This window comes from Desulfatitalea tepidiphila, from assembly GCF_001293685.1.
Taxonomy (GTDB): domain Bacteria; phylum Desulfobacterota; class Desulfobacteria; order Desulfobacterales; family Desulfosarcinaceae; genus Desulfatitalea; species Desulfatitalea tepidiphila.
Genome location: NZ_BCAG01000001.1, coordinates 230,686 through 286,524, shown reverse-complemented (window position 1 = coordinate 286,524; position 55,839 = coordinate 230,686). Strand labels below are relative to the sequence as shown.

The window sequence follows — 55,839 nt, the reverse complement described above, 5'->3', positions numbered from 1 at the left end:
CATCCTGCCGGGCTCGGCCGAGGCACCGCCCATTGCCCAAAACGGAGCCATTCCGTCCCGTGAAAAGCGATCCATCGACGATCTGCTGACCGAATTCGAAGTCGAAAAGACGGCCAAGATGGTCGTCACGGCCATCCAGGACATCTCCAAGGTCAGTGAAAACCTCAGCGATCCCAACGGCCCGCTGCTCGCCACACTGGATAATCTCGAACGCATCAGCAAGGATATGGCCAAGCTCACTGCGGACCTCGAGGCCGGAAAGGGGCCCATGGGCCTGATGTTGAAATCCGAAGACCTGATGCAGCGCATCGTGGACAACATCGAGCAAATGGGCGATATACTGGCCAATATCGACCAGGCAGCAGCCATGGCCCCCACCACCGTGCAGCTGGTCAACGACAACCTTGCGGCTTTCAAAGAAACCGGCGTCGCCATCAATGCCGGCATTCAAGAGGCCAGGACCATCCTTCAGGCCATTGAGGCATCGGCCGGCGACCTGCAAACCACGATGGAGAACATCAAGGCCGGCAGCCGCCAGGTGCCCGAGATCACCACCACCTTCAAAGAGGGAATCCTGGAGATCCGCCAGGGGGTCGAAGAGGTCAACCGGGTGGTCGACGCCATGCAGAAGAGTGTCCTGATCCGTGGGAACCTGCCGCCCGATCCGGTGCCGCAGGTCACCGACGCCGGGGCGAGGCCGTGAAAAAAAGAAGTTTAAAGTGTTCAGTGTAAAGTTTAAAGGGAAGGTATTCTGTCGATTTGATTTTTATTAAAAATAGATACCCTACCTTCACTTAAAACTTAACACTTTAAACTTAAAACTTAATATCTTATGTCCTACTCCCCCCCCACCTCAACTTGGTCCGCAAGACATCGAAAAAGCTGCGGCCGGGAAGGGCGATCAGTTGAACCGGCACCGGGGATTTCTGGACCACGATGGTGTGGCTCTGGTCGATGGGCATCCCCACCTGGCCGTCGAAGGTGAGCATGATGTCGGCCGATTTTTCGGCCAGCCGGATCGAGATCCGGCTGTCGTCGGAGACGATCAGGGGGCGGTTGGTCAGGGTGAACGGACAGATGGGGGTGATGAGAATCCCCGGTACGGCCGGCTGCATGACCGGTCCGCCGGCGGCCAGGGAATAGGCCGTCGATCCGGTCGGTGTGGCCAAGATCAATCCGTCCGCGCGATAGTCGGTCAAATAACGGTCGTTGATATGCACGGTGATGAGGGCGAGCCGGGCGAGCGCCCCTTTGTTGATCACCACGTCGTTGAATACGGTTTCGTTGGCCACGAGGCGCTCGGACTGCCGCACCTCGACATTGAGACGCATCCGCGGCCAGGTGACGAATCGACCCTCCAATATGGTCGCCACGGCGGTGTAGATCTGCTCCTCCGCCGCCTCGGCCAGAAAACCCACCTCGCCGAATTTTACGCCCAGGATGGGCACCTGGTTGTCGCCCAACCAGCGCACGGCGCTGAGAAAGGTGCCGTCTCCGCCCAAAACGACGGTACAGAACAACCCCTTGGGTGCCGGCGTCAGGCTGGGGCAAGGGGCGGTGCCGGGTTTCGCGTCGTGGGACAGGCGAACCACCTGGCATCCCTTCTCCACAAGCCAGGCCTCCAATGCATCGGCGTGTTGCCGGGCATTGGGGTCGGGCTTGACCACCAACCCAATCGTTCTCGGAGGCATCGCCCACTCCCTTGTATGTCCTTGGGGTTCGGGGATCGCCGCACGCGCTCCCCAGGATCACCCACAGGCACCCGTTATGGTGTGGGGTTATATACACCCGCCCGGCGTGTCATCAAGGAATTTTTCCGACTCTTCGTTTATTTGCAAAATTAGCCGGTTACCGATATAAAGAGTTCAAGCCACCCAGCTGCCCAGCGCGAGAAAAAGGAGGATGGATAAATGACACGGATCCAATGAACAACCCATCGTATGGCCGTCATGGTGCTGCTCGCCGTCATGCTCCTTGGCATGCTCTTAACAGCGTGCTCGCCAAGCGACGATGCGACGTCACCGGCGCAGGAAAAGGCGCTGCCGCCGATCAAGCTCGCCGTGGTCGGCGCCCATAGCGGCGATCTGGCCTCCTACGGCATCCCCACGGTACGCGCCGCCGAACTGGTGGCGGCCAGGCGCAATGCATCCTGCGGCATCAACGGCCGCCCCATTGAATTGATCGTCGAAGACGACGGTTGCAAACCGGAAATCGCCACCAATTCGGCCACCAAGGTGGCGGGCGGCGGCGCGCATGCCGTACTGGGCCACATCTGCTCGGGCGCCACCAAGGCGGCCCTGGGCATCTACAAAGAGTCCCGGTTGATCGCCATGTCGCCCTCGGCCACCAACCCGGCCTTGACCCAGAGCGGCGACTGTCCCAACTTCTTCCGCACCATCGCTTCCGACGACGCCCAGGCGCGCCTGGAGGTCGACTTCGCCCTGGATGTTCTGAAAGTGAAGAAGATCGCCGTGCTGCACGACAAAGGCGATTATGGCAAGGGATTGGCCGAGTTCGCCAAGAGCTTCATCGAAGCCGACCCGCGCGGCGAAAGGGAAGTGTAAAGTGGAAAGTTTAAAGTTTAAAGTGAAGGTATTCTGTCTATTACTGAGACATCCATCCGGGGCATAAGGAGCGGCATGCACGGCACATGATATCTTTCGCCGAGATTAAAAAATCGCTGTGGGCGGCCCTCTGGTTCATGTTTTTGACCTTTCCGATCATGGTCATCCGGGTCAACACCATCGACAACACCATCGCGTGGCGCTGGGACCGCCTCTTGTGGGTCGGCCTCGGCAGCTTCGTGCTTTCGCTCGTGTGGCGCCGCCTGATGCGGCGCAGGCAAACCCGGCAAGGAAGACCGGACGCCGCCCCATCCCGATCCACTCTCATCGCCCGGCAATTCTTCAAAAATCCGCGCATTGTCCGGCCCGCCCTGGTGTTGACGGGCCTCTTCTTCCTGGCCCTTCCCTTTGTCTTCTCGTGGCACCAGACCATCATCATGACCAACGTGTTGATCTACGTGGTGGTGGCGCTGGGCCTGAACATCGTGGTCGGCCTGGCCGGCCTGCTCGACCTGGGCTATGTGGCCTTTTTCGCGGTGGGCGCCTACAGCTATGCGCTGCTCAATTACCACTTCGGCATCGGTTTCTGGCTCGCCCTGCCCATCGGCGCCGGCCTGGGCACCGTGTTCGGCCTGTTGCTGGGGCTCTTTCCCATCCTGGCCCAACGCCGCCACCAGGCCGGCGGCACCCTGTCCGGCGGCGAACAACAGATGCAGGCCATTGCCAGGGCCCTGATGGCGCGCCCGCGGCTGCTGCTGCTGGATGAACCCTCGCTGGGGCTGGCACCTCTGGTGGTCGGCCGTATTTTCGACATTATCCGTCAAATCAACGCCGAAAACAACACCACCATCCTGCTGGTCGAACAGAACGCCAACCTGGCGCTCAAAGTGGCCCACCGCGGATACGTGATGGAAAACGGCCGCATCATTCTCGAAGAAAGCGCCGAACGCCTGATGGCCAATGACCAGGTGCGCAAGGCGTATTTAGGGCTCTAGTCCCGGCGGCTTCGCGATCGCGCCTCCAAAGACCGACCATCCGACTGTTGCATAGTGTCCGTCCACAAATAGGCAAATTGGCCATTTGTGGATGGATGCGACCTAAAGTTTCAGGCTGTTCTGCCGATATCCCAACAACGGGCTTGCAGTCGTTACGGCACCGTCCGGTAGAGACCTTAACAGATCCATCCATTTTATGGATTGAATGGCGTGATCTTCGTCATCGGGAAAATATCATGAATGTCAGGTTCAAATGCGCTTCAGCGGCCACATGGCTGTTGGTTCTCCTGGCGGGCGCGCTCCTCACCGCCTGCACGGCCGAAATCGACGAATCGAAAACTTTTCAGCGCAATGGGTTGGTCTACGAGATCGGCAAGGACGAACCGTTCACCGGCATCATCACCGGCACCAGCCGCGGAGAGGATTACCGCCGAAGCATGGTCAGTTACAAAAAAGAGTACAAAGACGGCCTGTTGCAGGGACGCAGCTATTTTTATTATCCCGACGGCAAGATCGAAAGTGTCGAACCCTACGAGGCGGGGATTCTCGATGGCGTGGTGACCCGCTATTACGACAATGGGCAGATCAGGGCGCGCATCCATTTCGTGGACGGTTATCGCGGCGGCCCCAAGGGCGAAATGTTCTGGGACCGGCAGGGCAACCGCAGCAAGGGATAGCCGATGCTACCGGACTGGATCTGACGTCAACCCGGCGCGCCGGTAAAGATCGAAAAAGTGGTCGGTCGGCCCGTGCCCTTTCCCAATGGCCAGGGCATTGGCAATGGCGCCGGTGACATAGCGTTTGGCGTTGCTCACGGCATCGAAAAACCCGCCCCTTTCGCCAGGTAGGCGGCGATGGCCGATGAAAACGTACAGCCGGTGCCATGGGTATTGGCGGTTTCGAGCCGTTCGCTGGTCAGGCTCTGGAATCGCCGACCGTCGAAAACGATATCCGTGGCCTGGGACCCGCCGAGATGCCCGCCTTTGACCACCACCTTTTCCGCTCCCAACGCCCTGATCCGTTCGGCGGCCGTACGCATCTGCGCCTCGGTTTCGATCCGGCTGCCGATCAGGGCCTCGGCCTCATGAATGTTGGGGGTGACCACCTGAGCCAGGGGAAACAGGTGCTGAATCAACGCCTGCCGCGCCTGGGGATCGAGCAGGGCATAACCGCTCTTGGAGATCATGACCGGATCGAGCACCACCGGCGGCCGCGCCACGCCTGAAAGGGCCGCCGCGATCGCTTCGATCACGGCGGCATCGGCCACCATGCCGATCTTCACGGCATCGATGCCAATGTCGTCGAACAGGCAGACGATCTGATCGTGGACGATTTTAGGAGGCATGGTCTGAACCGCGTACACCTTGCAGGTGTTCTGGACTGTCACCGCAGTAATGGCGCTCATGCCGAAAACCCCCAGGGCCTGAAAGGTTTTCAGGTCGGCCTGGATGCCGGCGCCGCCCGAGCTGTCCGAACCGGCGATGGTCAGGGCCACGGGCAACACCCGGCCGCTGCGGCGATTGTCTTCCGGTGAACTCATGATGTACTCCTTGAATCGGCGTGAACCCGGTCCCCCATGTCGGTCATGACCGGCGGTGCAGATGACCGGGTTTCGAACCGGCGGTGCCAGGCCAGAAATACGGCCGCCTTCTCCGCTCCATAACGGGCCAAATCGGCGGTGACCTGTTCTGCGGTGTGCTCGCAGCCGCCATTGGTCTTGGAAAAAAACTTATCCGCATAGCAGACTATCGTCTCTTCCAAAGAGAGCGGCGCCATGTCGCGACTGGGCAGGGGCAACCGCTGCCGACGAACGTCCTCACGGGTGATGCCGGTGCCGATATGGCGCTCGCACACCAGGGCGAGCCGATCGAGCCCATGGGCTTCGAGCATGCGGCGGCCGATAATGCCGTGGCGCACATAGGGCTGCATGCCGTGGCAATGAATGGACGGGGCCGCCGTCTCGATGATGCCGATATCGTGGAGCATGGCCGCGGCGGATAGAAAATCCAGATCCACCGGCTCACCGGTCAAACCGCTCGCCACGGCCAGGGCCTTGTCCCGCACCCTGCGACTGTGGTCCAGCAGCGTATCAGCCAACGGCGAGCCCCGTCGGTAGTATTCGAAAATGATGGCCTCGGCATCCACGTGCATCATGTCCGTCACTCACCGGATATCATCTAAAATCGACAGAATACCTTCACTTCAAACTGAACACTTTAAACTTAACACTTCTCAACCGATCACATAACAGATTCCTCTCCCGGCCACCGGCGCCGTTGTCGCAACTATTCGACGCCGCTCAGCAACACGCCTTCGATCAATGCATCGAGCTGTCCGTCGAGCACGCTGTTCACATTGCCGACTTCCATGTTGATGCGATGATCCTTGACCATCTGGTAGGGGTGGAGCACATAGGAACGGATCTGGCTGCCCCAGGCGATCTCGTCCTTGCTGTCATGCACCTGTTGCAGTTCGGCATCCTGCTTTTCCTTTTCGTGTTGATACAACCGCGACCGCAGCACCTTCATGGCCATCTCCTTATTGCGGTGCTGGGATTTTTCCTGCTGGCACTGCACGACGATGCCCGTGGGCAGATGGGTGATGCGCACCGCGCTGGAGGTCTTGTTGACGTGCTGGCCGCCCGACCCGCTGGCCCGAAACGTATCGATGCGCAGGTCCTTGTCCTCGATGTCAATGACGATTTCGTTGTCCACCTCGGGATAGACGAACACGGAAGCAAAGGAGGTCTGGCGCTTGCCGCTGGCATTGTAGGGCGATATCCGCACCAGCCGGTGCACCCCGATCTCGCTTTTCAGATAACCATAGGCATACTGACCCTTGACGGTAAAGGTGGCGCTCTTGATGCCGGCTTCGTCTCCGGGCTGCAGATCGAGGATTTCGGTCTTGTAATGGCGCTGCTCGGTCCAGCGCAGGTACATGCGCAGCATCATCTCGGCCCAGTCCTGGGCGTCGGTGCCACCGGCGCCGGCATTGATACTGACGATGGCGTTGTTGCCATCCAGCTCACCGTCGAGCATCATATCCAGGGAAAACTCGTGGATGCGCCGCTCCAACGCGTCGACCTGCTGTTCCACCTCGGTCAGGGTCTGGGCGTCGTCCTCTTCCAGGGCCATTTCCACGAGCAGATCGTTGTCGTCGATATCGGACAGCAGGCTGTTGTAAGCCTCGATGCGTGCGCTCAGAAAGGTACGTTCCTTGAGCAGGGGTTTGGCCGCTTCGGGATTGTCCCAGAATCCGTTGCGGGCCACGATCGATTCCAATTCCGCCAGGCGGTTCTTCTTGGCGGTTAGGTCAAAGACACTCTCCGAGGCGGGTTAATTTGGTCCTCAAAGCTTTGAGCGTTTGTTTGATTTCTGCGGCCATGGCGGCGCCCTCCTGTTGTGTTGGCTTGAGTTTGTGCGCATCCACTAATGGCCAATCGGCACTTTGTGGATGCGCATTAGTTTATACCCATTGATCCGGATGTCAACCGGATGTCCATAGGATAAGCGATTCTAACTGAATGTCATTCATTAAACCCGGCGTGGGTGGAGCACATTCAGTTTGAATTGCTGCCATTGGATGCAATCGATCGGTGCCTGGATGAAAATTCAGAGCCCGGGCGGTCTACTTTCACGGTGTCGCGAGCGTTTCAAGCGGGCGGCGGCAAAGCCCCCCAGAGTCGTCAGGACGGCCAGGACGAGGGGGTAGTCCCCCCAACGGCTGTACAGGGTTGTTTGGCTCAAAAAATGAACCCGGGCGGTCAAGGCCGCATCCTTGTAAAGGTCCGTGGCCGCCAGAATGCGTCCGTTGGGATCGACGAACCCGCTGATGCCCGTGTTAGCGGCGCGCGCGAGGAATCGTCGATTCTCCACGCTCCGGAAGACGGCCATGGAGAAGTGTTGATACGCCGCGCTGGTCCTGCCGAACCAGGCATCGTTGGTGATATTGACCAGCAGTTGGGCCCCATTGCAGGCCATGTCCCGGGCCAGCTCGGGAAATATGGCTTCATAACAGATCAGCATGCCGACGGGATGCTGCCGCCACTGCAAGGTGCTGCCCTGCCGGCCGGCCTGAAAATCCCCGACCTGGGCCACCATTTTGCCCAGAAAAGGGAGCCAGCGCTTCATGGGCACATACTCCCCGAACGGCACCAGGTGGACCTTGTCGTATTTGCCGCCCACCTGGCCGTCGGCCCCGATAAGATAGGCACTGTTGTAATAGACCGGCGCCTTGCCGCCCAGATCCACATTGGGACTGCCGACGATGAAGTCTGCGCCGATGTCCTGAATCCCCTGAACGACCATCTGGGTCAACACCTTGTCGTGAAACAGGTAAAACGGGGTAGCTGTTTCCGGCCATATCACCAGTTGGGCGCCGCCGCCGGCCGCGGCGGCCGAAAGCTCCTTGTACTTGGCCGTGGTGAGCACCTGGAAGCTGGCATCCCATTTTTGGGCCTGGTCGATGTTGCCCTGCACCACGGCCACGTCGGCATATTCGGCCTCCGCGATGCGAGCGTCGATGTGCCGGATGCGAAACAGGCCGTACGCCGCTGTCCCCACCAATAGGCCGGCGACCAGCAGTCCGCCGATCACCACCATCCCGCGCGGCACTCCATGGCGCTGCCACGGCTTCTCGGCCCAATAGAGCAGGGCCAGAGTCAGCACCGCATTGAACAGCACGATCAAGCCGGAAATTCCGAAAACGCCGAAAAGATCGGCCGGCTGGATCACCCAGAGGTGGTCGTATTGACTGTATCCCAACAGTTCCCAGGGGAAACCGGTCAGGATCCAGCTGCGCAGCCATTCAATCAGCACCCAGGCGGCCGGTGCCACGAGCACCAGGTGGGCGGGCCTGTATGCCAGCGTACCCACCAGAACGGCAAATCCGCCCAGAAAAAGGGAGAGGACCGCGGCAAACAGCAGCAGGACCAGCACGGACTGAATCCACGGGAGCCGCCCGTAAAGGTGCATGGTATAGGCGGTCCAGTAGATCAAGCCAAGATAGTGGACCATGCCGGCGGCCATCCCCAGCCAAAAACCGGCGCGGCCGCCGGTTGTGCGCAACGCCAACAGCAGCGGCACCAGAGCGAACCAGGCGATCCAGCCCTGATCGATTTTAGGAAAGGCCGCTGTCAGCAGGATGCCGCTGAGCATTGCCAGCAACAGCCGACCACGGTAGGGTTTCATGCGGGTCCAGAACATCGACGATCCATTCAAACCATAAATAGGTAACTATTGAAGCGCTTCACCAACCGTACGGGACGGACGGAAAAATGAGCCTATATCACAACTGCCCGAATCATTTAAGGCAAGATTGATTGAGAAATGAGCTCCTTTGACCATAAATTCAAAGGCAGCCGCATTTACGCCCACATCGTGCTCAAAGGGGAACGCTCCAGGGGGCCGATCGCCGACCTGGTGATCAAGTCGGGATTGTGATAAGGGGTGCCATCAACCTCACCCACAGGAGAGACACATGCCCCCCATCGTCTGCCTCGTCAGCAAAAAGGATTCCGGAAAAACCACCCTGCTGGAGAAACTGATCCCCGAATTGAGCCGCCGGGGCTACCGCTTGGGAACCGTCAAACACGATGCGCATGGGTTCGATATCGACCATGAGGGCAAAGACTCGTGGCGCCACAAGCAGGCCGGCGCCGCCACCGTGGTCATCTCCTCGGCGCGTAAAATCGCCATGGTCAAGGATCTGGACGAGGAGATGCGTCTGAAGGATATCGTCGAGCGCTTCTTCGAGGACCGGGACCTGGTGATCGCCGAAGGATACAAGCAGAGCGACATGCCCAAGATCGAGCTGTTCCGCAGCACTGCCCATCGCAGCCCATGGCACACCAAGGGGTCGTCCCCCCACCTGATCGCCGTGGTCTCGGACATTGCCATCGACCTCGGCGTGCCCTGCCTGCCCATCGACGACGTTCAGGCCGTCGCCGATTTCATCGAAGCGCGATTTCTGAGAAAGCCGGCCGCTTAAAATAGACGCAGGTCCAACCGACCACTATTCGCCGCTGCCGCGATCACAGCCTTGGGCCAGGATCGCCTGCAGGGCATCGGCGTTATTGACGTTGAGAAAGGAACGCAGGTCCGGATCCACGGCACGAATCTGCTCTTCGGAGAGCGTCCTGACCCGGATCTCATCGAAAAACCGCGTGATCTTGTACACGCTGTTTTCCAGCTGGGCTTCGATGGGCGCGATGCAGCGGCGGGAATAGACGGCACACAGTGGCTCGTAGTAGCCGCCGATCCGCGGCACGACGGCATCGATTCCGGGTTCGACGGCATCGAGCAGCAGCCGGATCAAAGCGGGCTGGACGAAGGGGGCGTCGCAGGGGAGCATCAATGCATGATCGGTTTCGATATGGGTCAGGCCGGCATGGATGCCGGTCAGGGAGGATCGCGCCGTGTACACATCCTGCACGACACGCAGGGGCAGGACCGCGTATAGCTCCGGCTGACGGGTCACCAGGAGGATGCGGGTAAAAAAAGGGGTCAGGGTGCCCAGCAAGCGGTCCAGGATGGTTTGGCCGCCGATCTCGATGAACGCCTTGTTGCGGCCCCCCATGCGCGTGTTGAGCCCGCCGGCCAGAATAACGGCACTGCAGTTGGTATTATCCCGGCCTGAAGGCACCGGCCCTATCCTCCAATGCTGGCCATCTTGGTCCGCAACGAACAATCGCCGGTAAAACTGAGCCGGTGGTGGCCTTTTTTCATGGCCACGGCCCGGGCATAGATGGCGGCGATCTCCTCGTCCCCGGCCCCCTGGCGCAAGGCATCGATGACATTGACCTCTTCGTCGGACAGCAGGCACGGCCGCAGGTGGCCGTCGGCCGTCAATCGCATGCGGTTGCAGGTATCGCAAAAATGGGAACTCATCGAGCCGATCAGGCCGATTTCACCCGGCGCATCGGCAAAACGATAGCGCTGGGCCGGCCCGTCGAGTCTCTCGTGCGCCACAGGCAACAGTCGTCCCATCTTTTCCAAACGCTGGGCGATTTCGGTGATCGGGAAGAAAAAATGTTCCGCCTCGTGAGGATCGGTGGCGATGGGCATATATTCAATGAAACGCACGTGAAACGGATAGCGGCGGCTCAGGTCGGCCAGGGCTTCGATCTGATCGTCGTTGCAGCCGCGCAGGACCACGGCGTTGATTTTAATCGGCGTAAAGCCGACCTCCCGGGCCGTCATGATCCCCTGCCAGACGGCGGAAAACAGGTCCCGGCCGGTCAATTCCGCGAAACCCTGTGGATCCGTGGTGTCGAGGCTGATGTTGATCCGTTTCAAACCGGCCGCCTTCAAGGCCGACGCCTTTTCGGCCAGCAACGTGCCGTTGGTGGTCATGGAGAGGTCTTCGATGCCGGGTTCGGCGGCCAACTTTTGGACGAGCCCGACGATGCCCTTGCGATACAATGGCTCTCCGCCGGTCAGGCGGACCTTGGTGATCCCCAGCCCTACTGCGATACGCACCATGCGATGGATCTCTTCCAAGGTGAGGATGTGCCCTTTGGGCAGCCAGCGGGTATGGCTGGTCATGCAGTAGCGGCATCTCAAATTGCAGCGATCCGTGACCGAAACCCTCAGGTAGCTGATGACGCGGTGGCGGTGATCCGAAAGTGGGCAATGTGGCGCAGTTTTCATCATGGGGCTATTTATGACATGGGAACGAGTCCAGATCAATCCCCATTTTCTCCTGAAACCGCATCGCTGCCGGCACCACCAAAGTCAGGGAAGGACACCGAAAGGAGATAGGTTCGAGACAAAACAGCCGCCACCCCCGCCGCCACCCCCGCTGGAATCGAGGTGGGTTGCCGGAGGGTCGGGCGCGGTGGAGCCGTCCGTATTGCGGACCGTGACCGTGCAGGTGTCTGTGGCAAATGCCCGATTGGCATCGTCGGCCCGCAATTGAAACACCAGGTCGGTCTCCGCGTGCACGTCGGGGGCGGTAAAGGCAGGATCGGTTGTATCGGGTGACGACAAGGTCACCGCCGGGCCGCTGACTTGGCGCCACGTGTAACCATTGATGCCGACGCCTTCGGGATCGACGGCAGTGCCGCTCAACTGCACCAGGGTGGCCTCCTCGACGACCTGGAGGTCACCGGCTTCGACCACTGGTGGGGCATTGTCCGGTTCGATGCCGATGACGATGTGCTGATTGTTGGCGTCCCAATTGTACTCCCCTGTTTCGAATTCGTCTGAAATGCGGAGTCGCGCGATTGATATAGAGCAATGTATCGGGCTTGTAGTTGAAATAGACCCCCAGGATATCATCCGCCCAGGCATTGCTGCCCGATCCGTCACATCCATAAGCCATCTCGGCGGCCACGCCCATGTGGTACATCAACTGTGAAACGGCATCTTTCTCCGCTTCACTGCTCTCTTGGGAAAGCAGGTCGGGCATCAGGTCCCACCCATAGTTCACTTCGAAATTCGCCGACAAGGTCTCAGTCAAAGGGTCCAGAGTATCGGGATCCAATGTCTGGCGCGTCCATGTATATTCGTGGCTGCCGGCGCCTTGAATGGGCCACGCCCAATAGCGCAACAGTTGGGCCCAGGCCGTAGCCACACAGCCGGTCACGGTATGCCCACCATCGCAGCTGTCGTCGGGTGTCATGAGATTGTAAGGGCTGCCCTGACCCCAGGCGGTCGTCAGCAGCGGCCCGACCGTCGCCCCTGCGGCAAGAGTGCGCTCGAATTCGCTTTCATTCTCCCCGACGAGTGAACGGCTCTGCGTGTCCTCCTGCAAATCGCTCAGATCCCCGGTGGCATAAGCCGTCCAAGCAGCGGCAATCCGCCGGGCATCGGTGGATAAAGTCGCCGAGCGGGCAAGGCTTGCGCCCGAGGCCCGGTAGGCGTTTATGGCGTTCACCTGGTGATGGATCTCTGGAATGATCCAGTTCTCGATAGCCTCTTTGCGATTGACCCTTTGCGCATCAAAAAATGATAGCCAACAGGATCATCGTGATCCCCAATAGCAGAGCACGTTTGGAAACGATGAATTTTTGGTGCCAGCAACTGGACGGCATACATCAACCCCGGGCAGACTCGATCAAAAGGCGACATGAACCCATGCGCCAATTTAAAAAACAAACCGAATGCATCAAAAAGATTTAAAAGGGAAATCCGTGCATCGGCGTCCGAAGGAAAAAGAACGGGGCGGCTGCCGCAGCCGCCCCGCCGGCTAAAGGAAGATATATGTGACATATATCTTAGAGGCTCCCCCGCGAAGCCTCTGTCGCATACTATCGTCGTTCAACGGGGAAACTTTAGGCCCCTCTGAAAAAAATCAGTTGGCGTCCGATCTGCCCTTCTGCTGCATCAGACGGATCATCTGGACGGCCACGCGGGTCTCTTCGGGCAGCAGAACGCCGGCCGAAATCCAGCCCTCGATCACCGCGCTGGAAACGTTCAGGCCCTCGACATAGGCTTCCAAATCGACTTGGTCCGAAAAGGCAATCGAAGGCACTTCATGGGTCGCAGGGGGTGCCTGCATGGGTTTGAGCGCAGCGCTCGGGGCCTGGCCCTCCAGTGCGTCTCCGCTCCGGAAAATGCTTTCAGGTGTGTATTCTTTTATATATTCAAGCCGTTGGTTCTTATTCTGTTTAGCGAACAACCGGCGCACATAGTCCAAGAGGTTCATGGCGTACACCTATTACAATTTGGATAATCGTCCAGCCGGACTTCCGGTAGACGCGTGACAACTTCCGGCAAAGCCGGTGGTCATGTCATCAATGGCCTTATCGGCCCGTCATTGGCAAATATTAAATATTTATATGGGTTTTGCAAACCGGCGGCCGGAAAAAGGGAAGGTCGCGGTGATTGGCGAACGGGAACACTGAGGGTCGATTGTCGAGTGAATTCGTTGGATTGACCTACCCGAACACCACCCCGGCATAGCCCACAAAACTTTCACCCGGACTTTTGTCGTAGCTGGTGGCATAGGCAATGGTCTGGGAACGGGTAGCGCCGGCATGTTTGGCGGCTGCGATGGCGGTTGCCGCCGCCCCTGCGCAACAGGCATTCTGATGACGCAAGCCGACGGAGATGACCATTTCCGGATCGAGGGCCAGCATGGCGTCGATCACCTCGCGGTCATTCTGGTCGCGCACCCAACGCACGGCCCCGGGACCGGTGCCTTTGGGGGCAAAGCCGTAATTGGGCCCATAATGGGTCAGATCGGTGGAGCCGACGATTCTCAACCGCCGATCGTTGGCCCGCGCCCAATCCACCACGGCCCGCCCGATATCCAGGGAGGCTTCGGCGGGCGGCACGCCGATGGCCAGCACGGCGGCGGGGTCCAGGAGCCTTTTGACGAACGGCAGCTGCAATTCGATGGTGTTGTCCTGGATGAAACGGGTGGGGGTTTCGATCTGGAAATCAAAACGTTCCTGAAGCGCTCGGGCCAGCTCTTCTGCCACGGGCAACGGTCCGAAGGGGGTTTCCCAGGCACCGGTGGCCATCATGTAGTTGGCCGATCCGGGATGCAGATGCATGCCGAAAATCACCACCAGGTCGATGGCATCGGCGGGATCGATCGATTTGAGATGGTGGATCACCCGGCAGGCGACGGCCCCGCTATAGTACCATCCGGCGTGGGGCACGATACCGGCGATCCAGGACGCTTGGGCCGTTTGGGATTCGGTGACACCTGATAAAAATTGAGATATCTCCCTGTCACACGCCGCTGCCTGGCTCGGGTACCAGCTTCCGGCAAACGATGATTTCCGTATCTCCATGGCGTCACCCCCTCCTGCTGAATCAGCATACCATCGTCGCAAGCCATGTTGTCAACATCAAGATAGGCACCATCCGGCCCTTTCACGCCGCTCACCTGCATGCAAACCCGGCCCCTTCGCTTTGCATCGGCAAAAAGATGCTTATTATGACAGCAATGCGCACCAGAACATAGCCGCTTATGCAAGCAGATCAGGATGTTGCCATAAGGTGACCCGGGAGGATGATATGTGGGAATATACCGATAAAGTCAAAGAACACTTCCTCAACCCACGCAACGTGGGCGAGGTTGAAAATGCCGACGGCGTCGGCGAGGTTGGCTCCATGGCCTGTGGCGATGCGCTCAAGCTGACCTTCAAGGTAGACGACAACGGCCGGATCACGGACGCCAAATTCAAGACCTTCGGCTGCGCCAGCGCCATTGCCTCGGCATCGGCGCTCACCGAACTGCTCATGGGAAAGACCGTCGAAGAGGCCGAGCAGCTCACCAACGACCATATCGCCGAATATCTGGGAGGATTGCCCAAGGAAAAGATGCACTGCTCGGTCATGGGACAGGAGGCCCTGGAAAAGGCCATTGCCTGTTACCGCGGCACCCCCGAACAGAAAAAGCCCGGCAACATCGTTTGCGAATGCTTCGGCGTGACCGACCTGCAGATCGAAAGCGCCGTCACCGACCACCGGCTGAAGACCATAGAAGATATCACCAACTACATTAAGGCGGGCGGCGGCTGCGGCAAATGCCACGACAGCATCCAGGAGATCATCGATCGGGTCAACGGCGCTCAAGTGGACAAACCGGCCAAACCCAAACCGCTGACCAATATTCAGAAAATCAAGCTCATCGAGGAAACTTTGGAGCGCGAGATCAAACCGGCCCTGATGCAGGATGGCGGCGACATTCAACTGATCGACGTGGACGGCAACCGGGTGGTGGTCAAACTCAAGGGGCGCTGCGCATCCTGCGCCATGTCCCAGATCACCCTCAAGGACTACGTTGAAACCAAGCTCAAGGAGCTGGTGGCCAAGGAACTGGTCGTCGAGGAGGTGGATGCATGAAGCCGATTTACCTGGACAACAATGCGACCACTCAGGTGGCGCCCGAGGTGGTCCAAGAGATGCTGCCCTATTTTTCCCAATTTTACGGCAACCCTTCGAGCATGCACACCTTCGGCGGCAACGTGGCCATGAAAATCAAGGAGGCGCGCGCCAAGGTGGCCGATCTGATCGGCGCCCAGGCCGAAGAGATCGTCTTCACCTCGTGCGGCACCGAGAGCGACAGCACCGCCATCTGGGCCGCCCTGCGCGCCAATCCCGGCAAGCGTCATGTCATCACCTCCAACGTGGAGCACCCCGCGGTCAAGAATCTGTGCGAATATCTGGCGCGAAACGGCTATCGGGTTTCCTCTGTGCCGGTGGATAAAAAAGGGCTGTTGGATGTCGATGCGCTCTATTCCAAACTCGACGACGAAACGGCCATCGTCACCCTCATGTGGGCCAACAACGAAACCGGTGTCATCTTCCCGGTGGAAGAGGTGGCCGAACGGGTGCGCACGCGCGGCGCCGTGTTTCACACCGATGCGGTACAGGCCGTGGGAAAGCTGCCCATCAACATGGGGGAAAACGACATTGCCATGCTGGCGCTGTCCGGCCACAAGCTGCATGCCCCCAAGGGCGTGGGCGCCCTGTATGTCCGCAAGGGAACCAAGTTCGCCCCATTCCTGCTGGGTGGTCACCAGGAGCACGGCCGCAGGGGCGGTACCGAAAACGTCGCGGCCATCGTGGGGCTGGGCAAGGCGGCCGAGTTGGCCGCAGCCAAGATGGAAGAGGAAAACACCCGGGTCAAGGCCCTTCGCGACCGGCTGGAGAACGGCCTGATCCAGGCCATCCCCAATGCCATCGTCAACGGCGACCCGGACAGGCGGCTGCCCAACACCAGCAGCATCGCCTTCGAGTTCGTGGAAGGTGAATCGATCCTGCTCATGCTCGACGAGTTCGGCATCTGTGCCTCGTCGGGATCGGCCTGCACCTCGGGCTCGCTGGAACCTTCTCATGTGCTGCGGGCCATGGATGTGCCTTTCACGGCGGCCCATGGCTCGATCCGCTTCAGCCTGAGCGTTTACAATACCCAGGATGAGATCGATCTGGTCATCGAAAAATTACCGCCCATCATCGACCGGTTACGCAAGATGTCGCCGTTCTGGAACCAACCGGCCGGGGTGTGTCGGACGACGGTGTAGCGGCGCTATTTGCTTTTCTTGGCCGCCACCTGGCCTTTCAGCCAATCGATCCAGCCGTCGAATCCCTCGCCGCTTTTTGCAGAGAGTTGATAGACCGGCATGCCGGGATGGATCTGGGCCACGCTTTCCAAGGTCTTGCCCAGATCGTAGTCCAGGTAGGGCAGCAGGTCGATCTTGTTGAGCAGCATGGCATCGCACTCCCGGAACATGAGCGGATACTTGGCCGGTTTGTCTTCGCCTTCGGTCACCGACAATACCACCACCCGCTTGTCCTCGCCGATATCGAATTCGGCCGGGCACACCAGGTTGCCGATATTCTCCACAATGAGCAGATCCAGACCATGCAGGTCGATGCCGCCGAGGGCGCGCTCGATGACATGGGCGGCCAGGTGGCAATCGCCGCCGAATTCGTCAGTGTTGATCTGCACCACGGGTGCACCCGAGGCGGCCAGGCGGTCCGCATCCTGGGTGGTGCAGATATCGCCCACGATCACCGCACAGCGCAGCCCGGGCATCAGCCGGGCCAGGGTCTGCTGTAAAATGGTGGTCTTGCCCGAACCGGGCGAGCTCATCATGTTGAGCACGAAAACGCCGTGGTCCGCGAACAACTCGCGATTGCGGGCCGCCATCATGTCGTTGGCATCCAGCACGCGGCGCACCACCTTGATCTCGCGGCCGCCCGAAGCGCGGGTCTCCACGCCGGGTTTATCGTGGGAGTGGGGATGGTGATGAGGCCCATGGCCCTCATGGTGGTGGCGGTAGATCAGGGTCTTATCCTTGGTCAGCATCGGCATCATCCTCTTCTTCGATCTCGATCGACTCGATGTTCAACTCCCGGCCGGAGAGCAGTTCGATATGGCCGCTGTTGCAGGCCGGGCATACGAAAACCGGTTGGTCCACGGTCCACTGGTGACCGCAATCCTGGCAGCACGCATTGACCGTCACCTCTTCGATGGCCAACTCGGCGCCATCGGCAAGAGTGTCTTTGGCCACCACGTCGAAGCAAAAACGCAGGCTCTCCGTGACCACGGCCGACAACCGTCCGATTTTCAGATTGATCCGCTGGATGCGGATGCCTGTCATCCCAGGAGGCACCGACTCTTCGGCGATCCGCAGGACCTCCATGGCAATGCCCATCTCATGCATGGTAAAGCCCTGCGAAGGTCTCTTTGCACAACTCTCCCAGCCGCCCCAGATTCTTGCACACCCGGATACCGGCGGCTTCCATGGCCTCGATCTTGCCCTGGGCCGTGCCGCTGCTGCCGCTGATGATGGCGCCGGCGTGGCCCATGCGACGGCCCGGCGGAGCGGTCAAACCGGCGATAAAGCCCACCACCGGCTTGCTCACTTTTGCGGAAATAAAGCTGGCGGCATCTTCCTCGGCGCTGCCCCCGATCTCGCCGACCATGACGATCCCCTTGGTATCGGGATCGGCCTCGAAGGCCTGCAGGCAGTCGATGAAATTGGTGCCGTTGACCGGGTCGCCGCCGATGCCGATGCAGGTGGTCTGGCCGATGCCTTGCTGGGTCAGCTGATGCACCACTTCGTAGGTCAAGGTCCCGGAGCGCGACACCACGCCGATGGGCCCGCCGGGTTTGTGGATGGGGGCCGGCATGATACCGATCTTGCACTCACCGGGCGTGATGATGCCCGGGCAGTTGGGCCCGATCAATCTCGACCGGCTCGGCTTCAGATAGTTTTTCACCTTCATCATGTCCAGGACCGGAATGCCTTCGGTAATGGCCACGATCAGTTCGATGTCCGCGTCGATGGCCTCCAGAATAGCGGTTGCGGCAAACGGCGGCGGCACGAAGATCAAACTGCAATTGGCGCCGGTGGTCGCTTTGGCTTCGGCCACGGTGTGGAATACCGGCACATCGTCCATCTTCTGGCCGCCCTTGCCGGGGGTCACCCCGCCCACGATCCGGGTGCCGTAAGCGATGCACTGGCGGGTGTGAAACTGGCCTTCGCGACCGGTGATGCCCTGGACCAGCACTTTGGTATCTTTATTCGCAAAAATGCTCATGCTCAGACTCCATTCTTAATAAGCTCTTCAGAACTCCGACCGGCCCTAAGCCCCCACCATCTTGGCCACCTTGGCCGCGGCATCGCTCAGGTCAACGGCCGGCGTCAGGTTCAAACCCGAATCGGCCAGGATCTTGCGACCCGCATCCACGTTGGTGCCCTCCATGCGAACCACCACGGGCACCTTGATCCCAGTCTTCTGGGCCGCCTTGACCACCCCTTCGGCCAGCACGTCGCAGCGCAGGATGCCGCCGAAGATGTTGATCAGGATACCCTTGACGTTGGGGTCGGAAAGAATGATGCGGAACCCGTTTTCCACCATCTCGGCATTGGCGCCGCCGCCCACGTCCAGAAAGTTGGCCGGCTCGGCACCGGCCAGCTTGATGATATCCATGGTGGCCATGGCCAGGCCCGCGCCGTTGACCATGTTGCCCACGTTGCCGTCCAGGTTGATGTAGTTCAGATTGAACTTGGACGCCTCGACCTCGGCCGGATCCTCTTCATCCAGGTCCCGGAACTCGAGCAGGTCCTTGTGGCGAAAGAGCGCGTTATCGTCGAAATTGATCTTGGCGTCCAGGGCCAGGATGGCGTCATCCGCAGTGATGATCAGCGGATTGATCTCCACCAGGGAACAGTCGTATTCGATGAAGAGCTTGTAGAGATTGTTGAGCAGCTGCACAAACGGCTTGACGGCGGCGGCCGGCAGATTCAAGCCATAGGCGGCCTGCAGGCAGTGATAGCCCTGGATGCCGTTGAGCGGGTTGACATACACCTTGATGATCTTCTCCGGCGTTTCGGCGGCCACGGCCTCGATGTCCATGCCGCCGGCCTCGCTGGCCATGATGACGACCTGGGCCGTGGCGCGGTCGGCCACCACGCTCAGGTAGAGCTCCTTGGCGATGTTGAGCCCCTGTTCGACCAGCACCTTTTTGACCGGCTGGCCTTTGGGACCGGTCTGGTGGGTCACCAGGGTCATGCCGAGGATCTCGCCGGCGAGCTGCTTGACCTCGTCCAGCGAACGGGCCAGCTTGACACCGCCGCCCTTGCCGCGGCCGCCCGCATGAATCTGGGCCTTGACGACCACCGGATAGCCCCCCAGGGTTCCGGCGACCTTCTGGGCCTCTTCGACCGTAAAGGCGACCTCTCCCTTGGGAACCGGCACGTTGTACTTCCGGAAGAGGACCTTGGCCTGGTACTCGTGAATTTTCATGATACGCCTCTTTCTTGAATGTTGGCCTTCACAAGAGACGGGCGGGGATCGGCCCCGCCCGCGGGTGTTTTATATTGCGCGCCCGACTACTCGATGACGCAGAGGACGTTGCCCTTGGCCACGGTGTCGCCGCTCTTGAAGTTGATCGCCACGATCTTGCCGCCCTTGGGAGCCGGCAACGCATTCTCCATCTTCATGGCTTCCAGGATCACCACGGTTTCGCCCTGGCTCACCTCATCGCCCACATTCTTTGAATAGCTGACGATCATGCCGGGCATGGGCGCCGTCAGCGGGGTACCGCCGGCCGGCGCGGCCGCCGGGGCCGCCTTGGGAGCTGCAGCCTTGGGCGCCGGTGCGGGAGCGGGTTTGGCGGCCGGCGCAGGCGCGGCCGGAGCCGGAGCGGGCGCAACCGGTGCGGCCGGTGCGGCCATGGGCATGGGTGCCGCCAGCTGGGCACCGGCGATATTGATCACCGGGGGACCGCCCAATGGGTCGACGTTGACCTCGAAGTATTCGTTGTCCACGAAGACATTGAACTTGCGCGCATTATCGCTCTTTTCGGGCGCATCCTTCTTCTTCTCCACCAGCTCGCCGGCAAGGGCTTTTTTCACCAGCGCATCGCGCTTTTCCACATCTTCCAGCGTGATGGGCCGCACGCTGGCCGGCGGCTCTTCCTTGCCGTACTTCCACTGCAGGAATTTCTTGCCGGTCACCGGATAGATCGCATAGAGCACCAGGTCGTCCATATCCACGGCGAGATCGCCGATCTCCTTCTTGGCCTTTTCCAGTTCCGGTTCGATCACTTCGGCCGGCCGGCAGGTGATCGGCTCTTCGCCGCGCTCGTACCCCTTGAGCGCCTTCTTCTGCACCTCGGGATCGATGGGCACGGCGGTCTTGCCATAGAGGCCGTAGCACAGGTCTTTGACCTGACCGGTGATCATTTTATATCGCTCGTTTTCATCGTCGAAGAGCACATTGTTGACCGTCTGAATGCCGACGATCTGGCTGGTGGGGGTCACCAGCGGGATCTGGCCCAATTCCTTACGGACGCGCGGCAGCTCCTTGTATACTTCTCCGATCTTGTCCAGGGCGTCCATTTCGCGCAGCTGGTTGACCAGGTTGGAAAGCATGCCGCCCGGGGTCTGGTGCAGCAGCACGTTGATGTCGATGATCGACACCTTGGAGTCGTCGAGCAGGTGCTTGTATTTGGGCAGCACCTCTTTTTCGAGTTTTTCATTGATCTTGGCCAGCAGGCGGATGTCGAAGCCGGTGTCGCGGTTGGTGCCCAGCAGCGTCATGACCAGGGGCTCGATGGCAGCGTGAGAGGTGCGATAGGCATACGGCGTCATGCAGGTGTCGATGATGTCCACGCCGGCCTCGATAGCCTTGAGATGGGACATGGGCGACATGCCCGAAGTGAAATGGCTGTGCAGGTGGATGGGCGGTTTGACAGCCTTCTTGAGCGCCTTGACCAGATCGTAAGCATCGTAGGGCGCCAGGAGGCCGGCCATGTCCTTGATGCAGATCGAGTCGGCGCCCATGGCCTCCAGGTCTTTGGCTTTTTTGACGTAGTAGTCGATGTTGTAGACCTCTCCGCCCATGCGCGGTTCGGTCATGCTGTAGCAGATGCAGCCCTGGAAATGCTTGCCGCACTCCTTGATCACCTTGACCACGGTCTCGAAGTTGCGGTAGTCGTTGAGGGCGTCGAACGTTCGGAAGATGTCCATGCCGTTGGCCGCGGCGCGGTCCACGAAGGCGCGGGCCGTGTCGTCGGCGTAGTTGCGATAGCCCACCAGGTTCTGGGCGCGCAGCAACATGGAAAACGGGGTTTTTTTGATATAACGTTTCAGAGTGCGAATGCGCTCCCATGGATCTTCGTTGAGAAAGCGGTGCATGGTGTCGAAGGTTGCGCCGCCCCATGTTTCAACGGCCCAGAACCCGACTTCATCCATCATTTCGGCCACGGGGATCATGTCTTCGGTGCGGCCGCGCGTGGCGAACAGGGACTGGTGGCCGTCGCGCAGGGTGAGATCTTCTATCTTGACGGGATTTTCCGCCTTGGGCCGATCCTTATCGTAGTTCATGGGGGTCATTTTCACTTGATCATGATCGCTCATCTTATGCGTCTCCTCCTGGTAAGACGTTAACGATGCAGAGTCGGACTAGCGTTGAAACGCCTTGATCTGCATCAAATTTCGCATCTGCATCATGCCCTGCCGTCCGCTCTGGCCCCACAGGTTGAGCGTGGGTTGAGGAGCTTGCTGGGCTCTGGGTGGCGCCATGGCGGCGACCAGCTTCTGGTGGCAGGCCTCTTCTTCGAGCTGCAGGTAGGCCGACACCGCGGCCATGGCTGCAGCCATCAGCTTTTCTTTCCGATTTTCTTCTGGCTGGGACATCGTTTCCTCTGCTCCCTGAAGTTGTCAATACGATTGCACGCTGCAGGCGGGGAAAACACCCTCGCGCCCTCATGACTTCAATCTATCTATCCAATCGTCGGAACACCTTCGCTTTCATACTTTCCGACTGTCATACCTTCATACTTCGATGCAATCCATCGTGACGCTACTTGCTCATGTTACAAGCAATTATCGTTGCGCGCGACGTTGTCACATCGGAATATTGCCATGCTTCTTGGGCGGCCGCAGCTCGCGCTTGGTGCACATGATCTCCAAGGCATCGATCAGCCGGGCGCGCGTCTCGCTGGGCTGAATCACCGCGTCGATATAGCCCCGGCTGGCCGCGCTGTATGGATTGGAGAAAAGGTCCTGGTACTCCTCGATCTTCTCCTTGCGCTTGGCCTGGGGATCGGCGGCCTCCTGGATGGCCTTGCGATGGATGATGTTCGAGGCCCCCGCTGCGCCCATCACGGCGATTTCGGCCGTGGGCCAGGCAAAAGCCATGTCGGCCCCCAGATGGCGCGACGACATGGCGATGTAAGCCCCGCCGTAGTCCTTGCGCGTGATCAGCAGGAGCTTGGGCACCGTGGCTTCGCTGTAGCACCACAGCAGTTTGGCGCCGTGGCGGATGATGCCGCCCCACTCCTGCTGACTGCCGGGCAGGTAGCCGGGCACGTCTGCGATGGTGAGCAGGGGAATGTTGAAAGCATCGCAGAAGCGAATGAAGCGCGTGGCCTTGTCCGAGGCATCGATGTCCAGGCAGCCGGCCAGCACGGCGGGCTGGTTGGCGATGATGCCGATGGTTCGGCCGTTCAAGCGCGCCAGGCAGACAATCATGTTGCCGGCGAAATGGGCGTGGGGTTCCAGTATCTCGCCGTTGTCCACGATGGAGTGGATCACCGCCTTCATATCGTAACCGGCGTTGGGACTTTCGGGAATGAGGGTGTCCAGGGCCGGGTCGGTGCGCCGGGGATCGTCTCCGGTCTCGACCCTTGGCGGATCTTCCATGTTGTTGGCCGGCAGGTAGGAGAGCAGCCGCCGAATCTCGTCGAGGGTATCGGCATCGCTGTCGCAGGCGAACTGGGCCACGCCGCTGCGCTCGTTGTGGGCCATGGCGCCGCCGAGGTCCTCGAAGGTGATCTCTTCACCGGTGACGGCCTTGATCACCTCGGGACCGGTGATGAACATGTAGCTGGAATTCTTCACCATGAAGATGAAGTCGGTCATGGCCGGGGAGTAGACCGCGCCGCCGGCCGTGGGACCCATGATGGCCGAAATCTGTGGGATCACGCCAGAGGCCAGGGAGTTGCGGTAGAAAATGTTGCCGTAACCGCACAGGGCATCGACGCCCTCCTGGATGCGTGCGCCGCCCGAGTCGTTCAATCCCACGAACGGCACGCCGGCCTTGATGGCCAGATCCATGACCTTGCAGATCTTGCTGGCATGCATTTCACCCAGGCTTCCGGCCCGGGAGGTAAAATCCTGGGCAAAGGCGAAAACCGGCCGGCCGTCCACGAGGCCATGACCGGTGACCACGCCGTCCGAGGGAATCTCCACGTTCTGCATGTCGAAATTGACGCAGCGGTGTTTCACAAACATGTCGATTTCGCGGAAAGTCCCTTTGTCGAACAAGCGGTCGAGCCGCTCCCGGGCGGTCAATCGGCCATTTTTCTTGTGCTTGGCCACCAACTTGGCGCCGCCCATTTCAAGGGTTTTGGCTTCGCGCGCCTTGAGCTCCTTGAGCTTTTGTTCCACACTACCCATGCTGGTTTCCTTTCCCTGGTATGGGCGGGGTTCGCGGGATCGGCCCGCCCCGTCGATCCAAACACGCATAATCGCGCTAAAAGACTACATTCCTTTATTATCTGCACCTTCGTTGTCAAGCAAAAAAAGCAGTTCGCCGGCCGCGCGGGTCGGCGTCATGCGCCCCTGGCGGACGCGGGCGCTCAGGTCGCCCAAACGCTCTCCAACGGCCGGGTGCCTGAAGAACCGGTCCTTGAGTCCCGCTTCGATCAAGTCCCACATCCACTGCAGGGCCTGCTCCTTGCGCCGGTCCTGCAACTCGCCGCTGGCCATGGTGCGCGTCCGATGGTCCTGGATAATCTCCCAGATGGCGTCCAGTCCGGTCTGGCTCAAGGCGCTGCAGGTCACCACCGGCGGCGTCCAGGTGGCGGTGGTCGGCTGCATCAGATGCATGGCGCTCGCCAGCTCCCGACGCGTCTTTTCGGCCAGCTCCAGGTTGGCCCCGTCGGCCTTGTTGATCGCCACGGCATGGGCCAGTTCGAGAATACCTTTCTTGATGCCCTGAAGCGCATCGCCGGCCCCGGTGATCATCAGCAGCAGGAAGAAATCGACCATGGAGGCCACGGTGCTCTCGCTCTGCCCCACCCCCACCGTCTCGACGATCACCACGTCGAATCCCGCCGCCTCGCACACCAGCATGGATTCGCGGGTCATGCGGGCCACGCCGCCCAGAGTGCCGCCCGACGGCGACGGCCGGATGAAAGCCGACGGCGATGCGGCCAGACGCTCCATGCGCGTCTTGTCGGCCAGGATGCTGCCCCCCGAACGCTGGGAACTGGGGTCCACCGCCAGCACGGCCAGTCGATGCCCCCGGTCGATGATGTGCATGCCGAAATTCTCGATGAAGGTGCTCTTGCCCACGCCCGGCACGCCGGTGATGCCCAGGCGCACGGCGTTGCCGCTCCTGGGCATCACCTCCTCGATCAATCGGTGCGCCAAATCGCGATGGGCCGCCAGACGGCTTTCGACCAGGGTGATGGCCTTGGCCAGCACCCGCCGGTCGCCGGAGGCGATACCGTCGAGGTAGTAGTTCAGGGATTCAGCAGCCATTTTAACAATGATTTCGTTCTACCGGCTCTCCAATGCATTGAGCACATCGTTGGCCGATTTGATCAACGACGTGCCGGGTCCGAAGATCCCGGCCGCGCCGGCGTCGCGCAAGAAAGCATAATCCGCGGGCGGGATGACGCCGCCCACCACCACCTTGATCTCTTCGGCCCCCTCGCGTTTCAATGCGGCGACCAGTTGGGGCACCAGGGTCTTGTGGCCGGCGGCCAGGGTGGAGGCGCCCACCACGTGCACGTCGTTCTCCACCGCCATCTTGGCCACCTCATCGGGGGTTTGAAACATGGGGCTGATGTCCACGTCGAAGCCGAAATCGGCAAAGGCCGTGGCCACCACCTTCACGCCCCTGTCATGGCCGTCCTGGCCCATCTTGGCCATCAGGATACGCGGCCGGCGCCCCTCTCGCTCGGCAAAGGTCTCGGTACGCTTGCGCAGGCTGTCGATGACCGTGCGGTCGTTATAGGCTGATGCATAGACCCCGGAAATCACCTGGGTGGTGGCCACGAAACGGCCGAACACCTTTTCCATGGCATCGGAAATCTCGCCCACCGTGGCCCGCGCCCGCACGGCCGGCAGGCAGGCGGTGAGCAGGTTGCCGCCCGATTCGGCGGCCCGCGTCAGGTCGGCCAGGGCCGCCTGCACCGCGTTCTCGTCCCGTTCGGCCTTGATCTTGACCAGGCGGTCGATCTGCTCCTGGCGCACGGCCTCGGGCACCTCGAGCACTTCATCCAGGGGTTTGTCCTCGATCTGATATTTGTTCACGCCCACGATCACATCCAAACCCTGATCGATGCGCGCCTGGCGCCGGGCGGCCGACTCCTCGATGCGCATCTTGGGCATGCCGGTCTCGATGGCCTTGGCCATGCCGCCCAGCTTCTCCACCTCCTGGATAATCTTGCGCGCCTCGGCCACCATGGCGCCGGTCAGCGCCTCCACGTAGTAGGAGCCGCCCAACGGATCGACCACGCGGCACACCTCGGACTCCTCCTGGATCACCAGCTGGGTGTTGCGGGCGATGCGCGCCGAAAAATCAGTGGGCAGGCCCACGGCTTCGTCGAACGAGTTGGTGTGCAGCGACTGGGTACCGCCCAGAACGGCCGCCAGGGCTTCCAGGGTGGTGCGGATGATATTGTTGTAGGGATCCTGCTGGGTCAGGCTCCAACCCGATGTCTGCACGTGGGTGCGCAGCATGGTCGAGCGCGAATCCTTGGGGTTGAACGGCGTGATCAGCTCGTGCCACAGGAAGCGTGCCGCCCGCAGCATGGCGATCTCCATGAAGAAATTCATGCCCACCCCGAAGAAGAACGACAGGCGGGGGGCGAAGGCGTCGATGTCCAGCCCGGCCTTGAGGGCGGCCCGCACGTACTCCAGGCCGTCGGCCAGGGTGAAGGCCAGTTGCAGCACGGACGTGGCGCCGGCCTCCATCATGTGGTAGCCGCTGATGCTGACCGTGTTGAAGCGCGGCATATGCTCGGAGCAGTGGGCGATAATGTCGGCCACGATGCGCATGGAGGGCACCGGGGGGTAGATGTAGGTGTTGCGTGTCAGGTACTCTTTGAGAATATCGTTCTGGATCGTGCCGGTCAGCTGTTTCTGCGCCACCCCCTGCTCTTCGGCCGCGACGATATACATGCCCAGGATGGGGAGCACCGCGCCGTTCATGGTCATGGAGACCGACATCTGGTCCAGCGGAATCTGGTCGAAGAGGATCTTCATGTCTTCCACCGAATCGATGGCCACACCGGCCTTGCCCACGTCCCCCACCACGCGCGGGTGATCCGAATCATAACCCCGGTGGGTGGCCAGGTCGAAGGCCACGGACAACCCCTTTTGCCCGGCAGCCAGGTTGCGACGGTAGAAGGCATTGGACGCCTTGGCCGTGGAAAAGCCGGCATACTGGCGGATGGTCCACGGCCGGCCGACGTACATGGTGGCCATGGGACCGCGCACATAAGGCGCAAAACCAGGCAGGCTGTCGAGATGTTCCAGCCGTTCCAGGTCTTCGGCCGTATAGAGAGGCTTGACGGTGATCCCCTCGGGCGTGGCCCAATTCAATTCTTCCAGCGGCCGCCCCTTGAGTTGCTTGGCGGCCAGCGCCTTCCATTGATCGATGCCGGCCATAGGTGTGCTCCTTTCAGAGTGCTATTTTTAGCGTGCTATTTTTTCGGTAGTGGGTCGCAGGTCATGCCTCGCCACAGCATCTCGAAGATGACGTTGGCTTGGCCGGCCAGATTCTCCTTCTGGCCGCGCTGGGCCCACATGGTAAACGAACGCTGGACCATTCCCAACATGAAATCGAGCAGAACACCGGCCCGCACGTTGGGGTTGAGAATGCCTTGCGCCTGGCCCTTCTTCAATACGTCGAGATAGAGATGGATCATCTTCTTCTGTTTGAAGGTCTCGTCGGCCATCCAGGTGGCCATGGGCAGGGTCATGAAGATGATGCGTCCCAGGTGGGGATTGCGCTCGTAGTAGTCGAGCTGCAGCCAGAGGACCTTGCGCATCTTCTCCTTCAAGTCCTCGATACCCTGGAGGTGGTCGATGATCCGGTCGGTCAACTCTCCCAGCCACACGTCCACGAATGCGAACACGAGGCGCTCTTTGCTGCCATAATATTTGTAGATCGTGCTGAAGCTCACCCCGGCCCGCTTGGCAACATCGCGAATATTAGCCTTGTGAAAATCGGAATGGGAAAAAATATCCAGTACGGCCTGTTCCAGGCGGGCCTTGACGGCGGGCCGCAACGGCGGTAACGCCGTTACCCTTTCAGGGACTGCCTTACGATCGTCAGGCCCAGCGGCGGCGCGGCCCTTGGCGTTCGAACGACGCGTCTGAATGGATTTGATAGGCATGAAGAGGTCCTTTGGCAACGCCAACCCAAGGTTGCGACTGCGCAACCGTGTTACATTCCCGATTCGAATGGCCCAATTTGCGACATCAATACCACCGGTATCGATTCAAACCCACTGCAGGTATCCCGGCCCGGATCCCGCCGGCACGGGCTTGATGCCGGGACGTTTTAGCCGGGTGATAGCGCAGTGACCGACCCCCTATCCGTCACGCTGACACAATTCCACCAGCACGCCGTGGGTGTCTTTGGGGTGCAGAAAGGCGATCTTGGCACCGCCGGCACCGATGCGCGGCTTTTCATCGATCAGCCGTACGCCCTTGGCCTTCAACTCGGCCAGCGCGGCCTCCACGTCGGCAACCCGAAACGCCACATGCTGAATCCCCTGGCCGCGCTTTTCGATATACTTGGCCACAGGCCCATCCGGCGCCGTGGATTCGAGCAACTCCACTTCGCTCTCACCCACCGGGAAAAAAGCGGTGGTCACCTTCTGTTCGGCCACCGTCTCGTCGCCTTCAAAAGGCAATCCCAGGACATCGCTCCAAAACGTCCTGGCCTGGTCGATACTGTTGACCGCGATACCCAGATGATCGATCTTGAGAATCTTCATGTCGTCGCCTCATTGTGGGGTGATGTGGGGAAAAAGAACGAATTGGGTAATTGTGTTACGCATCGAAATATGTCTTAATAATCCGTCTTTGTTGATAATAGACTCAGATTTTTAAAATAAACAATATTTAGTGTAACCGTGTTCTGCGTTTTGCAATTTATACCCCGTCCATCGGCACGGTGTCAAGGGCAAAACTGGAAAAATTATGAGCGGAACCGGGTGGGCCCGAAGCCCACCCTCAAGAAACTTTTACTGATTCAGGGGAGCACCATGGAAGAGAAGCGATGGAATGGTCGTGTGTCGCGCGGCGCCGATCTCGCACCTATTTTTTATACCGCGCCATCACTCGTGTGAAGCCGGGCATGGCATTGACGATGGTCTGGTCATCCACGCAGAACGCCAACCGGAAGTGCCCCGGCCCGGCGAATCCACTGCCCGGAACCGCCAGGATCAACTCCTCCTGCAGCTCGCGCACGAAGGCCACGTCATCGGCGATGGGCGTTCGCGGAAAGAGGTAAAACGCGCCCGGCGGTTTGACGAAATCGTATCCTGCGGCGGCCAGCCCGTCGCACAGCAAGTCGCGCTTGCGCTTGTATTCGCCCATATCGACGCTGGCGCCCTGGAGGCAGGCCACCACGCGCTGCATGAGGGCCGGGGCATTGACGAACCCCAGTATGCGGTTGGCCAGGGCAAACCCGGCCCGCAGGTCGGTTTTGTAAGTCGCCGCCGGATTGATGGCCGCGAAACCGATGCGCTCTCCGGGGATGGAGAGGTCCTTGGAATAGGAGGTGGCCACGATGCTCTCCGGGTAGGCCTGGAAAATGCTGGGGACCCGGTGGCCGTCGTAAACGATTTTGCGGTAGGGCTCGTCGGAAATCAGGTAGATCGTGCGGTCCAACTCGCGGCCCTTGTCCCGCAGCAGTGCGCCCAGCGCCGCCAGGCTCTCGGCCGTGTAGATCTGGCCGGTGGGGTTGTTGGGCGAATTGATCAGCACCGCCTTGGTCTTTGCGTTGATGGCCGCCGCGATGGCCTCGAGGTCCAACGTAAAATCGGGTTGGGTGGGCACCATGCGGATCTCGCCGCCGTGGTTGTCCACGTAAAAGCGATACTCCACGAAGCAGGGGGTGGGCACGATCACCTCGTCGCCCGGATCGAGCAGTGCCTTGAGAATGACATTCAAGGCCCCGGCCGCCCCGCAGGTCATGATGACGTCGGCCGCTTCGGGCGTCACGCCCTGTTCGGACGCCAGGTAATCGGCCACGGCGTCGCACACCTGGGGATAGCCCGCCTGGGGCATGTAGCAGTGCCCACCAGGACCACAGGTGATCACCGCATCCCGCAGCGCCACGTCGAACTGCGCGGGCGGCGGCAGGTTGGGATTGCCCAGGCTGAAATCGAACACCTTATCGGCGCCGTGCTTGGCCTTGAGCCGGGCGCCCTCTTCGAACATCTTGCGAATCCACGAAGACTGCTGCATCACCGCGCTGATCTTGCGGGCAACGGACATCGTTCTCTCCTTGCAGGGTTGTCGGGTTATTCGAGTTTGTTGGGCTTATTGGGTTTGTGGGCTTCTATCGGTCAGACCGATTCCACCGTTTTCACCCCGGGCACCGTCTCCTTGATGATGCGCTCGATGCCGTTTTTAAGCGTCATCTGGGACATGGGACAACCTGCGCAGGCGCCTTGAAGCCTCACCTTGACGATGCCGTCGTCCGTCACATCGATCAACTCCACATTCCCACCATCGGCTTGCAGCATGGGTCGTATCCTGGCAATGGCCGCTTCGACTTTCTCTTTCATGGGCATTCTCCTTTTCCGCTTCAGGGCGCGACAGCCCTGCTACGATTCATAGGTATGACGAAAATCGCGCCGGAACTGCGCGAAAGTTCCTTCTAATATAGCCACACGCGCCGCTTTGACAAGACTCAAGTAGAAATGGAGATTGTGAATGGTGGCGAGCCGGTGGGCCAGAATCTCCTTGGCCTGAAACAGATGCCGGATGTAGGCCCGCGAATAGTGCCGGCAGGCATAGCATCCGCAATCCGGCGCGATGGGATCGGTATCGTCGCGGAACCGGGCGTTGTTGATGTTGATCGTGCCGGTCCGCGTAAAGAGCTGGCCGTTGCGCGCGTTGCGAGTGGGCATGACGCAATCGAACATGTCGGCGCCCAGGGCGATCATCTCCACCAGATCGGCCGGCGTACCCACCCCCATCACGTAACGCGGCGCATCGGCCGGCAGCAGCGGCAGGGTGTGGTCGGCCATCTCGAGCATCACCTCCTTGGGTTCGCCCACGCTCAATCCGCCCACCGCATAACCGGGAAAGCCCACCCCCACGATCTCCGCCACCGACCGCGTGCGCAGATCCTTGTACATCCCGCCCTGGACGATACCGAACAGCTGGTTGGGGCAGCCTTCGTTCGCCCGCCAGGCCGCCTTGCACCGTTGGGCCCAACGGCTGGTCAGGGCCAGGGCCTGCTCGGCCTCGCCACGTTCGGCCGGATAGGCGATGCACTGATCCAGGCACATCATGATGTCGCTGTCGAGTCCCATCTGCACCGCCACCGCACCCTCGGGCGTCAGCAGGTGGCGCGCGCCGCCGTCCAGGTGGGACTGGAAGGCGTACCCCTCTTCCGAGATCCGCGACAGACCGGCCAGGGAAAAGACCTGGAACCCGCCGCTGTCGGTCAGAATGGGCCGCTCCCAGTGCATGAAACGGTGCAGTCCGCCGAAGCGCCGGATCGTCTCCACCCCCGGCCGCAGATAGAGATGATAGGTGTTGCCCAGAATGATCTGGGCCCCAAGCTCGACCAGCTCTTCGGGCGATACCGCCTTGACCGTGGCCTGGGTGCCCACAGGCATGAAGATCGGCGTTTCGATGTCGCCGTGGGGGGTTGCCAGGCGGCCGGCTCGGGCGCGGGTTTCGCTACAGGTTTTGGATAGATGGAAAGGCATAGGAAAGTTTAAGATATTAAGTTTAAAGTGTTAAGTGTTAAGTTTAAAGTGGTGGAATTCTATCTATTTTATTTTGCAGGGCAACGACGAGGCCCTGAAGCATGCTCGAGATCTCCTTCAATTCTGCGATCAGTTCATTGATTTTTAAAGGTTGAGAAATCGCGCCAATCTCTTTTGCGATGTTACATTGGGTTCGCAATTCCGCGGCGGAGCCTTTGGCAATTCTGATGAACCGGATGAATTCAGCCGTGGTCCCCCGCTCCGCTCCTTCGGCGATATTGCTGGCAATGGAAACCGCGGATCTGGTCATCTGATCTTTTAATCCGTAGTCTCTGCTATCGGCCAGCACCCGGTAGGTCTCGACAGCCAATCGGCTCGCCCGCCGCCACACCTCCAAATCCTCAAAAGAGCTATATGCCATAACCTGACGCCTTTGCGACTTTTCACCGACTTATCAACAAATCAAAATCGACAGAATTCCTTCACTTAAAACTTAACACTTCAAACTTTAAACTTTTTCATAGAATTATCATCGCATCCCCATAACTAAAAAACCGATACCCCAGCCTGACCGCCTCGGCATAGGCGGCGAGAATCCGCTCCCGTCCGGCGAAGGCCGATACCAGCATCAGCAGGGTCGATTTAGGCAGATGAAAATTGGTGATCATGGCGTCGACCGCCCTGAATTCGTAACCGGGGTATATAAAAAGGTCGCACGCGCCGCTGAGGGGCTCCAAGCGACCGCCGGGGCCGGCGCAATATTCTAGCGTGCGCACGCAGGTGGTGCCCACCGCCACGACCCGCCGGCCGGCGGCCCTGGCCTGGTTCACCGCCTCGGCCGTCTCGCCGGGCAGGGTGAACCACTCGCTATGCATGCGATGGTCGCGGATATCGCGCGCTTCGACCGGCAAAAAGGTTCCATAGCCCACATGCAGGGTCAAATCGGCAATCACCACGCCCCGGTCGGCCAGCCGCTCCAGCAGGGACGGGGTGAAGTGCAGGCCGGCCGTGGGCGCCGCGATGGCGCCCTTTTCAGCGGCATAGACGGTCTGATAGGTATCATGGTCTCCGTTCGTATCGGCCCGGCGGATATAGGGCGGCAAGGGCACATGGCCGATGCGTTCCAGCACGGCCTCGAAATCGGGCACCCCTTCGAAGGCCAGGGTGCAGGTGCGCTCCTGAACATCGAGGACCCGCGCCTCGAGCCCCTGGTCGAAAATCAGGCGACTGCCTGGCCTGGGGCGCTTGGAGGCCTTGACCAGGCAGGTGAACTCGCCCCGCGTCACCCCCTGGGCGAAATCCAGCACCAGCACCTCCACCCGACCGCCCGTGGGCTTGCGTCCCAGCAGGCGCCCCGGAATCACCCGGGTGTTGTTGCGCACCAGCACATCGCCGGGCGCCAACAGGTCGGCGATATCCCCGAACGTGCCATGAGTGACACGCCCCGACATCCGGTCGAGCCGCAACAACCGCGACCGGTCGCGCCGCTCGGCCGGCTGCTGGGCGATCAACCCCTCAGGCAGCACATACCCATAATCGTTCAACTCGTACATATGTTTGATTTTTATGAAATAGCTGTTCCTTGAAGCAAACAAGGTTGATGAACTCGTAAAAAGTCGCAGAGGCGCCATGCCGGACTCGATCCGGCATCCAGAACTGATTGAAAATACTGGATTCCGGCTTTCGCCGGAATGACGGTAAAACCTGATTCCGGACTTTTTACATAGCCATCAAAGTTCGTTATTTCCGTCATCCCGGCGAACACCGGGAGTCAACATGTTCAAAGTCACTGGATACCGGATCAAAAGCTTCCCCCCATCCAAATCGACAGAATACCTTCACTTAAAACTTTACACTTTAAACTTTACACTCTCCTCTTAACCTCTTCCAAAATAAACCAGGACCAAACCTCCGACCATCAGCCCCAACCCCAACCTCCGCAACGACCGATCCGGCGTTTCGATCAATTTCTGAAGCCAGGGCTTCATCCGATCCGGAAAGGCGAAATAGGGCAGCCCCTCGACGATCATCACCATGCCGATGACACACAAGAAATATCGCACCGCCGTCTCCCTTGTTCTGCGATCCATACAGTTCCACAATGGCCGATTGGCTCGAAATGCCAGCTACTACCGGTTCACCGGGCCGTTGTCAAAGTTAAAATCCCTTGACTTAAAAGGGACAATTGGTCAAAGTTCTATGGTTCGGGCCGACGCCCGCCAACATCGATCGCGAAAAAGAGGACCTGGCTTCCATGACCACATTCGAACCCGTGATCGGGCTGGAGGTGCACGCCCAGCTCAAGACCGCCACCAAAATATTCTGCGGCTGCTCGACCCAGTTCGGCGCGCCGCCCAACACCCACACCTGCCCGGTCTGCCTGGGCATGCCCGGCGTCCTGCCGGTGCTCAATAAAAAGGTGGTGGACTACACCCTGCGCATGGCCCTGGCCACCCACTGCAGCGTGCCGGGCAGCAGCCGCCTCGCCCGCAAGAACTATTTCTACCCGGACCTGCCCAAGGGCTATCAAATCTCCCAGTACGAGCTGCCCATCGCGGTCAACGGCCACGTGGAGATCCAGATCGACGGTGAAAGACGCCGCATCGGCCTCACCCGCATCCACATGGAGGAGGATGCCGGCAAACTGGTCCACGACCCGGACCGGCCGGTCAGCTACGTGGACCTGAACCGCACCGGCGTGCCCCTGATGGAGATCGTCAGCGAACCCGACATCCGTTCGGCCGAAGAGGCCGGCGCCTACCTGCGCACCCTGCGGGCCATCGTCCGCTGGATCGATATCGGCGACGGCAACATGGAAGAGGGTAGTTTCCGCTGCGACGCAAACGTCTCCATCCGGCCCACCGGTATCGAAAAGTTCGGCACGCGGGCCGAAATAAAAAACCTCAACTCGTTCAAACATGTGGAAAAGGCGATCCGCTACGAAATCGCCCGCCAGACCGAGCTGCTGCTCGACGGCGGCGAGGTGGTGCAGGAGACACGCCTTTGGGACCCGGACAAGGGGGTCACCGTCTCCATGCGCAGCAAGGAAGAGGCCCACGACTACCGCTATTTTCCCGATCCGGACCTGCTGCCCCTGGACATCGCCCCGGAATGGATCGAAGCGGTGCGCCAAGCCCTGCCCGAGCTGCCCGACGAACGCCGCGCCCGCTTCGAGGCCGACCATGGCCTCTCCGAGTATGATGCCGGCGTGCTCACCAGCAGCCGTGAACTGGCCGACTATTTCGAAGCGTGCCTCAAACTGCACGACCAGCCCAAGACCGTGGCCAACTGGATCATGGGTCCCCTGCTCGGCCTGCTCAACGCCCAGGACAAGAGCATCGAGGCTTCGCCCATCACGGTCGAGGATTTCGCGGCGCTATTGAAACTGCAGGACGACGGTACGATCAGCGGCAAAATCGCCAAGACCGTCTTCGACGAAATGGCCGTCAGCGGCCAATCTCCGGCCGAAATCGTCAAGGCCAAGGGGCTGGTGCAGGTCTCGGACAGCGGCGCCATCGAGGCGGCCGTGGACCAGGTGCTGGCCGCTGCCCCGGACGAGGTGGCGCGCTACAAGGGCGGCCAGGCCAAACTGATGGGCTTCTTCGTGGGCCAGGTGATGAAAGCCACCCGCGGCAAGGCCAACCCCCAGATCGTCAACGAGATATTGAAACGGAAGTTGGGGGACTGATCGGGCGGGAATGAATCCCGCCCCTACGACGCCCGGTATGCCAAACGGCACGATCGATGCCCAAACGGTGTAGCGGGCGTGATACCCGCCCGGTGACTGAAACGGAAGTTGGAGGGTCGAACAACTCGTTTTTCACCCTCCGGCCTTGTAGGGGCGGGCTTTATGCCCGCCCGTGACCGTACAACCGAGTTCATTACAGTGAAAACAAATTGCAAGGAGCATCCTTTGAGCCCACGCATCTATTTTTCAAGACTTCTCATATCCATGATTTGCCTGCTGGCCATCCCCCTCACTGCCCTGGCCGAACCGGCCCGGGTGGCCGTACTGCCCTTTGCCATCCACAGCGACAAGGACTACGACTTTCTCCGCCAGGGCATCGTCCAGATGCTCACCTCGCGTCTCACCGAGCCGGGCAAGGTGACGGTCGTCGATCCCGTCGCCACGGAAAGCGCCCTGGCCGCTGCCGGCCAGGCCAAGGGCGACGATCTGGCACGCCAGGTGGGCCAGGCGCTCGGCGCCGACTACGCCATCCACGGCAGCCTGACCATCCTGGGCGACAGCGTGAGCATCGACGCCAAGACCCTCGACATCACCGGCGCGCGGCCGCCCATGGCATTTTTCAAACAGACCCAGGGACTGGGCAACGTCATCGGCGAGATCAACCTGATGGCCGGCGAGATCAACGAACGGATTTTCGGCGTAGAAAAGGCCGCCGCAGTCGCAACACCGAGCCCGGCAGCCGCGCCAGCGCCCACGACAGCACCGCCATCGGCGTCAGGGGCACCGGCCCAGCCGGACATCCACATGCACCCGGAAAAACTGCTCCAGCAGGGGCGACCCATCACTACGGGCACCAGCCCCCTGCCCGCCAGCCCGCTGGCCGGCAGCCCGTTATCCGGCAGTACCACACAGCAACCATCCAGCACCCTCAACCCGGCCTTCGTGCCGGCCCAGGGCATGCGCACCAGCCACGAGCCCGGATTCTGGAAGAGCCGCAACTTCAGCGAACTGATCAACGGCATCGACGTGGGCGACGTGGACAAGGACGGCCTGCTCGAAACCGTGGTGGCCATGCCCGAAAAGATCCTGATTCTGCGCTTCTCAAAGGGCCGCCAGCAGACCGTGGCCGAGATCAAGACAGACCGCTTCGTGCGCAACATCAGCGTCAGCGTGGCCGACATCAACGGCAACGGCACGCCGGAGATCTTCGTGACCGCCCTGTCCATCGGGTTGGACGTGGTCTCATCGTCGGTGCTCGAGTTCGACGGCGGCAACTATAAGACTATCGTCGAAAAAAGCCGATACTACTACAACGTGATTCGGCACCCCGTCCTTGGCGCCCGTCTGTACGGCCAGCCCCAGAACGGTAGAACCGATCCTTTCAATGGCGCCATCTTCGAGATGGAATGGAAAGGGGCCGATTACGAACCGACGAATCAGGTATTGGCCGCCAACAAGGCCAATGTTCTGGGCATGACGATCGGCGATGTCATGGCCGAACAGAACGAGAGCATTGTCGCTTATACGCCCAGGGACCGGATTCAGTTGTTGCTACAGAGTGGAAAAACAGAATGGAAGGGTGATGATCCTTACGGGGGGACGACCCTCTACTTCGCTTCGCCGCCCACCGATCCGGACTCCAAGGATTCGGCATCCTATTTTCCCATTCGAATGCGGGCCGTGGACCTTGACCGCAACGGCAAAGTCGAGATCCTCACGGCCAGGAATTTCGGCAGCACCGGCCGCACGCTGGACCGCCAGCGCTACTTCTCCAAATCCAACATCGTCGCCCTGGTGTGGGACGGGCTCGGTTTGACCCCGGCCTGGCAGACCCGGCAGCTCACCGGCCGCGTCCAGGATCTGCTCGTCGCCGACTTCGACAATGACGGCGACGACGAACTGCTGGCCGCGGTGATATCCAAAGAGGGCGCCATCATCTTCGCCGACGCCCAAAGCACTTTGATTGGGTTCGATTTGACATTACCCCAACAATAGACTGGTGGTTCCTGGAAAAGCGGAAAGCCCCGGGATTCTGATCGAGGAAAAGATTGCATCGCGATTTGATCGGATTACCGATGAATAAATCTCCGGCAGGCTGGCCGGGTCCATCAATCAAGGAATAACTTCAATAGAGCAGGGGAGCCTTGCGGAATCGGTAGCCTGATCGTCGGACAGAGAACTCCCAGGGCAAGACGTAACATATTCCTCCAGTTCCCGCCGGATTTACCGATGCCGCATCCGAGTGGCTACCGGGCGTCTCTGCCCATGGCCAGATGACCTTGCGGTCACCGGCCTTATATCCGGTTTCTGTTCGTCGGGTCCGGGTTTTGCTTCCGGCTTCCTCCAGGCTTTGGCTCGCGACAACGCCCTTGCCTTCAACTAACAGTTCCGACCACTACGGCCTGTTCGGGACTCGCACGCTATGGAATTACGCCATGCCTGGCACACATAAATAATAAGGCCGGGGCAGACGCCCCGGCCTTTTGGTTTTGATCAACCGACTTCAGTTGCAGATTAGAAGTCAACTTTGAAACTGATATCGGCGTAAATCATTTCGCCGGCGTCTCTATCGGCTTCCCCGGTCACTTCCAGATCATCGCGGTCCACCATACCGATTTCCGGAATGATAGTCATGCCCTTTGCCACTGTGATGGGAGTCTGCAAGTAGTAGACGAAACCGGTCTGCTCGACCTTAACGCCAGGAGCGACATCCTGCTCGATGTCGCCGTAGCCTAAGCCCGCTTCAATGCTCAGCATGTCATTGATCTTGGCGCCGACCACGAAAGTGCCCTGCATCAGTTCGGCATCATCATCGGCGGTTGCATTAAATGCACCCCTCTGGGCGGCATCGAGAACGAGAATGTTGACCTGGCCGTAGTTCCCCGGGTTTTGTACGTAAGAGAAGGTCGCCTTGATGTAGGCCGGCCCCAAGTTAACGGTGGCGCCCAGACCCAGGGTGTAGCTGGTGATGGTCTCGTCTTCGCCGGTCGCCTGAACCTCTGCCTCATAAGTCTGGAAGCCGACTACCGGACGGATGGAGAAGACCGGGGTGCGGAACACGTAGGCTGCTTCAATGCGCGGGAAGGTAAAGTCGATATCCCCAAGTCCCAAATCGTCCGCATCGTCGTTGGGTTGAATCAAGGCAATGTCGAAGGTGCCGAAGCTCAGGCGAATCTGGGGCTGACGGCTGATGTAGGCCAGGCCGCTGACCAGCATGTTGGCATCGCCGTTGTCGCCCAGGTCGGCGCCCATGCCCGAGTAGCCCAGGAAGGTGGCCGGGGTGTAGTTCTTACCGACCATGAGGCTGCCGGCGCCGAAGTTCCAGATACCGCCGAACATACGCAGATAGACCTCTTCTCCGTCCTTTGAGTTATTGTTGGTCTCGCGCATACCGAACTCGAAGAAACCGGTGAGGTTGTCCGAGGCCATCACTTTGGCGCCCAGACGGCTCTGACCGTAAAGGTTTAATGTCGTACCCTTGTCATCGTCCCCGCCACCGGAGCGAATGGAGGGGGCCGTTGCCGGACCGCCGGCGAAATCCTCATCCACATCGTAATACCCCAAATGGGTCCTGGCGCTGCCGTAAAAGTTCCAATCGGCCGCCATTGCCGGGACTGCCAATCCCAGCACCAAAAGAACTACCAATAGTTTCTTCATCTGTTGTCCTCCTTAAAGAACGGGTTAAAAGAAAACCAAACCAATAAAACAAAAATAGCCAAACGCAGCTTGACGCCGCCAACGCACTTGCGTTCCCAACTTTATTCCTTTCGAGACGTTCCGCGTAGTTCGTTTCAATTGGATATTGGGCCTCTTAAGTTGATTGGCAGAAATCAATTACATTTGGCCACACAAATATGCAGCACTCATATCAAGAGAGAAATCTAAAGTCAAGCGGTTTTGATAGTTTCTTGAGTGAATCGAGTTTGTTGGGGTTGTTGGGTTTCGGCAAGGCTTGCACAATTTGAGGGTGTTTACCGCCATAGAGGATTGAGGAGCAATTCAGTACCACACTGCTCCTCTTCTGCCGGCCATAGGACAAGCCGTTGAAAGTCAACGATCTCATAAGAAAGCACGAAACTTGCTTTTCCCACCTTCATAGCGAACACCGGGATCCAGTATTTCCAATAAGATCTGAATGGCGGATCAAAGCCTGCCCCAGACCTTGATACCGGGTCCGGCACGAAGCATCATCGACTCCTTTCGAGTCCATCAAATTTGATGGCTTCCTGAAAGTCCTAAAGGCATCAGACCGGGGAATGTTGGTTTGAAGACAGGTGGCCGCATAAGAAACCAAGCGATTTCTATTGTGCCAAAAAAACGACCTGATTTCGAGTCACTCACAAAAGGAGGTGGGGCCGGTGGGTGGTCCGGGCCCTCGTTCGCATGTCGTGTTAATGCCGGTTGGGTGCAGCGGAGGAGAAACGGCCCGGACTGTTTGAGCGCATGCGAGTTTCCGGGCCGTCCGGAGCGCACCTTACCGGCATTTACACGACTTTGCGTGAGGGCCGGATCGCCTGCCGGTCCCACCGGCGTATACATCCCTGAAAAATGATGCGCGATGCTCCTTTTCGAAATGCGGCCGCACTAGGCCTGAATTTCATTTACGCGCACCACATACTTACCCCACCCGCCCGAACGCCTTTTCCAGATCCCGCAGGGTCCAGCGAATCCAGGTGGGCCGGCCGTGGGGGCAGTAGGAAGGCTGCTCGCAGCGGTCGAGCTGTTCGAGCAGGTGGCGGATCTCGGCGTCGGCCAGGGGTTGCTTGGCGCGCACCGCGTTGTGGCAGGCCATCACCATACGACAGGCGTCCAGAATGCGCTCCTGTCCGGCCCCCATGCCAAGCGCCGCGCTGCGTTCGGCCAGCCCACGCACCAGGCGGCCCACGTCTTCATCGGCCAGCAGGCTGGGCACGGCCTTGACCACGAAGGTGGTGCCGCCAAAGGGTTCGATCTCCAGCCCCAGTCCGCGCAACCCCTCGATGAGCTGTTCGAGCATCTCGGCTTCGGCAAACCCCAGCTCCACGGTTTCGGGCATGAGCAGTTGCTGCACCTCGATGCGGCCGGCGCCTCTGGCGAGGTGCTCGTAAACCACCCGTTCATGAGCCGCATGCTGGTCGATGAGGATCAGGCTGTCGCCCTCCTGGCAGAGGATGTAGGTGCCCCGGAACTGGCCGATGACGGTCAGGTCGGAAAAACGGCGGGTTTTCCACAGCGGGGTCTGGGTCCGGTTGGAAAAGGCATCCAATACCCGATCCGGTGCGGCGGCCGGTTCGTGAACCGGCGGCTCAAGGCGCGCAGCCGGTGGCGAAGAAACAGTCGGGCGGGAAGTAGAGATCGGGGTCCAGGCCGCCGGGGTTGGGCCGCGGTAGGCCGGTCGGGGTTCGGCCACGGCCGGGGTATCGGCAGGACTTCGGTCCGATGGCGCCGGACCGCCCCACAGACGACGTTCGGCTTGGGAAAGGACGGCACTCACGGATTGCTGCACCAGGGCGTGCACCCGGCGCGAGTCCACGAAGCGGATCTCGTGCTTGGTGGGATGCACGTTGACATCCACCTGGTCGAAGGGCAGCTCCAAAAACAGGGCGGCCAGGGGAAACTGGCCTTTCATCAGCCGGCCGCGGAAGCCTTCGAACAGCGCGTGCTGGATCACCCGGTCGCGAACCCGCCGGCCGTTGACGAAAAGGAAGGTGCCCCGCGAGGTGCTGCGCGCCAGGCGCACCGGCGCCAGGTAGCCGCTCAGGCGCAGCGGTCCGCTTTCGCCGCTCACGGCCGTCAACTCCTCGGGTTTGAGCGCGCCGAGCACATCGGCCGCCCGCACGGCTCCGTCGGCGGCCCGGGTCCATTGCTTGACCGTCTTGCCGTTGTGGACCAGTTTGACATGCACCTGGGGATAGCCCAGGGCCATGCCGGCCACATGGTCGGCGATGTGTCCCATCTCGGTGCCCGCGGTTTTGAGAAACTTGCGGCGCGCCGGGGTGTTGAAAAAGAGGCGTTCGACCCGCACCAGGGTGCCTTGTGCGGCGCCGGTTTCGGTCACCTGGACGATCTTGCCGCCCTGGAGATGCACCGCCACCCCCACCTCGCGGTCCCGGGACCGGGTCGTCAGGGTCAGATGGGAAACGGCCGCGATGCTGGGCAGGGCCTCGCCCCGGAATCCCAGGGTGCGGATGGCAGCCAGATCCTCGTCGCGGTGCAGTTTGCTGGTGGCAAAGCGCTCCACGGCCAGCAGAGCGTCGTCGTGATCCATGCCATGGCCGTTGTCGGCCACCTGGATCAGGGTGCGGCCCCCGTTTTCGATATCGATGAAGATCCGGTCGCTGCCGGCGTCCAAAGCGTTTTCCACCAGCTCCTTGACCACCGAGGCCGGCCGCTCGACCACCTCGCCGGCGGCGATCTTGTTGGCCAGGATGTCGGGCAGAATGCGAATGCGGGGCATGGGGAATCCTTTGTCGGTCAAGATTGAATTCAACTTCGCTTATCGGAATTCGGTACAAATGCCAATGGCCAAGATAAAAACAATAATGGACCACGCCTTTTTTGGCCATCATCACGACAATTCGGTATTGACCTCATCTACGGAATAATTTAAGCACATAGAACAATAAAGACCTACCACACCAATGGGTGGTTAAGATTCTTCAAGGTGCCATCCTAAATGCCGCATTCGCGGTTTGTTCACTATAGTATTTCTTCGGCCAGCCGACTTAGCGAAGGTGTCATACGACAAAAAAATCAGGAGGATAATCATGCCATCATCCATTTTTCAGGGATGGGCTCCCCCGGGCATTTGGGGCCCATGGATTGATCTTGGCCCTGGCAAGCTTTACGGGGGCATATTTACCTGGGAGCTGACATTCACAAGCGAATCAAGTGCGACAGCAACTTTTGATATAGAAGTAAATTACTTCATCGGGAGCGCGGAAAAAACCGATAGACTGATAGGACCCGGCACCCATATATTTGGGTTTGGTATGTGTGCATGCAAAGCAAGGGTTCGTATGAAAAGTCATTTACTGGGTCAAAATGTCCGTATCGTTGCAAGACACCCTTGATTCCGAGAGGAAAAACGAATGAATGCAAAGGCGGTCCTTCTCACAACGGCAATTACTTTAATGACTGTTTTCTGCGCTAACACAAAGGCATCCAAGCCAGAACTTCAGGCGGTGGGTCTTTCCAACGAGGTCACCATTGCGGTTGAATCCGTTGAGGATACCTATTTGAAGTATAGCAATGGTGAATATTTAATTTTTATTATCCTCAATCAACACGGACAAAGCATTTTCAAAAATGCCTTGAGCGGCGTTTCGGATCAAAAAATAGGCCTGATTTACGGAGATACTGTCTTAACCCCGCCGCTCCCCATTAAAACAGAAAGCATCGGGGAAATCGTCCTGCCCTGCAAAGATGAGCAAACGGCGCTGAAGATTTTAAAACATTTCTCGAAATAACGGCGAATATAAAAGGTTACCGAACCCAACCCAGTTGATCTCTGACAGGCTTACGCGCAAGATCCCCGGCAGGATGCGTCGCTGCGCGAGACATCGCATTCATGCGTTGGAGGTTTAAAGTGCAGGTATACACATATTCGGAAGCCAGGCAAAAGCTTGCCACCGTCCTTGAACAGGCGGAAAGCACCGGTAAGGTGTTAATTCGCAGGAAAGATGGGCGGACTTTTGCGTTAACGCCTGAACAAACCGCATCTTCTCCTTTAGATGTGCCTTTTATAAAGGCAAATATCACCACAAAAGAGATTGTGGATATCATTCGAAAGGGAAGAGAAAGATAGGATCTTTTGATGATCATCTCGTCCTGCTATAAAAGAGAGCATTTGACAATACGTACGCCATAACGTACATTAGGCGAAAAACACCGAGGTGCACCATGCCCACGTTATCCGCCACAGAGGCGCGAACCAAACTGTACCGCCTCATCGACCAAGCATCCAAATCGCACGAACCGATTGTCATAACAGGCAAAAGGGGCAACGCGGTGCTCATTTCGGAGGACGACTGGCGCTCGATCCAGGAAACCATATATCTCTTGAATGTTCCCGGCATGCGTGAATCCATTCGCGAGGGGCTGGCCACGCCCATCGAAGATTGCACCGAGGAAATCGATTGGTGAACTGGCGGATCGTTTTCGTAAAACAGGCTCTAAAAGACGCTAAAAAATTGTCCGCATCAGGGCTCAGGTCCAAGGCTGAGGAACTGATCCAGATCCTTCGAGAGAATCCTTATCAAACACCCCCTCCTTACGAAAAACTCGTCGGTGATTTGACTGGCGCCGATTCACGGCGGATCAACATCCAACATCGATTGATCTACCAGATCATCGAAGATGAAAAGACGGTCAAGATCATCCGCATGTGGACCCATTACGAATAGTGCCCCAGAATAGAGAGGTTCAGGTCGCCCATTGGCCGCTGGGGCCAGCACCTCCGAACCACTTCGCGAATGAGAACGATGACGCCAACCGCCATGAGTATTGGGTTCAAAAATATAATTGTGAATATCGAATCCGCAACGATAGCGAATGGCCAAAGGCCAAAATTGCCAAGAGAACCTGTCTGTGCTATTTTCGTCTATCATCAGAATGCCTCAATCGAATGGTTGAGGAAACCGATGGCCGGGCCGACGTATCAATCCTAGCTTCAGGCCCGACATCAGGAGTCAGCAACATGGGACAGATTCAATATATTGCCGATGAAAACAATAAAATTACAGGGGTCATTGTACCCATTGAATTGTGGCGCGAGATTCAATCAGAGAAGGAAACAGCCTACCTGCTCAAGAGTGCAGCAATGAAAAAACGATTGATCGACGCTAAAAATCGGAAAAAAGGCATTGCCCTTGACGAAGCCTGCAAGAAGCTTGGAATTTGATCCAGCCGGGTTTGAAGATCTTGCATGGTGGGTCGAACAAGACCGCAAGAAAGCCCTGCGCATCCTGAAAATGATCAGGGAGGTTCAGCGGGATCCATTCATCGGATCCGGCAAACCCGAACCCCTCAAACACGAACTTTCCGGCTGCTGGTCCCGCCGGATCGACCGCGAACACCGTTTGGTTTATCAAGTGAAAGAAGATAAAATCCGAATTCTCGCCTGCCGTTACCATTACTGAACGTCAAACGCTCTGAGCCATCATCTCGTTTCGGACCCGGTCAGGCGTCCGTCCGGTCCCCCCGGGCCAACCGCTCCAGGTAGGCCGCCTCGTTGGGCGACAGGTTGAACTGCAGGCAGGCCTGGTCGATCAGCTTGTGAAGCGGGACCGAAGGGTTGGCCTGGCGTTCGGCGCCGAGCCACTTGACGGCCTTGCGGATGTTTTCACCTTCGGGCTGGATGGTCATGGGGTGTCTCAATCTTTCGGCTTATCGCCTGGTGACGTTGATTTCTTGTTTATTCCAGGAAACCTGGGTTCATCGTACTCGTACGCGTACGCGTACTCGTACTCGATCCCTTCCCTAACCTGTGTGGGCATCGATACCATTCTCGTAAGCATTGACACTACTCGCCTTAGTAAGGCCTTACCTTCACTTGCGGCTGTGGGCTCTATTGCACCGCAAGCCGCCAAAACATCTATTGTGGCCGCACTTTCCAACGCCGAACCCAGTGCGATACGCTGATAACGTTTTCTCTCAGCCGACGGGATCTTTCCGTTCCCCTCTGCAATATTCAACGGAACCGATTGAGAGGATCTCAGCAATTGATCACGGGCATGACGATCCACGCCCTTCAACGACTTGGCAAGCCGGTATGACCAGGTAACAAATTCAATGCTGACGCGATAAACGTCCAGTCATTCATGATCGAACATCATCTATCCTTTTCGAGTACGAGAACGAGTACGAGTACGAGACTCACGTCCCTGCGGGACTGCGCACGCGAGCGTAAGGGGTCATAAGCCGGGCTTGCGCTGATGAAAGTCGGTGGCCTGCTCGAAGGCATGGGCCGCGGCGAGCAGCAGTTCCTCCTGGAAATGGCCGGCCATGAGCTGCAGGCCGATGGGAAGTCCTTGACCGGAAAAACCGCAGGGTACCGATATGCCGGGCAGCCCGGCCAGGTTGGCCGGCAGGGTGTAGACGTCGGTCAGGTACATGGCCAGGGGATCGTCGCTGTGGGCGCCGATGGGCGTGGCCGGGGTGGGGGTCACCGGCGAGGCGATGAGATCGCAGCTTTCGAAAGCCTTGGCAAAATCGCGCATGATCAGGGTCCGCACCTGGGAGGCCTTGCGGTAGTATGCATCGTAATAACCGGCGGACAGCGCATAGGTCCCCAGCAGGATGCGCCGCTGGACCTCGGGGCCGAAGCCCTGGGAGCGTGTGCGGCGGTACATGTCGATCAGGGTGTTGGCCGGCTCAGCCGCATCGCTGCTGCGCAGACCGTACTTGACGCCGTCGTAGCGGGCCAGGTTGGAACTGGCCTCGGACGGGGCGATGACGTAGTAGGCGGCCACACCGTAACGGGTGTGGGGCAGTCGTACCGTCACCGTCCGGGCGCCCAGCGCCTTGAGCGTGTCGATGGCCTTCATCACCGCCGCCGCTACCTCGGGGTCCAGTCCGGGCGTGTCGAAATACTCCTCGGGGACGCCGATGCGCAGCCCCTTGACGCCCCGGCCGAGGGCTGCGCCGTAATCGGGCACCGGCTGGGGGGCGCAGGTGGAATCGGCCGAATCGTGTCCGGCGATGGCCTGGAGCACGAGGGCACTGTCGGCCACGCTCTTGCTCAGCGGCCCGATCTGATCCAGGGAAGAGGCAAAGGCCACCAATCCATAACGCGACACCCGGCCGTAGGTCGGCTTGAGGCCCACCACGCCGCAGTGGGAGGCCGGCTGGCGGATGGAGCCGCCGGTGTCCGAACCCAGTGCGGCCAGGCACATGTCGGCGGCCACGGCCGCGGCCGATCCGCCGCTGGAGCCGCCGGGAATGCAGTCGGTGTTCCATGGATTGCGGGTCACCTGAAAGGCCGAATGCTCGGTGGTGGAGCCCATGGCGAATTCGTCCATGTTCAGTTTGCCCAACACGACGGCGCCCTGGGCCTTGAGCCGCTGCACCACGAAGGCGTCGTAGGGCGGAATGAAATTTTCAAGGATGCGCGAAGCGCAGGTGGTGCGCACCCCCTGGGTACAGAGCACGTCCTTCAGGGCAATGGGGATGCCGGTCAGGGCGGCCGCACAGCCCTGGGCAATGTCCTGGTCGGCCTGGCGTGCCTCTTCCAAGGCTTGGTCGGCGGTAACGGTGAGATAGGCGGCGATGGCCGGTTCGGCCTGCTGGATGCGATCCAGAACGGCCCGGGTCAATTCGACCGCGGAGATCTCCTTGCGTTCGAGCAGCTCATGGGCCTGGGCCACGGTCAGGGTGTGTAGGTTCATCGTGAATCACTCCGGGTCAAGATGCATCTTTGTAAAACGGTCAGGTGGAAACCATCAACGAGCGGCCTTTACGAGGGTCTGATCGCCGGTCGGAGACTTGGGCCACGGTTTGATCACCTGCAGGATGTGACGCACAAAAGCGCATTCGCACCGGGCCGGGCAGGGGCCCAGATCCTCCTGGTGCAGACACATGCCGGGGCACTGATCGGTGCCGGTGGCGCGCTCGACAAAAACCGGTCCGTCGTACAGGTCCCGAAAGTCGATGGCATACAGGGCCAGCGTGGTGCGGCAGCTGTGGTTGAACAGGAGAATGCCGGTCTGGAGTTTGCGGAAATTGACCTGATATCCGATCAGGTGAAGCGATGGATCGGCCAGGAATGCCTCGCGGGTGTCCCACCGTTCGCCGCACTTGGTGCATGTCTTGAAACTCGCGTCGCCCATGGCGATCACCCGATCACCTTGGGCACCACGAAACCGGCCTCGGCCCTGGCCGGCGCATTGGCCATGGCCTGCTCCGGTGAGAGATGCCGATGGGGCGTATCGTCCCTGAAGGCGTTGGTCAGATCGATGGCATGGGCGGTGGCCGGCACCCCCTCGGTGTCCACCTGGCCGAGGGTATCGACATAGTCCAGGATAGTGGCCATCTGCCGGGCCAGTCCGTCCACCGAAGCGGCATCGATGTCGAGACGGGCCAGACGGGCCACATGTGTCACTTGTTCGGCCGTGATTTTCATCCCTCGCTCCTGCGTGTTGGATGTTTAAACCCGTTTCCGGCACGGTGTAAAGCCAAAACAGGGGATCTGCGGTTCAAGGCGTGGTGACCACCATGCCCTGTACCTGGTCCCCTTTCAGACGGGTCAACATGGTTTCGGCCCCTTCACGGGCGGCAAATGCGCCCACGCGGACCCGGTACCACACCCCCTTGCCCGGCAACTCCGTGCGCAGATGGTAGGCCGGATACCCCTTGCCGCGCAACCGGTCGACCATGCCGTCGGCGCTGGCCGCATCCTTGAAGGCCCCCACCTGAATTGCAAAGCGCTCCTTCTGGGCCGGCGCGGTCGCCGCGGGGGCAACCGTTTTGGGCGCCGCCACGGGTTTGGCGGCCACGGGGGGCACGGTCGGAGGGAGCGCAGCCTTTTCGGGTTTCCGTTCCGGTATGGGTGTGGGCGCCGCCGGCTTCTTTTCTGCCAGCACCGGCGCCGGTTTTTTCACCGCTTGGGGCGCATCCGCGATCCGCCGCGCCGTGGGGGCCGGCGGCTTCTTGAGGGCCTCGTAAAACCCCAGCTCCGTAGCCGGCGCGTCACCGGGATTGACCCGTGTTTCGATCTCTTCCTGTTGCTGCCGCAGCATGGCGGCCTTCAGGTTCCGCAGCTCCTGTTCCAGGGCATGGGCCTTCAGGGGAACCGGCGCGGTGCCCCGGCCGACCAGGATACCCAGGACAAACATCCATCCCATCACGAACAACAGCACCCCGGCCCACACCAGGCTCGCCTTGCGGGTGATTTGAATGGCAAATTTGGGCTGTTGGTCTGTCACGCCGCCCGACCTCTACATCTGTTCCGGCGCGCTCACGCCCAGCAGCGCCAGCCCGTTGCGGATCACCTTCTGCACGGCCAGGATCAACCCGAGCCGCCCGGCGGCCAATTGCGGATCTTCCACCAGCACCCGATGCTTGTTGTAATAGGCATGGAACAGGGCGGCCAGCTGCATGAGAAAAAAGGTGACGCGGTGGGGCGCCAGGTTTTCGGCGGCCGTATCGACCACCCGGGGATACTGGTCCAGGGCCTTGATCAGGGCGATCTCCTCGGCCTCGGTCAGGCGCCGGCCGGCCTCGGCCGACCACTGCAGCCCGGCCATGCCGTTCTCTTGGGCCTTGCGCAGGATGCTGGCGATGCGGGCGTGGACATACTGGACATAATAGACCGGATTGTCGTTGGTGCGCTGTTTGGCCACCTCCAGATCGAAGTCCAGGGGGCTGTCATAGGCACGGGTCAGGAAGATGAAGCGGGCCGCATCGCGCCCCACCTCGGCCACCACCTCTTCGAGGGTCACGAATTCGCCGGACCGCGTGGACATGGCCACCGGCTGGCCGCCGCGCAGCAGGTTGACCAGCTGCACCAGGATCACCTGGAACTGCTCCCGGCGATGGCCGGTGGCCTCCACGGCGGCCTGCATGCGCGGGATGTAGCCGTGGTGATCGGCGCCCCACACGTCGATGATGCGGTCGAAACCGCGGGCGAACTTGTTGCGGTGGTAGGCGATATCCGAGGCGAAATAGGTGGTCAGGCCGTTCTGGCGCACCACCACGCGGTCCTTTTCGTCGCCGTAGGCAGTGGTGTTGAACCACCAGGCGTGGTCCTTGGCATAGACCACCCCGCGCGCCTTGAGCTCTTCCAGGGACTGTTCGACCTGCCCTTCGTCATAGAGGCGCTGCTCGCTGAACCATTCGTCGTAGCGCACCCCGAAGTTTTCCAGGTCGGCACGGATACCGGCCAGGATGGCGTCGGCCGCGTGGCGCGCGCAATGGTTCAGGGCGGCGTCCTCGTCGCCGCGGATGAAATCGGCCCCTTTGGCATCGATCACCTCCCGGGCCAGGTCGCGGATATAGTCGCCCTGGTAGCAATCCTCGGGGAATTCGACCGCTTCGCCGATCATCTCCCGGCAGCGCAAAAACACCGAACGGCCCAGGGTGCGGATCTGGCGGCCCGAATCGTTGATGTAGTATTCGCGCTGAACGTCGTACCCGCAACAGGCCAGGATGTTGGCCACCGCATCGCCCACGGCCGCGCCGCGCCCGTGGCCCACGTGCAGGGGGCCGGTGGGGTTGGCGCTGACGAACTCGACCTGCACCCGCTTTCCCTGGCCGATGCGGGAGGCGCCATAGCGCTGGTCCTCGGACAGCACCCGACCGACCACCGGCGGCCAGGCCGAGGGCTTGAGGAAAAAGTTGACGAACCCGGGACCGGCGATCTCGGTTCTATCCAGGTGGTCGTCCGGATCCACCATGTGGTCCACCAGGGCCTGGGCCACGCGGCGGGGCGCCATTTTCTGGACCTTGGCCGACAGCATGGCAAAGTTGGTGGCAAAATCGCCGTGGTTGTCCATCTTGGGCGTCTCGACCGCCACGTCGGGAAAGGCATCCGATGGCAGCGTGCCGTCGGCATGGGCCCGGCGGGCCGCGGCCAGGATCAATTCGCGGATATGGTCTATCATTGAAACGGCTCTCTATTTGGAAGCGTTGTCTGTGAAGGCTTGTAAATAGTTTTGCGGGTCAAGTCAATGACGGCCGACCATGGCGTCGTGAACCCGCTCCGTCTCGGCCAGCATGCGCTGCTGCAAGGCGTTTTCCAGTATGACATCGCTTCGCAGCACCTGCCGAACGGCGTCCAGGTCCAGACGGCAGAGGGACATGGCGGCGCCCGCGTCGGAAAGGTCGCTGTGATCCACGATGCGGGCGTGTCTGAGGACGGCCTGGGCCAGGTCATGGAGCGCCTGTCTGTCCTGAGGTGCGGTGGCATCCATGCCGGCCGCCGCGGACAACCGGGCCAGGTAGCCCTTGATCACGCGCGCCATTTCGGTCTGGGCCTGGTTGTCCGCCGTAGCCCGCAGCAGCATGGCGCTGCGCAAGCCCGAGGCGCGGCCGATGCCATAAAACACCCGCCCCTCATCGGTGACATAGGCGCCGCTGGCCGAGGCGGTCCAATCCGTGGGCGCGAGCACGGCCAGTTGCGTCTTGGCACAGCCGCAAAGCAACCACAACCCCAGCGCCAATAACCACCACACGCATTGATGTCGACGTCCCATCGCATCCTCCCGGCAATACCGCGGTCACTGCGCGCTTTCGATGCCGCAAAGCGAAAAAGGGCTGCGAACCGATCGCAACCCTTCCGCTCTAAAATGGTAGGCACGCGCGGATTTGAACCGCGGACTTCTACCGTGTCAGGGTAGCGCTCTCCCCCTGAGCTACGTGCCTAAAAGTACGGCCTTGTTAGCATTGCGCCCAATCGCTGTCAAGGCCAAATCACGGCGTCCGGCGATGCCAAGTGAATGCCATTCATTAAAACCGGCCCGGGTGGAACAGGCGGCCGATGCCACACGCCAAGCGGTCAAGAGCCAGTAATACCTTTTCGGCCTCTTGGCCGGCTCGTCGCGCAAGCATGGCCATTGACCGAGGCCCGATGACCACTATTTTAATGTTTCAGCTTTAAGATCAGCAAATCGAATACAGGTGACCCGATGATGGCACGCAGAACCTTTCTCCAAAAATCGATACAAGGGCTCAAGGCCATGGCCCTTTTGAATATGCTTCCGGGCAGCCTGGCCCGCGCGGCGGTGGAACCGTCCCGGACGGACGACCTGCACTACAAATTACTCGACGGGGTTTCGCTCAGGGAACTGGCCGCTCAAAAGGCGCACCACGGCGAAGACGGCCGTTTCGTCAACCCGCTGGGACACTCCCGAAGACGGCGGCGTTTCGGCGAGTTGCTGCACTGGAAGCTGTTCGCCGAGAACGAGTATGGGCCCCATCTGGACCGGCAGCCGCTGATCCCGGTGCGGGTCGACTGGCGCAAGCTGGAAAAGAGCGACGGCGTTTCGGTGACTTTTCTCAAGCATGCCTCAATACTGATCAAGGATCAGGACGCCCACCTGATCGTCGACCCGGTCTTTCGCGACATGTTCTGGTTCATCGAGGACTTTTCGCCCCTGGCCTTTGACGTGCGGGAGATGCCGCCCATCGACCACATCCTCATCACCCATGGCCATTACGATCACCTCAACACACCCACCCTGGCCGACTTCGACCCCAAGACCCATGTGATCGCGCCGCTCGGATACAACGACATATTCGATGACCTGGGCATGCGCCAGCGCACCCACCTGGACTGGTATGAAATGTACAGCGACGGCCGGCGCAACATCACCCTGCTGCCCTGCAACCACTGGACCATGCGCAACCCGCTGGTGGGCCCCAATCGCGCCCTCTGGGGATCGTACCTCATCGAAACCGCCGGCGGCAAAACCATCTACATCTCCGGCGACACCGCTTTTTTCGACGGGTTCTCCGAAATCGGTCGGCAGTTCGACATCGATCTGGCCATCATCAACCTCGGCGCCTACGCGCCGCGCTGGTTCATGGCGCCCAGCCACATGGATCCGAAAGAGACGGTGACCGCCTTCCGGCAACTGGGCGCCAAACAGCTGATCGTGGTCCACTGGGGAACCTTTCGCCTGGGAGACGAACCGGTGCACTTCCCGCCTCTGGAACTGGGCGAGGTGATGAAAAAGGAGGGGTTGCTGGACCGCTTGGTGGATATCCGACACGGCGAAACGCACATCCTGACGGCGCCGTCCGGCAACGATTTATTGGAATAGACAGCATTCCTTCACTTTAAACTTAAAACTTTAAACTTAAAACTTTCTCTTCGATCCCTCCTCAACTCTCCCCCGTCTCCTGCAAAATGCTCATCCCGATGTAGATATAGTGCAGTCCCGAGAGGATGGTCACCCCGGCCGTGACCCAGATGAGCGGGGCGTGCAGGTCGGGCAGGCGGGCCCGGGTCGGATCGAACAGCGTAGCCGCCACCAGCAGAAGCTGCGAAGCGGTCGTCAACTTGCTCCAGATGGACGGATGCACGTCGTAGGCTTTTTCGAAGAGGGTGAAGATGGCGATACCGACCACGATGAGGACGTCCCGCGTGATGACCACCACCGCCACCCAGGCCGGAATCACCTGCAGTGCGGCCAGGGTCACGAACGAAGACACCAGGAGCAGTTTGTCGGCCGTGGGATCGAGATAGGCCCCCAAGGCCGTACGCTGGTTGAAGTAGCGGGCGATAAACCCGTCCAGTCCATCGCTGACGCCTGCGAACACAAAGACCGCCAGCGCATAGGCATAAAGTCCGCGCAACAGCAGGATGACAAAGACCGGCGTGAGCAGAATGCGCACCAGGGTCAAAATGTTGGGGATGCTGATGGGCGAACTGAATCGTCTCAACAAGACACTCCTTTAGCGCGGCGCCAACCGCAGGCGGATGTGTTTGCCCTCCACCGCCTGGATATCCACAACGAAGGAGTCGAAAACAAGCTTGGAGACCGCATCGGCCAATGCCCGGGCAGGTCCCTGGTATTGAACGGTCAAGGTGGCGGCGTTGGGCATCATCTCTTTGACCTGCAGATTGTCCACTCCCGACATGCTGCCCAGGGCACTGCGAAACTTGACAAAGTCGGCGATGTGGCCGCCGATCCCATCGATGGTGAGGGCGATCGCGGCAGCGGCAGCGCTCTGCTGGCGCCAGGCCGCGGCCACTCGGGTGGCCAGGGCGGCACCGGCCTGATCGGCCGCCTGGCGCATCGCCTCCCGGCTGCCGGCCTGGGGATCTGCGGCCGCCGAACGGGCGCTCTCGCGAATATCGGCCAGCAACCGGCCGTCTTCCACGCGCACGGCCCGGACCGCCACCGAACCACTGGACTGGCCCAGGCTGCCGGTCCCGGTGTCCGCCGCTTCGGCCGAGGCCAGGCCGACCACCACCACTTCGGCGTCTTGTTGCTGCCCCAGCGCCTGCGCCTGGGCCAGACTCAACTGGGCCGGCAGCATGGCGGCGCCGGGCACCACTTGAGGCTGAACGACCTTGAAACCGGCCTGGAGCAACGCCCGGGTCACTGCATCCGTCGCAACACGGTCGGTCAACGGTTGCTGTCCACTCCACCAATAATCCTGTGAAAGGTCTTCGGCGCCCTGCTCGGCGATGCACACCAGCACGCGCGGGAAGCTCACCTTTCCCAGACGGATGCCGGCATTTTTGACCGCTCCGTCGAGCCGGGCCACGGAAACATTGGCCGCCACGATGAGACGGTAGGTGCCGCCCAGCTGGGATTCGGCCAGCACCTTGTAATCCTGGATGAACTGATCTTTGTGGTTTAGAATCGATTCGTTGATCACCTGGAAATTACCGGCGACGCTTTCGGCCGGCAATAGATCGATGAGGACCCGGCTGACCGCCGTGACCAATCCCTCTTCGATTGCCTCCTGACGGGCGGCCGGCATGTCACCTCCCCGGATCTGACTGGTACCGATCACATGGACCAAGCCCGAGGCCGCATCCGATTGGGCGAAACCCGGGGAAGGCGGAACGGCGGCCATCATGACCAGCAGCGCCATCCATCCTAAGAGCACCATTGCTTTTCGCACGACGCCTCCTTTTTCTGCAGTTGAGCCGTAATGACCCACCATATCACGACGGGCCGACCATCGGCACCCAAAAGATGCCCGCCGCCTCATGCGGTCCGCGCCCAGGCATAATCGGCGATATCGGCCAACAAGGCCCGGTGGGGACCGTCCTCGAAGCCCGACAGGGCCGATTTGGCCCGCCGGATGTGGATTGCAGCGGATTGACGGGTATCTTCGATGCCGCCGTGCATCCGCATCAAATCGACCAACCGGTCAAAATCGGCCGGCGTGAACTCCGGATCGCGGACCAGGGCCTCGATCCACTCCCTTTGCCGGTGATCTGCCCTGGAAAGGGTTCGAATCACGGGCAAGGTCAACTTGCCCTCGCGCAAATCGGCACCGGCCGCCTTGCCCAGGGCAGCGGTCTCCTGGGTGTAGTCGAGCAGGTCGTCGGCCATCTGAAAGGCCATGCCCAGGTGAAACCCATAGTCATCCAGGGCGTCGCAGAGCGACGCGGGCGCCCCGGCGATCAGGGCGCCCGTGCGGCAGGCGCCCTGAAACAGCACGGCGGTTTTGCAGCGGATCACGTCCAGATAGACCGTTTCGTCCAAGGTGACATCCCCCTTGTGGGCCAACTGCCGGATCTCGCCCTGGGACATCTGCTCGGTGATCCCGGCAATCACGTCGATCACCTCGGGCAAGCGCGTGCGGGCCGCCAGAGAGAGCGAGCGGGCCAGCAGGAAATCGCCGGTCAGCACGGCGGTGGGCGGATCCCACACATGATGGGCGGCCGGTCTGCCGCGGCGCAACCGGGCGCCATCCACCACATCGTCATGCATCAGCGTGGCGGCGTGCAGGTATTCGAAAATGATCGCGAACTGGGACAGATCGTCCCTGTCGCACCTGCAGAGGCGTGCCGAGCGCATCATCAACAGGGGCCGCAGGCGCTTGCCGCCGGCAAAGAGCAGATGACCGGCCACCTGGGCCACCAGATCGAAATGGGGATGGAGATGATCGGCCAAGGCCTGTTCGATCAGCTTGAGCTCATCAGCCACGGCCGAGAGAATTTTGCGTTTGAGATCGCTCATGACACCTCTGCGGTCAAATCGTAATCCATGGCTTCGACGATACGCACCGGCACCCTCGCGCCGACGGCCAACCCGACGGCATCCGGCGGCGGACGGACAAAGGTGACGCCGTCAACCTCCGGCGCCTGGTACAGGGTGCGGCCCGTCCAATACCCGTCCGCCTCGCGCGTCTCGATGAGCACATCCAGGGTGCGCCCCAGATAGCGGGTCAGATTGCGGGCCGAAATATCCCGCTGCAGGGCCACCAACTCGTCCAGCCGCGACTGGGCCACCCGCCGCCCCACGTGGTGATCGAGCCGGTGGGCGGGCAGATCCTCACCGTCCGAATAGGCGAAGACCCCCAGGTGATCGAAACCGACCCGCTCGACGAACGCCTTGAGCTGTTGGAAGTCGGCATCGGTCTCGCCGGGAAAGCCCACCAGCACGGTGGTGCGCAGGGCCACGTCCGGCACCTGCCGCCGGACGCGGTCGAAGAGCGTCAACAGATCCTGCTCCTGGTAGCCTCGCCCCATGCGTTTGAGCACCCCGGCGGCGGCATGCTGGATCGGAATGTCCAGGTAGGGGCACAGGTTGTCGTGATCGGCCAGGGCCGCGATCGTCTCGGCGGAGATGCTCGCCGGATGGCCGTACATCACCCGGATCCACACCGACCGGTCCAGTTCGGCCAGGGGATGCAGCAGCGCGGCCAGATCGACGGGCGGCGCCAGGTCCCGGCCATAGGCCGTGCTCTCCTGGGCCACTAGGGTGATCTCCCGGGCACCGCCGGCGATCAACCCACGCGCCTCTTCGAGCAGGGTGGCCAGGGGGCGGCTGTGCTGGCGGCCGCGCAACTTGGGAATGATGCAGTAGGTGCAGTGCCGGCTGCACCCCTCGGCGACCTTCAAATATGCGCTGTGGGCGGCCAGGGGTATCCGCTCGGCTGGCAGCCGCGCATCCACGCTCTCCGGATCGGGCAACAGGCAATTTCCGGCGGCCAAGCCGCCCCTGACGGCCGCCACGATGCGGTCGTAGGCGCCGGTGCCCAGGAAGAGATCCACCTCCGGCAGCGCCTCGACGATCGGTTCGCGGTAGCGCTC

Annotated in this window: 60 protein-coding genes and 1 tRNA gene (2 of these 61 cut by a window edge); 17 read left to right on the top strand and 44 right to left on the bottom strand. The window is 60.3% G+C overall.

The window, feature by feature from the left end; all coding sequences use genetic code 11:
• A protein-coding gene (locus DFT_RS01305) for an MlaD family protein (RefSeq protein ID WP_083453251.1) crosses the window boundary here: on the top strand, positions 1-703 show its 3' portion. Its footprint begins 338 nt before the window's first position; 703 of the gene's 1,041 nt are visible here — the last part of the coding sequence; its start codon lies beyond the left edge, outside the window; its stop codon occupies positions 701-703.
• 127 nt (positions 704-830) lie between these two features.
• Here the strand turns inward: DFT_RS01305 and DFT_RS01300 are convergent, their stop codons facing one another.
• Complete coding sequence (locus tag DFT_RS01300) at positions 831-1,691, bottom strand: NAD(+)/NADH kinase (RefSeq protein WP_054029431.1); 861 nt, start codon at positions 1,689-1,691, stop codon at positions 831-833.
• 249 nt (positions 1,692-1,940) lie between these two features.
• Between DFT_RS01300 and DFT_RS01295 the strand changes: the two genes are divergently transcribed.
• The 3 genes from DFT_RS01295 (at position 1,941) to DFT_RS01285 (ending at position 4,236) form a co-directional block, all read left to right on the top strand.
• Positions 1,941-2,564 (top strand): branched-chain amino acid ABC transporter substrate-binding protein, encoded by a 624-nt coding sequence (locus tag DFT_RS01295; RefSeq protein ID WP_083453250.1) that lies wholly within the window; start codon positions 1,941-1,943, stop codon positions 2,562-2,564.
• An 86-nt stretch (positions 2,565-2,650) separates the two neighbouring features.
• Positions 2,651-3,559: an ABC transporter permease subunit gene (locus tag DFT_RS27435; protein ID WP_054029430.1), complete on the top strand. Its 909-nt coding sequence runs from the start codon at positions 2,651-2,653 to the stop codon at positions 3,557-3,559.
• Positions 3,560-3,795: 236 nt separating this feature from the next.
• Entirely contained in the window at positions 3,796-4,236 is a 441-nt protein-coding gene (locus DFT_RS01285) for a toxin-antitoxin system YwqK family antitoxin (protein WP_054029429.1), read from the top strand.
• A 6-nt stretch (positions 4,237-4,242) separates the two neighbouring features.
• On the opposite strand, the gene DFT_RS27095 is transcribed toward DFT_RS01285, so the two are convergent.
• The 5 genes from DFT_RS27095 to lnt all read right to left on the bottom strand — a co-directional run bounded on the left by DFT_RS27095 (position 4,243) and on the right by lnt (position 8,763).
• Entirely contained in the window at positions 4,243-4,374 is a 132-nt protein-coding gene (locus DFT_RS27095) for a hypothetical protein (RefSeq protein WP_305791173.1), read from the bottom strand.
• Positions 4,371-5,099 (bottom strand): bifunctional hydroxymethylpyrimidine kinase/phosphomethylpyrimidine kinase, encoded by a 729-nt coding sequence (thiD, locus tag DFT_RS01280; protein WP_305791172.1) that lies wholly within the window; start codon positions 5,097-5,099, stop codon positions 4,371-4,373. The genes DFT_RS27095 and thiD overlap by 4 nt, the downstream gene beginning before the upstream one ends.
• Positions 5,096-5,713 (bottom strand): HD domain-containing protein, encoded by a 618-nt coding sequence (locus DFT_RS01275; RefSeq protein ID WP_235506150.1) that lies wholly within the window; start codon positions 5,711-5,713, stop codon positions 5,096-5,098. Before DFT_RS01275 ends, thiD begins: the two co-directional genes overlap by 4 nt.
• Positions 5,714-5,844: 131 nt before the next feature.
• Positions 5,845-6,943 (bottom strand): peptide chain release factor 2 gene (gene prfB / locus DFT_RS01270; RefSeq protein ID WP_152971821.1). Its coding sequence is split into 2 segments (ribosomal slippage): positions 5,845-6,873 and positions 6,875-6,943, totalling 1,098 coding nucleotides; the frame shifts between segments, so codons are not numbered across the junction.
• A gap of 227 nt (positions 6,944-7,170) precedes the next feature.
• On the bottom strand, positions 7,171-8,763 hold the full coding sequence (gene lnt, locus DFT_RS01265; protein WP_054029428.1) for an apolipoprotein N-acyltransferase: 1,593 nt from the start codon (positions 8,761-8,763) through the stop codon (positions 7,171-7,173).
• Between the two features lie 274 nt (positions 8,764-9,037).
• Here lnt and mobB point away from each other — a divergent pair, with 274 nt between their 5' ends.
• Entirely contained in the window at positions 9,038-9,547 is a 510-nt protein-coding gene (gene mobB / locus DFT_RS01260; protein WP_054029427.1) for a molybdopterin-guanine dinucleotide biosynthesis protein B, read from the top strand.
• A 24-nt stretch (positions 9,548-9,571) separates the two neighbouring features.
• Here mobB and mobA read toward each other — a convergent pair whose 3' ends face one another.
• The 6 genes from mobA to amrB all read right to left on the bottom strand — a co-directional run bounded on the left by mobA (position 9,572) and on the right by amrB (position 14,303).
• On the bottom strand, positions 9,572-10,201 hold the full coding sequence (gene mobA, locus DFT_RS01255) for a molybdenum cofactor guanylyltransferase (protein WP_054029426.1): 630 nt from the start codon (positions 10,199-10,201) through the stop codon (positions 9,572-9,574).
• 5 nt (positions 10,202-10,206) lie between these two features.
• A complete protein-coding gene (gene moaA, locus DFT_RS01250) occupies positions 10,207-11,208 on the bottom strand; it encodes a GTP 3',8-cyclase MoaA (protein ID WP_076750346.1) in 1,002 nt (333 codons plus the stop codon).
• An 84-nt stretch (positions 11,209-11,292) separates the two neighbouring features.
• A complete protein-coding gene (locus DFT_RS01245) occupies positions 11,293-11,628 on the bottom strand; it encodes a PKD domain-containing protein (RefSeq protein ID WP_152971820.1) in 336 nt (111 codons plus the stop codon).
• A 34-nt stretch (positions 11,629-11,662) separates the two neighbouring features.
• Positions 11,663-12,436: a C10 family peptidase gene (locus DFT_RS01240; RefSeq protein WP_054029424.1), complete on the bottom strand. Its 774-nt coding sequence runs from the start codon at positions 12,434-12,436 to the stop codon at positions 11,663-11,665.
• 417 nt (positions 12,437-12,853) lie between these two features.
• On the bottom strand, positions 12,854-13,207 hold the full coding sequence (locus DFT_RS01235) for a hypothetical protein (protein WP_054029423.1): 354 nt from the start codon (positions 13,205-13,207) through the stop codon (positions 12,854-12,856).
• A 232-nt stretch (positions 13,208-13,439) separates the two neighbouring features.
• The gene (amrB, locus tag DFT_RS01230) at positions 13,440-14,303 is read right to left on the bottom strand and encodes an AmmeMemoRadiSam system protein B (protein ID WP_054029422.1); all 864 of its coding nucleotides are present in this window, start codon (positions 14,301-14,303) and stop codon (positions 13,440-13,442) included.
• Positions 14,304-14,529: 226 nt separating this feature from the next.
• Here amrB and nifU point away from each other — a divergent pair, with 226 nt between their 5' ends.
• Both nifU and nifS read left to right on the top strand, forming a co-directional pair.
• Complete coding sequence (gene nifU, locus DFT_RS01225) at positions 14,530-15,360, top strand: Fe-S cluster assembly protein NifU (RefSeq protein WP_054030046.1); 831 nt, start codon at positions 14,530-14,532, stop codon at positions 15,358-15,360.
• Positions 15,357-16,541, top strand: a complete 1,185-nt coding sequence (gene nifS, locus DFT_RS01220) for a cysteine desulfurase NifS (protein ID WP_054029421.1) — start codon at positions 15,357-15,359, stop codon at positions 16,539-16,541. The genes nifU and nifS overlap by 4 nt, the downstream gene beginning before the upstream one ends.
• A gap of 5 nt (positions 16,542-16,546) precedes the next feature.
• Here the strand turns inward: nifS and hypB are convergent, their stop codons facing one another.
• The 17 genes from hypB to DFT_RS01135 form a co-directional block, all read right to left on the bottom strand.
• Positions 16,547-17,329 (bottom strand): hydrogenase nickel incorporation protein HypB, encoded by a 783-nt coding sequence (hypB, locus tag DFT_RS01215; RefSeq protein ID WP_083453248.1) that lies wholly within the window; start codon positions 17,327-17,329, stop codon positions 16,547-16,549.
• A complete protein-coding gene (gene hypA / locus DFT_RS01210) occupies positions 17,313-17,687 on the bottom strand; it encodes a hydrogenase maturation nickel metallochaperone HypA (RefSeq protein WP_054029420.1) in 375 nt (124 codons plus the stop codon). Before hypA ends, hypB begins: the two co-directional genes overlap by 17 nt.
• On the bottom strand, positions 17,680-18,567 hold the full coding sequence (gene sucD, locus DFT_RS01205) for a succinate--CoA ligase subunit alpha (protein ID WP_054029419.1): 888 nt from the start codon (positions 18,565-18,567) through the stop codon (positions 17,680-17,682). Before sucD ends, hypA begins: the two co-directional genes overlap by 8 nt.
• Before the next feature lie 45 nt (positions 18,568-18,612).
• Positions 18,613-19,776, bottom strand: coding sequence for an ADP-forming succinate--CoA ligase subunit beta (gene sucC, locus DFT_RS01200; protein ID WP_054029418.1), 1,164 nt, complete (start codon positions 19,774-19,776; stop codon positions 18,613-18,615).
• 86 nt (positions 19,777-19,862) lie between these two features.
• A complete protein-coding gene (locus DFT_RS01195; RefSeq protein ID WP_054029417.1) occupies positions 19,863-21,893 on the bottom strand; it encodes a pyruvate carboxylase subunit B in 2,031 nt (676 codons plus the stop codon).
• Positions 21,894-21,938: 45 nt separating this feature from the next.
• Positions 21,939-22,172 carry a hypothetical protein gene (locus tag DFT_RS01190; RefSeq protein WP_054029416.1) on the bottom strand — a complete coding sequence of 78 codons (234 nt, stop codon included), beginning with the start codon at positions 22,170-22,172 and terminating at the stop codon, positions 21,939-21,941.
• Positions 22,173-22,382: 210 nt separating this feature from the next.
• Positions 22,383-23,936 (bottom strand): acyl-CoA carboxylase subunit beta, encoded by a 1,554-nt coding sequence (locus DFT_RS01185; protein ID WP_054030044.1) that lies wholly within the window; start codon positions 23,934-23,936, stop codon positions 22,383-22,385.
• Positions 23,937-24,020: 84 nt separating this feature from the next.
• Positions 24,021-25,025 carry a methylmalonyl Co-A mutase-associated GTPase MeaB gene (meaB, locus tag DFT_RS01180; protein ID WP_054029415.1) on the bottom strand — a complete coding sequence of 335 codons (1,005 nt, stop codon included), beginning with the start codon at positions 25,023-25,025 and terminating at the stop codon, positions 24,021-24,023.
• A gap of 18 nt (positions 25,026-25,043) precedes the next feature.
• On the bottom strand, positions 25,044-27,161 hold the full coding sequence (gene scpA, locus DFT_RS01175) for a methylmalonyl-CoA mutase (RefSeq protein ID WP_054029414.1): 2,118 nt from the start codon (positions 27,159-27,161) through the stop codon (positions 25,044-25,046).
• A gap of 35 nt (positions 27,162-27,196) precedes the next feature.
• Positions 27,197-27,892, bottom strand: coding sequence for a TetR/AcrR family transcriptional regulator (locus DFT_RS01170; RefSeq protein WP_083453247.1), 696 nt, complete (start codon positions 27,890-27,892; stop codon positions 27,197-27,199).
• A 198-nt stretch (positions 27,893-28,090) separates the two neighbouring features.
• On the bottom strand, positions 28,091-28,498 hold the full coding sequence (gene mce / locus DFT_RS01165) for a methylmalonyl-CoA epimerase (RefSeq protein WP_054029412.1): 408 nt from the start codon (positions 28,496-28,498) through the stop codon (positions 28,091-28,093).
• 322 nt (positions 28,499-28,820) lie between these two features.
• On the bottom strand, positions 28,821-30,005 hold the full coding sequence (locus DFT_RS01160) for a pyridoxal phosphate-dependent aminotransferase (protein WP_054029411.1): 1,185 nt from the start codon (positions 30,003-30,005) through the stop codon (positions 28,821-28,823).
• Positions 30,006-30,076: 71 nt separating this feature from the next.
• The gene (locus DFT_RS01155) at positions 30,077-30,298 is read right to left on the bottom strand and encodes a NifU family protein (protein ID WP_054029410.1); all 222 of its coding nucleotides are present in this window, start codon (positions 30,296-30,298) and stop codon (positions 30,077-30,079) included.
• Positions 30,299-30,337: 39 nt separating this feature from the next.
• Positions 30,338-31,453: a tRNA guanosine(34) transglycosylase Tgt gene (gene tgt, locus DFT_RS01150; protein WP_054029409.1), complete on the bottom strand. Its 1,116-nt coding sequence runs from the start codon at positions 31,451-31,453 to the stop codon at positions 30,338-30,340.
• Positions 31,454-31,496: 43 nt separating this feature from the next.
• On the bottom strand, positions 31,497-31,874 hold the full coding sequence (locus DFT_RS01145) for a four helix bundle protein (RefSeq protein WP_054029408.1): 378 nt from the start codon (positions 31,872-31,874) through the stop codon (positions 31,497-31,499).
• Between the two features lie 97 nt (positions 31,875-31,971).
• On the bottom strand, positions 31,972-33,048 hold the full coding sequence (queA, locus tag DFT_RS01140; RefSeq protein ID WP_369688297.1) for a tRNA preQ1(34) S-adenosylmethionine ribosyltransferase-isomerase QueA: 1,077 nt from the start codon (positions 33,046-33,048) through the stop codon (positions 31,972-31,974).
• 282 nt (positions 33,049-33,330) lie between these two features.
• Positions 33,331-33,543 (bottom strand): DUF2065 domain-containing protein, encoded by a 213-nt coding sequence (locus tag DFT_RS01135; RefSeq protein ID WP_235506148.1) that lies wholly within the window; start codon positions 33,541-33,543, stop codon positions 33,331-33,333.
• Between the two features lie 164 nt (positions 33,544-33,707).
• Between DFT_RS01135 and gatB the strand changes: the two genes are divergently transcribed.
• Complete coding sequence (gene gatB / locus DFT_RS01130; protein WP_054030043.1) at positions 33,708-35,141, top strand: Asp-tRNA(Asn)/Glu-tRNA(Gln) amidotransferase subunit GatB; 1,434 nt, start codon at positions 33,708-33,710, stop codon at positions 35,139-35,141.
• A gap of 225 nt (positions 35,142-35,366) precedes the next feature.
• A complete protein-coding gene (locus DFT_RS01125; protein ID WP_054029405.1) occupies positions 35,367-37,136 on the top strand; it encodes an FG-GAP-like repeat-containing protein in 1,770 nt (589 codons plus the stop codon).
• Between the two features lie 519 nt (positions 37,137-37,655).
• Here the strand turns inward: DFT_RS01125 and DFT_RS01120 are convergent.
• Both DFT_RS01120 and mutL read right to left on the bottom strand, forming a co-directional pair.
• Positions 37,656-38,798 (bottom strand): hypothetical protein, encoded by a 1,143-nt coding sequence (locus DFT_RS01120; RefSeq protein ID WP_054029404.1) that lies wholly within the window; start codon positions 38,796-38,798, stop codon positions 37,656-37,658.
• Between the two features lie 961 nt (positions 38,799-39,759).
• Positions 39,760-41,577 (bottom strand): DNA mismatch repair endonuclease MutL, encoded by a 1,818-nt coding sequence (mutL, locus tag DFT_RS01115; RefSeq protein ID WP_054029403.1) that lies wholly within the window; start codon positions 41,575-41,577, stop codon positions 39,760-39,762.
• A 310-nt stretch (positions 41,578-41,887) separates the two neighbouring features.
• On the opposite strand from mutL, the gene DFT_RS27160 reads away from it, so the two are divergent.
• From DFT_RS27160 to DFT_RS01085, 7 genes are all read left to right on the top strand, one after another.
• Entirely contained in the window at positions 41,888-42,193 is a 306-nt protein-coding gene (locus DFT_RS27160) for a colicin Z C-terminal domain-related protein (protein ID WP_369688296.1), read from the top strand.
• Between the two features lie 18 nt (positions 42,194-42,211).
• Positions 42,212-42,589 carry a hypothetical protein gene (locus tag DFT_RS01110; protein ID WP_054029402.1) on the top strand — a complete coding sequence of 126 codons (378 nt, stop codon included), beginning with the start codon at positions 42,212-42,214 and terminating at the stop codon, positions 42,587-42,589.
• Between the two features lie 119 nt (positions 42,590-42,708).
• Positions 42,709-42,927: a type II toxin-antitoxin system Phd/YefM family antitoxin gene (locus DFT_RS01105; RefSeq protein ID WP_054030042.1), complete on the top strand. Its 219-nt coding sequence runs from the start codon at positions 42,709-42,711 to the stop codon at positions 42,925-42,927.
• A gap of 95 nt (positions 42,928-43,022) precedes the next feature.
• A complete protein-coding gene (locus tag DFT_RS01100; protein ID WP_054029401.1) occupies positions 43,023-43,265 on the top strand; it encodes a type II toxin-antitoxin system Phd/YefM family antitoxin in 243 nt (80 codons plus the stop codon).
• Positions 43,262-43,525, top strand: coding sequence for a Txe/YoeB family addiction module toxin (locus tag DFT_RS01095; RefSeq protein ID WP_054029400.1), 264 nt, complete (start codon positions 43,262-43,264; stop codon positions 43,523-43,525). Before DFT_RS01100 ends, DFT_RS01095 begins: the two co-directional genes overlap by 4 nt.
• A gap of 293 nt (positions 43,526-43,818) precedes the next feature.
• Positions 43,819-44,022, top strand: a complete 204-nt coding sequence (locus DFT_RS01090; RefSeq protein ID WP_054029399.1) for a hypothetical protein — start codon at positions 43,819-43,821, stop codon at positions 44,020-44,022.
• Complete coding sequence (locus DFT_RS01085) at positions 44,012-44,260, top strand: Txe/YoeB family addiction module toxin (RefSeq protein ID WP_200906996.1); 249 nt, start codon at positions 44,012-44,014, stop codon at positions 44,258-44,260. Before DFT_RS01090 ends, DFT_RS01085 begins: the two co-directional genes overlap by 11 nt.
• A 40-nt stretch (positions 44,261-44,300) precedes the next feature.
• On the opposite strand, the gene DFT_RS01080 is transcribed toward DFT_RS01085, so the two are convergent.
• From DFT_RS01080 to DFT_RS01045, 9 genes are all read right to left on the bottom strand, one after another.
• Positions 44,301-44,486, bottom strand: a complete 186-nt coding sequence (locus tag DFT_RS01080) for a hypothetical protein (protein WP_054029397.1) — start codon at positions 44,484-44,486, stop codon at positions 44,301-44,303.
• 8 nt (positions 44,487-44,494) lie between these two features.
• Entirely contained in the window at positions 44,495-44,935 is a 441-nt protein-coding gene (locus DFT_RS27155; protein ID WP_083453245.1) for a four helix bundle protein, read from the bottom strand.
• A gap of 99 nt (positions 44,936-45,034) precedes the next feature.
• The gene (gene gatA, locus DFT_RS01075; protein WP_054029396.1) at positions 45,035-46,507 is read right to left on the bottom strand and encodes an Asp-tRNA(Asn)/Glu-tRNA(Gln) amidotransferase subunit GatA; all 1,473 of its coding nucleotides are present in this window, start codon (positions 46,505-46,507) and stop codon (positions 45,035-45,037) included.
• A 54-nt stretch (positions 46,508-46,561) separates the two neighbouring features.
• On the bottom strand, positions 46,562-46,948 hold the full coding sequence (locus DFT_RS01070; RefSeq protein WP_152971819.1) for a hypothetical protein: 387 nt from the start codon (positions 46,946-46,948) through the stop codon (positions 46,562-46,564).
• 5 nt (positions 46,949-46,953) lie between these two features.
• Positions 46,954-47,241 (bottom strand): Asp-tRNA(Asn)/Glu-tRNA(Gln) amidotransferase subunit GatC, encoded by a 288-nt coding sequence (gene gatC / locus DFT_RS01065; RefSeq protein ID WP_054029394.1) that lies wholly within the window; start codon positions 47,239-47,241, stop codon positions 46,954-46,956.
• A gap of 73 nt (positions 47,242-47,314) precedes the next feature.
• The gene (locus DFT_RS01060) at positions 47,315-48,043 is read right to left on the bottom strand and encodes an SPOR domain-containing protein (protein WP_054029393.1); all 729 of its coding nucleotides are present in this window, start codon (positions 48,041-48,043) and stop codon (positions 47,315-47,317) included.
• 12 nt (positions 48,044-48,055) lie between these two features.
• Positions 48,056-49,720 carry an arginine--tRNA ligase gene (argS, locus tag DFT_RS01055; protein ID WP_054029392.1) on the bottom strand — a complete coding sequence of 555 codons (1,665 nt, stop codon included), beginning with the start codon at positions 49,718-49,720 and terminating at the stop codon, positions 48,056-48,058.
• 63 nt (positions 49,721-49,783) lie between these two features.
• Positions 49,784-50,311 carry a hypothetical protein gene (locus DFT_RS01050; protein WP_152971818.1) on the bottom strand — a complete coding sequence of 176 codons (528 nt, stop codon included), beginning with the start codon at positions 50,309-50,311 and terminating at the stop codon, positions 49,784-49,786.
• A 94-nt stretch (positions 50,312-50,405) separates the two neighbouring features.
• Positions 50,406-50,480: transfer RNA gene (locus DFT_RS01045), tRNA-Val, on the bottom strand.
• Between the two features lie 266 nt (positions 50,481-50,746).
• On the opposite strand from DFT_RS01045, the gene DFT_RS01040 reads away from it, so the two are divergent.
• Positions 50,747-51,880, top strand: a complete 1,134-nt coding sequence (locus tag DFT_RS01040; protein WP_161807058.1) for an MBL fold metallo-hydrolase — start codon at positions 50,747-50,749, stop codon at positions 51,878-51,880.
• Between the two features lie 61 nt (positions 51,881-51,941).
• Here DFT_RS01040 and DFT_RS01035 read toward each other — a convergent pair whose 3' ends face one another.
• The 4 genes from DFT_RS01035 to rimO form a co-directional block, all read right to left on the bottom strand.
• Positions 51,942-52,502, bottom strand: a complete 561-nt coding sequence (locus tag DFT_RS01035) for a CDP-alcohol phosphatidyltransferase family protein (protein ID WP_054029389.1) — start codon at positions 52,500-52,502, stop codon at positions 51,942-51,944.
• Positions 52,503-52,514: 12 nt separating this feature from the next.
• A complete protein-coding gene (locus DFT_RS01030; protein ID WP_152971817.1) occupies positions 52,515-53,696 on the bottom strand; it encodes a hypothetical protein in 1,182 nt (393 codons plus the stop codon).
• A gap of 86 nt (positions 53,697-53,782) precedes the next feature.
• Positions 53,783-54,763, bottom strand: a complete 981-nt coding sequence (locus DFT_RS01025; RefSeq protein WP_054029387.1) for a polyprenyl synthetase family protein — start codon at positions 54,761-54,763, stop codon at positions 53,783-53,785.
• Positions 54,760-55,839, bottom strand: partial view of a 30S ribosomal protein S12 methylthiotransferase RimO gene (gene rimO / locus DFT_RS01020; protein ID WP_054029386.1) — the 3' portion only. The gene runs 246 nt beyond the window's last position; only the last 1,080 of its 1,326 coding nucleotides appear in the window; its start codon lies off the right edge, out of view; its stop codon occupies positions 54,760-54,762. The genes DFT_RS01025 and rimO overlap by 4 nt, the downstream gene beginning before the upstream one ends.

Bases quoted from the DNA above. Each gene is read 5' to 3' on its own strand.
- DFT_RS01300 (WP_054029431.1), bottom strand. From the start codon at position 1,691: ATGCCTCCGAGAACGATTGGGTTGGTGGTCAAGCCCGACCCCAATGCC.
- DFT_RS01295 (WP_083453250.1), top strand. From the start codon at position 1,941: ATGGCCGTCATGGTGCTGCTCGCCGTCATGCTCCTTGGCATGCTCTTA.
- DFT_RS27435 (WP_054029430.1), top strand. From the start codon at position 2,651: ATGATATCTTTCGCCGAGATTAAAAAATCGCTGTGGGCGGCCCTCTGG.
- DFT_RS01285 (WP_054029429.1), top strand. From the start codon at position 3,796: ATGAATGTCAGGTTCAAATGCGCTTCAGCGGCCACATGGCTGTTGGTT.
- thiD (WP_305791172.1), bottom strand. From the start codon at position 5,099: ATGAGTTCACCGGAAGACAATCGCCGCAGCGGCCGGGTGTTGCCCGTG.
- DFT_RS01275 (WP_235506150.1), bottom strand. From the start codon at position 5,713: ATGATGCACGTGGATGCCGAGGCCATCATTTTCGAATACTACCGACGG.
- lnt (WP_054029428.1), bottom strand. From the start codon at position 8,763: ATGTTCTGGACCCGCATGAAACCCTACCGTGGTCGGCTGTTGCTGGCA.
- mobB (WP_054029427.1), top strand. From the start codon at position 9,038: ATGCCCCCCATCGTCTGCCTCGTCAGCAAAAAGGATTCCGGAAAAACC.
- moaA (WP_076750346.1), bottom strand. From the start codon at position 11,208: ATGAAAACTGCGCCACATTGCCCACTTTCGGATCACCGCCACCGCGTC.
- DFT_RS01235 (WP_054029423.1), bottom strand. From the start codon at position 13,207: ATGAACCTCTTGGACTATGTGCGCCGGTTGTTCGCTAAACAGAATAAG.
- amrB (WP_054029422.1), bottom strand. From the start codon at position 14,303: ATGGAGATACGGAAATCATCGTTTGCCGGAAGCTGGTACCCGAGCCAG.
- nifU (WP_054030046.1), top strand. From the start codon at position 14,530: ATGTGGGAATATACCGATAAAGTCAAAGAACACTTCCTCAACCCACGC.
- nifS (WP_054029421.1), top strand. From the start codon at position 15,357: ATGAAGCCGATTTACCTGGACAACAATGCGACCACTCAGGTGGCGCCC.
- hypB (WP_083453248.1), bottom strand. From the start codon at position 17,329: ATGCTGACCAAGGATAAGACCCTGATCTACCGCCACCACCATGAGGGC.
- hypA (WP_054029420.1), bottom strand. From the start codon at position 17,687: ATGCATGAGATGGGCATTGCCATGGAGGTCCTGCGGATCGCCGAAGAG.
- sucD (WP_054029419.1), bottom strand. From the start codon at position 18,567: ATGAGCATTTTTGCGAATAAAGATACCAAAGTGCTGGTCCAGGGCATC.
- sucC (WP_054029418.1), bottom strand. From the start codon at position 19,776: ATGAAAATTCACGAGTACCAGGCCAAGGTCCTCTTCCGGAAGTACAAC.
- DFT_RS01195 (WP_054029417.1), bottom strand. From the start codon at position 21,893: ATGAGCGATCATGATCAAGTGAAAATGACCCCCATGAACTACGATAAG.
- DFT_RS01190 (WP_054029416.1), bottom strand. From the start codon at position 22,172: ATGTCCCAGCCAGAAGAAAATCGGAAAGAAAAGCTGATGGCTGCAGCC.
- DFT_RS01185 (WP_054030044.1), bottom strand. From the start codon at position 23,936: ATGGGTAGTGTGGAACAAAAGCTCAAGGAGCTCAAGGCGCGCGAAGCC.
- meaB (WP_054029415.1), bottom strand. From the start codon at position 25,025: ATGGCTGCTGAATCCCTGAACTACTACCTCGACGGTATCGCCTCCGGC.
- scpA (WP_054029414.1), bottom strand. From the start codon at position 27,161: ATGGCCGGCATCGATCAATGGAAGGCGCTGGCCGCCAAGCAACTCAAG.
- DFT_RS01170 (WP_083453247.1), bottom strand. From the start codon at position 27,892: ATGCCTATCAAATCCATTCAGACGCGTCGTTCGAACGCCAAGGGCCGC.
- mce (WP_054029412.1), bottom strand. From the start codon at position 28,498: ATGAAGATTCTCAAGATCGATCATCTGGGTATCGCGGTCAACAGTATC.
- DFT_RS01160 (WP_054029411.1), bottom strand. From the start codon at position 30,005: ATGTCCGTTGCCCGCAAGATCAGCGCGGTGATGCAGCAGTCTTCGTGG.
- DFT_RS01155 (WP_054029410.1), bottom strand. From the start codon at position 30,298: ATGAAAGAGAAAGTCGAAGCGGCCATTGCCAGGATACGACCCATGCTG.
- tgt (WP_054029409.1), bottom strand. From the start codon at position 31,453: ATGCCTTTCCATCTATCCAAAACCTGTAGCGAAACCCGCGCCCGAGCC.
- DFT_RS01145 (WP_054029408.1), bottom strand. From the start codon at position 31,874: ATGGCATATAGCTCTTTTGAGGATTTGGAGGTGTGGCGGCGGGCGAGC.
- DFT_RS01135 (WP_235506148.1), bottom strand. From the start codon at position 33,543: ATGGATCGCAGAACAAGGGAGACGGCGGTGCGATATTTCTTGTGTGTC.
- gatB (WP_054030043.1), top strand. From the start codon at position 33,708: ATGACCACATTCGAACCCGTGATCGGGCTGGAGGTGCACGCCCAGCTC.
- DFT_RS01120 (WP_054029404.1), bottom strand. From the start codon at position 38,798: ATGAAGAAACTATTGGTAGTTCTTTTGGTGCTGGGATTGGCAGTCCCG.
- mutL (WP_054029403.1), bottom strand. From the start codon at position 41,577: ATGCCCCGCATTCGCATTCTGCCCGACATCCTGGCCAACAAGATCGCC.
- DFT_RS27160 (WP_369688296.1), top strand. From the start codon at position 41,888: ATGCCATCATCCATTTTTCAGGGATGGGCTCCCCCGGGCATTTGGGGC.
- DFT_RS01110 (WP_054029402.1), top strand. From the start codon at position 42,212: ATGAATGCAAAGGCGGTCCTTCTCACAACGGCAATTACTTTAATGACT.
- DFT_RS01100 (WP_054029401.1), top strand. From the start codon at position 43,023: ATGCCCACGTTATCCGCCACAGAGGCGCGAACCAAACTGTACCGCCTC.
- DFT_RS01090 (WP_054029399.1), top strand. From the start codon at position 43,819: ATGGGACAGATTCAATATATTGCCGATGAAAACAATAAAATTACAGGG.
- DFT_RS01080 (WP_054029397.1), bottom strand. From the start codon at position 44,486: ATGACCATCCAGCCCGAAGGTGAAAACATCCGCAAGGCCGTCAAGTGG.
- gatA (WP_054029396.1), bottom strand. From the start codon at position 46,507: ATGAACCTACACACCCTGACCGTGGCCCAGGCCCATGAGCTGCTCGAA.
- DFT_RS01070 (WP_152971819.1), bottom strand. From the start codon at position 46,948: ATGGGCGACGCGAGTTTCAAGACATGCACCAAGTGCGGCGAACGGTGG.
- gatC (WP_054029394.1), bottom strand. From the start codon at position 47,241: ATGAAAATCACGGCCGAACAAGTGACACATGTGGCCCGTCTGGCCCGT.
- argS (WP_054029392.1), bottom strand. From the start codon at position 49,720: ATGATAGACCATATCCGCGAATTGATCCTGGCCGCGGCCCGCCGGGCC.
- DFT_RS01050 (WP_152971818.1), bottom strand. From the start codon at position 50,311: ATGGGACGTCGACATCAATGCGTGTGGTGGTTATTGGCGCTGGGGTTG.
- DFT_RS01040 (WP_161807058.1), top strand. From the start codon at position 50,747: ATGGCACGCAGAACCTTTCTCCAAAAATCGATACAAGGGCTCAAGGCC.
- DFT_RS01025 (WP_054029387.1), bottom strand. From the start codon at position 54,763: ATGAGCGATCTCAAACGCAAAATTCTCTCGGCCGTGGCTGATGAGCTC.